The organism is Streptococcus pseudopneumoniae, from assembly GCF_001072925.1.
Classification (GTDB): domain Bacteria; phylum Bacillota; class Bacilli; order Lactobacillales; family Streptococcaceae; genus Streptococcus; species Streptococcus pseudopneumoniae_Q.
Genome location: NZ_JVHE01000081.1, coordinates 1 through 53,773, shown reverse-complemented (window position 1 = coordinate 53,773; position 53,773 = coordinate 1). Strand labels below are relative to the sequence as shown.

Genomic DNA, 53,773 nt, shown 5'->3' with positions numbered 1-53,773 from the left:
ACACGTTCAGTCCATGAAGTAGCTGTTGTTTGAAGTACTTTATTGAGTTCATCAATGTTTTCAAATCCAGTTGTACGAAGCCATTCGCGAGCTGCTGCTTCACCATCTTTGATGTAAGCTTCAACTGATCCAGCCCATGTAGCACGTCCACAAAGAACACCATTGAAGTTTGCACCTGATTCGTGAGCAAAGACAAGAGTTTCTTGGAAGAGCTTAGCGGATACACCCGCACTCAAGTAGATGTATGGAAGATTTGTTGCTTCGTCTTGTGCTTTGAAGAAAGCAGCTGCTTCTTCACGTGTATGAACGATTTCTCCATCGCCAAAACCTTCAACGTATTTCACGTTAACTGGAACTTCTACTTTCAAGACATCGATGTTGAAACGTGGATCTGAGAAGACCTTCATAGCACCGATAACCTTGTGTGGTTTTACTTTAGCATATTCTGCAGAACCTGCATCAGCAATCTTTTCATCGTAAGCCAAGATTTCAAGGAAGAATGGAATATCTTCAGCCACACACTCAGAACCAATACGTTCGATGTAGACTTGTTTTTGTTGGTTGAGTTCGTCAGAGCTATCTACGTCATAGTAAAGCAAGAACTTAACAGCATCTGCACCTTGTTCTTTAATACGTTTTGCAGACCAAACATCCAAGCAGTCAGGCAAGCGTTTTGTACTTGTTGTATCGTATCCTGTTTTTTCATAAGCAAGGAGAAGACCTGCATTTGGATCAAGAGCTTTGGTTGCTGGAAGGCCATATTCAGGGTCAAGAAGCATTGATGAAGCGTATTTAGTCAATTCATCTGCTACCAAGACTTTAAGTTCTTCCATTTGAGCTACTGTTGGCTCTTCTGTTTGGTATTGAGCCATAAGGCGTTTCAAAGCACCACGTTGGTCAAAAGCAAGAGCTGAGATGATACCATTTCCATCTGAGAGTTTTTGCATGCAAGCAAGTTTATTTGGGCTTAATGTTAATTTACTCATAGATTCTTCCTTATTTTTCAAATTCGTGAATAATGACACCTTGAACGACACGGTTCACTGTACCTGTAGGTGATGGTGTATCTGGTCTGTTACCAACTTTAAGCGAAGTCAAGAGAGCAAATAACTGACCGTAAACAATATAAGGGAAGACACGGTAAACATCATTTAAAACCCCACCGCATCCAAGTGCTACTTCCTTAACATTTTCAAGGCCAAAGACTTGGTCACTCAAGAGAACAACGCGTCGAGCAATTTGGTCTCCTGCAACTTCACGAACTAAGTCTAAATCATACTTACGAGTATAGTCTGTTGTCGTACCAAAGACCAGAACGACTGTATCTTCGTTGATCAGAGATTTTGGACCGTGACGGAAGCCAACTGGGCTTTCATACATAGTCGCAACTTGACCAGCAGTCAATTCCAAAATTTTAAGCTGGGCTTCGTGAGCAAGTCCGAAGAATGGGCCTGCACCTAGGTAAATCACTCGGTTAAAGTCTAGGTCTACCAACTCTTTGACATCTGCCACATTATCAAGGACTTTACGAGCTAAACTAGATAGCACTTCAAAACGTTCAGCTTTAACAGCAAATTCTGTAGGATCAAATACCAAAAGTGCTGTCAACATCATTGAAGTGAAGCTTGAAGTCATAGCAAAGCCAGCATCATTAGACGCAGCTGGTTGTAGCAACAAGAGGTTGCGGTCATCACCATGCGCTTGGAGAGCCAATTTCCCTTCAGCCGCACATGTGATAGTTACTTGATAAAGTTCATCAACCAAGGCCTTGGCCAAGTCAACTGTTGCCACACTCTCAGGTGAGTTCCCGCTACGCGCGAATGATACCAAAACAGTCGCCACATCTTTTTTCAAATAAGTTTGTGGGTTTGCTACGATATCAGTTGTCGCGATAGCATTGAAATTCCATTTACGTTCATCATAAACTTCTTTAAAGTAAGGAATGAGAGTATCACCTACATAAGCAGAAGTTCCAGCACCAGTCAGGATAACCTTGATGTAGTCATGTTTGTCAGCAATTCCTTGTAAGAAGGCTGCAATTTCATCACGTCGTGCTTGATAAGCTTCAAAAGCTTCTTTCCAAACGTCTGGTTGTTGGTAAATTTCGCGAGTTGTGATTTCTGCCCCCAACTCAAGCAAATCTTCTTTTGTATAATCTAGCATTGAAAACCTCTAATCTAATATTGTTTCATGATTGAAAACATGGGAATGGGAGCCGCTCCCATTCCCATGTATATTTTCTATAAGATGATTTAACGTTTTAACGCAATCACATCTTATACTCAATGAAAATCAAAGAGCAAACTAGGAAGCTAGCCGAAGGCTGTACTCAAGTACGGCAAGGCGAAGCTGACGTGGTTTGAATTTGATTTTTGAAGAGTATTATTCATCTTCATCGTCGTCGAAGCTTGCCAATAAATCATTAACTTTCACAATGCTTTCTGAAGCACGACTCTTATAATCTGCATCAGCGCCAGTTAGGCTAGCATTGATAAATTCAATAACCATTGGAAGATTCATTCCTACATAAAGTTCAATGTCACGACCTTCCATAATCAGACGGCTCACCACGTTACATGGTGTTCCACCAAGGAGGTCAGCAAAGACTAGGAAATCATCCAAACCTTCGACAGCAGCTTCAAATTTCGCAGTGAAATCTTCTGGTCCATCTTCTGGAAGAAGAGCTACTGCATGAATGTTGTCTTGTGGACCCATAATCATTTCTGTGCTACCTTTAAGTTCTTCACAAAAACGTCCATGGCTCACTAAAATCAATGATTTAGTCATAAATTATGCGCCCATTCCAAGTGCAAATTTACCAAAGGCAGAAAGAGCCAAGGCAAGCACGATAATGATACCGATAGCTTTTGTAGAGTTCATACCTTTCTTACCAAGCAACCAGAAGATAAAGGCAGTGAAGATTGCTGGAAGCAAGCGTGGGAAGATTGAGTTCAAGATGTCTTGGAAGTCAATCATCTTTTCACCGATTGGCAATTTGTATGAAATTTCAAAGTTGATCATTGTTGCTACAAGAGCACCCATCATGAACACACCAAGTACAGATGCAGCTTCAATCAAAGCTGTCAAAGTGCTTTGCATGTTGTTGATTAGGTTAACCCCTTCTTTGTAGGCAAATTCCAACTGTTTCCAACGGAAGATGTCATACGCTACTGCAACTGCGATCCAAAGGAAAATACCCCAAGGTTGACCAGCGATAGCCATTGTTGCAGCGATAGATCCCATGATAGCAGGTACAAGTGAACCAAAGATAGTATCTCCAAGAGGAGCGAATGGTCCCATCAAACCAGTCTTGATACCGTTAACCGCATCTTTTGAACCAACGCCATCTTTTTCTTCCATGGCAAGGTCAAAACCAGCGATGATTGTGTGGAAGAATGGTGAAGTGTTGAAGAATTGAGTATGAACTTTCATCATTTCTTTCAACTCAGGAGTTCCATCTCCATACATTTTACGCAATTGTGGCAAGATCATGTAAAGGTAACCTGATGCTTGCATACGTTCGTAGTTCCATCCCAATTGGAAAGTGAACAAGCTACGTTTGTTAATTTGATTAAAATCTTCTTTTGTTAGTTTGTAATTAGAATTCGTCATCTTCAATTTCCCCACTTTCTGATGGTGTAGAAGGTGCTGCTACAGCTACTTTTTGGCTATTTTTGAAGTGAAGCACCGCAAGGAAGATACCTACGATAGAGATACCGATCATAGACAAGCCTTTGAAGTTGTTGGCAAAGCCAATTTTTTCAGCAACGTCAGCAGGAAGAGTTCCAATGATACCAGCAACTGCTCCACCAAGACCTGTTACGTATGAGTAAAGTACAGTCAACATAGCTGTCAAACCGAATCCCATAGCAAGGTAGTGAAGGTTACGTTTAACTGGAAGGTAACGAAGCAAGATAGCGAATCCAAGACCTGGAAGCATACGACCTGCAAGAGTCAAACCGTCTGCAACCCATTGGTATTCTTTAACAAGGTTTACAACACCTTGTACGAATTCTCCACCAAAAGCAAGGGCGAAGAATACTGGAAGGGCACGAGAAAGAGCCCAAGGAACTGCACCAAGAAGGTAGTTACGTTCGATTCCTTTGTAGTCAAAGCGTTCGATCGCAGCATCAATACGGTGTGCGAAGAATGTAGTAGTCATACGACCAAGTACGTCGAAGTAAGTTAAAAGTGCCGCTACTGGTACAGCGATTGTAGTGATCGCAAGGTCAGTTTCAATACCTTGTGAAACTGAGAAAGCAGTCGCAAGAACCGCACCAGAAGTTGCGTCGATACGAGAAGCACCACCAAAGGTACCTACCCCAAGTACGAATAACTGCAAGCTACCACCGATAAACAAACCAGTTGTCAAATCTCCCATGATCAAACCAGTAATGAAACCAGCGAATACAGGGGAACCTGCAGAAGAAACGATCGTCAACTCATCACAGATTTGATAAGCTGAGTACAAAGTGAGAAGTAAAATTTGCCACCATTGTATCATAACAATGACCTCCTAAAAATTTTTTCCTATTTTAATAAGCTCAAAAAGTCTGAAACTGGATCATTTGGAACCATTTGAGCAGTAAGTTTAACACCTTTTTCCGCCAATTTGTGGAAATCTTCTACGTCTTTATCAACAACGTTAATAGAACGTGTGATCGCACGTGTTTCTGGTGTTTGAGACATGTTGCCGACATTGACAGTTTCAAGTGGCACACCTGCTTCAACCAAACCGAGGAAACGGTCAGGTTTGCGTGCTACAATCAAAAGACGTTGGCTATCATATTTACCAGCAAGGATATTAGCTGCAGCTTTTTCAACTGGCAAAATGCTAAGTTTTACACCTGGTGGTGTTGCAAGTTTCAATCCGCTCTTTTCAACATCGTTGTTCACAACATCATTGTCAACGACCATGATACGTGAAACATTAAGTTTAGCAGACCAAAGGTTTGCTACTTGTCCGTGGATCAAACGTCCATCGATACGGCATCCTACAATTGTCATAAATTTTCCCCCTTTATATGTTTTAGTGTAGGTTTACGAGTTAAATGTATGTGATCTTTATACTCCCCTTCAGTTTCAAAGATAATGATGCGGTTAGCACCTTCCTTGAGATAGCTGTGTGGAATATAAAGTGATAAGGTTGGACCAACATTCCAGAAACGTCCTAGATTACGGCCATTGACATAGGCAATCCCTTTACCAAACTCAGATAAGTCTAAGTAGGTATCCTTTGGCAACTCAACTTCAAAGTCGTAGGCGTAAAAGGCAGGTTGTCCTTCTGTCCATCCTTTTGAAAAATCAATCTTTTCAGGATTATCAAGTGGAAGCGGATAGTGTTCCCAGTTAAGCATAAAGTGTAGGTCTTTGCAGACACCAGTACGAATTCCTTTTCGTTGTGTATCTGCTAGGAATTTATGCCCGTAATTGACACGACCCATATTTTCAATAAGGATGTCAAACCTAGAGAGCGCTTTCTTTTTTCCTTGATGGAAGATATCTTCTCCAATTTCAGTTTGGTACTGAGTTGCGACCCATTTCCCATCTACAAATAGCTGAGCTCTATCGCGTCCATCAATGATACGGATGCGTTCTTCTTCTGCGTCCCAGCTAGCTTCTGTACGATAAAGTAGGTAGCCATAGCTTTGTCCCAACTCTTCCATTTTCTTAGGATAGAGACTCTCGATAGGACTTGTTAGGCTATCCAAGGTTTCGAAAAGAGAAACTTTCTCACCCAGTGGAATGGTTTCAACTTCCATACTCTCTTTGTAAAGTGGCTCTAATTGTGGATACTCAGGATAGTAAGTCGCCATCATTTCTTTAACTGCCATGTATTTAGCAGTCGGATTGCCAGCTTCATTAAGGAGAGCGTCATAATCATAAGATGTTACTTGTGGTAAATCGATGGTTCCTCGAGCTGAACAACCATTCATAAAACCAAAGTTAGTTCCACCGTGGAACATGTAAAGGTTGATAGAGCCTTGCTCTAGTACCTCATGTACAGCTTCTGCTAACTCCTCTGGCTCACGCGTGATGACTGGTTCTTTCCATCGGTTAAACCATCCATCCCAGAATTCCATACACATGAATGGCCATTTCTTGCCATACTCATCAAAGAACTCTTGCATTTGCGAGAAGTTAAAGTTAGCTTTTGAACCAAAGTTCCCTGTCACAAAGAGATCATCTTCAATCAAGGTACCAGCTTTCAGAGTTGCTCGCCATGGACCATCAGATGTAAAGAGCGGACAAGTCACTGAACGTTCTTCCATCAATCGACGAATCTCACGCAAGTAGGTTTTGTCCTCACCGTATGAACCGTACTCATTTTCAACCTGCATCATGAGGATGTTACCACCATTATCCAACAATCTTGGAACAAGACGTGGAAGTAAATGATCATAGTAGCGTCCTACCATTTCTATAAAGGCTGGATCAGAGGAACGGATTCGCATGTCTTTATTTAAAAGCCATGCTGGTAAACCACCGAATTCCCACTCTGCACAGATAAAGGGAGATGGTCGAACAATAGCATACAAGCCTAAGTCCTGAGCTGTCTGAAGAAATTTTTCAATATCAAGATTGCCTTCAAAATTGAAGTTTCCTTCAGTTGGCTCATGTAAATTCCAAGCGACGTAGGTTTCAACAGTGTTAAAACCTAAAGCCTTGAGATTGTACAATGAATGATACCAGTCTTCTTCAGGAATTCTAAAATAATGAATGGCACCAGATAAAATTTTGAATGGTTCCCCATCTAGGTAAAAATCATCCTCAATTTTAAACCTTGTCATTTTACCACCCCATACTTTTCCGTTTGCGCTTTCATTTGTTGTTATATTAAATGATAAACTAATGAATCCATCTTGTCAATAGATTTTTCGAAAATTATTTAAAATTTTTCTTTTTTTTACTGAATTGTTTTCTAAAATTCTTGTAAAAAATTTTTTTCTTAAATATTTTCGATCTAGATAGCATAAATGTATGAGTTTTTAACCGTAAATAATATGTAAGTCAATCACTTAGAATATTATTTTATTTTTTTACATTATTTACTATCATTTTCAAACTATTTATGGTAAAATCGAAGATGGAGAAGGAAAAAATGAGGTGAAAATATGGCAATTCCAAAGTATCAATATATCAAAGATGAATTGAAAAATAAAATCATTTCAGGTCAATTTGCAAGTGGCGACAAGTTCTACACTGAAGCAGAATTGATTGCAATGTATGACGTAAGTTCAATCACTGTTGTTCGCGCCTTAAACGACCTTGCTAAAGACGGTTATATTGTCCGCCAACAAGGAAAGGGAACCTTTGTGGCTCGCGCTCGCAAGCACAAACTCGTAGAATTTTCTGATGTAGAAATTTTTGAAACCAAGGACGATAAAGTCACTGTTCTTTCCATTGAACGCGGTAACGATCTTAACTACTTAGAAAAATTGGGATTGCGTGGCGATCAATTTTATTACAAAATCGAACGTATCCGTGAATCTAACGGTGTTACTTATATCTACCATACATCTTATATCCCTGAACAATACATCAATGCAAACTATCCAAATCTTGAATACTATAGTTCTATCTATAATCGTTTCAAATTGGACTACCACATTCACATGAATGACGAGCATTTTGAAGAAATCAATGAAATTGTATTTCCAACTCCAGAACATGCTGCTTCTATCCTAGGAATCGACGCTCAATTCCCAACTGTTCTCCAAACCAAGACAACTAAACTTGAGTCAACTGGCCAAGTGTTGGAATACATTGAAACTTACAAACGTTCTGATTTCTATAAGATTAAATTTATCTCTTGTGATCGCGATCACTAAACTTAAAAGTCTGAGACAATTGTTTCAGGCTTTTCTGTTTTTCATTATAGCACGCCAGCTTTTAGTAGGAAATATCAAATGACTTTAAACTATAATTTGGAGAAATTTTACTAAAAACAGAGTAAAAATTAAAATCAGTTCAAATTAAATAACTTCTTATATTTTTTATAGGTATTTTATTAAAATACTTGACTTTACTAGATTCAGATAATACAATGGAATCAGTTTGTGAAAACGCTACCAAATCAATAAATTAGGAGGTTATTTAATGAAACCAGAAAATAAACAGCGTTTCTCTATTCGTAAATACGCAATCGGAGCAGCTTCTGTCTTGATCGGCTTTGCCTTTCATGCACAAGCTGTTGCCGCTGATGGAGTCGTACCTACTACAACAGAGAATCAACCTACTATCCAAGCCGCAGGAGAATCGTCTCCACAGGCCAGCGAAGAAAAACTTGAAACTAGTCCTACACCAGAAGCCGTAGCTCCTGCAGCTCCAGTGACACCTGTAACAAACACTGAAGCACCAAAAGTTGAAGCTACTCCTGCTCCTATCGTAGAAAAAACTGTTACAACCGAAGAAACTCCAGCAAAACCAGAAGTAACTGAAGAAGCTAAGCAGCCAGAACCAGAAAAGGCAGAAAACAAAGAAGTTGCTAAAGTAGTCGCTACAGAGAAAGCAGCTCAAGTCAATGAAAAACTAGCTAAAAAGAAAATCGTTTCAATCGATGCAGGGCGTAAATACTTCTCTCCTGAACAACTGAAAGAAATCATCGACAAAGCCAAACACTATGGCTATACTGATCTTCATCTCCTAGTCGGAAATGACGGCTTGCGCTTTATGCTAGATGATATGTCCCTAACTGTAGGAGACAAGACTTATGCGAGCGACGATGTCAAACGCGCTGTTGAAAACGGAACAAACGCCTACTACAACGATCCAAACGGCAATCATCTAACTGAAAGTCAAATGACCGACTTGATTAACTATGCTAAGGATAAAGGTATCGGCCTTATCCCATCTGTTAACAGTCCTGGTCACATGGACGCTATCCTCAATGCCATGAAAGAACTTGGCATTGAAAAACCTAACTTCAACTACTTTGGTAAAGAATCAGCACGTACTGTTGACCTTGATAATGAAAAAGCAGTTGCCTTCACAAAAGCTTTGATTGACAAGTATGCAGGCTACTTTGCTGGTAAGTCTGAAATCTTCAACATCGGTTTGGATGAGTACGCTAACGATGCTACGGATGCTAAAGGATGGAGCGTACTTCAAGCCTATAAATGGTATCCAGAAGATGGATTCCCAGACAAGGGCTATGACAAATTCATCGCCTATGCTAATGACCTAGCTCGTATCGTCAAATCTCACGGTCTAAAACCTATGGCCTTCAACGACGGTATCTACTATAATAGCGATACAAGTTTTGGTACCTTTGACAAGGACATCATCGTCTCTATGTGGACTGGTGGCTGGGGCGGTTACGATGTCGCTTCTTCTAAATTACTAGCTGAAAAAGGACATGAAATCCTCAATACTAACGATGCTTGGTACTACGTTCTCGGCCGTAATGCTGACGGACAAGGGTGGTATAACCTAGATCAAGGATTGAACGGCATTAAGAGCACACCGATTACTTCTGTACCAAAAACTGAAGGAGCTGACGTTCCTATTATCGGTGGGATGGTAGCTGCTTGGGCTGATACTCCATCTGCTCGCTACTCTCCATCTCGTCTCTTCAAACTCATGCGTCAATTCGCAAACTCAAATGCTGAATACTTCGCTGCTGATTACGAGTCTGCTGAACAAGCTCTGAAAGATGTTCCAACAGACCTTACTCGCTACACAGAAGAAAGTATTGCAGCCGTTAAAGAAGCCGAAAAAGCCATCCGTGCTCTCGATAGCAACCTCAGCCGTGCTCAACAAGATACTATTGATCAAGCGATCGCAAAACTCCAGGAAGCTGTTAGCAACTTGACCTTCACTCCAGAAGCTCAAAAAGAAGAAGATGCTAAACGCGAAGTTGAAAAACTAGCTAAGAACAAGGTTATCTCTATCGATGCTGGACGTAAATACTTCACGCTAGACCAACTTAAACGCATCGTAGATAAAGCCAGCGAACTCGGTTACTCTGACCTTCACTTGCTCCTTGGAAACGATGGACTTCGCTTCCTACTTGATGATATGAGTATCTCAGCAAACGGCAAGACTTATGCAAGCGACGATGTGAAAAAGGCCATCACCGAAGGAACAAAATCTTACTACGATGATCCTAACGGAACTACTTTGAACCAAGCTGAAATCACTGAGCTTATCCAGTATGCTAAGGACAAAGGGATTGGACTCATCCCAGCTATCAATAGCCCAGGTCATATGGATGCTATGCTTGTCGCTATGGAAAAATTAGGCATCGCAAACCCTCAAGCTAACTTTGACAAGGTTTCAAAAACAACTATGGACCTTGAAAACGAAGAAGCAATGAACTTTACAAAAGCCCTTATCGGTAAGTACATGGACTTCTTTGCAGGCAAGACTAAGATCTTTAACTATGGTACAGATGAGTATGCTAATGACGCTACCAATGCTCAAGGTTGGTACTACCTCAAGTGGTATGGTCTCTACGGCAAATTTGCTGAATACTCTAATAGCCTAGCTGCCATGGCTAAAGAAAAAGGCTTGCAACCAATGGCCTTTAACGATGGCTTCTACTACGAAGACAAGGATGATGTTGAGTTTGATAAAGATGTTATCATCTCTTACTGGTCTAAAGGCTGGTGGGGTTACAACCTTGCGTCTCCTCAATACCTAGCAAGCAAAGGTTATAAATTCCTTAACACGAATGGGGATTGGTACTACATTCTCGGTCAAAAACCAGAAGATGGCGGTGGCTTCCTCAAGAAAGCTATTGAAAATACTGAAAAAACTCCATTTAACCAACTAGCATCAACTAAATATCCTGAAGTTGACCTACCTACTGTTGGTAGTATGTTAGCTATCTGGGCTGATAGACCAAGCGCAGAATACAAGGAAGAAGAAATCTTTGAACTCATGACTGCCTTTGCAGACCACAACAAGGACTACTTCCGTGCTGATTACAAAGCGCTACGCGAAGAACTTGCTCAAATCCCTGAAAACTTAGAAGGATATAGCACAGAAAGCCTCGACGCTCTCAAGGCTGCTAAAGATGCTCTTAACTACAACCTCAATCGTAACAAACAAGCTGAATTGGATACACTTGTAGCTAATCTCAAAGCTGCTAGACTGGGTCTCAAACCAGCTGCAACTCACTCAGGAAGCCTCGATGAGAGCGAAACTCCTGCTGCTGTTGAAAACCAACCAGAGCTTCTAGTTAAGACAGAAGAAATTCCGTTTGAGATTGTTAAGAAAGACAATCCTAACCTTCCAGCAGGACAAGAGAAAGTCATCACTGAAGGTGTCAAAGGTGAACGGACTATCTATCTTTCAGTTGCGACTGAAAATGGCAAGCAAACAGAAACAGTTCTTGAAAGACAAGTAACGAAAGAAGCTGTCAATCAAGTTGTCGAAGTTGGAACATTAGCGACACATGTAGGAGACGAAAAAGGTCAAGCTCCTGTTGTAAATAAACCTCGTGTAGTCATCGAAGATGAAGAAATTCCATTTACAACCATCACTCGCGAAACTCCTTCACTACCTAAGGGACAAACTCGTCTAGTAACTGCAGGTGTCAACGGTCGTCGTAGCCATTTTTACTCTGTGACTACTGCTGCTGATGGATCTGAAGTTAAAACATTGGTTACTAGTGTTGTCGCTCAAGAACCAGTCGCTCAAGTGATCGAAGTTGGTAACCCTATCACTCATCTTGGTGATGAACATGGTCAAGCAGCTATCGCTGAAGAAAAACCAAAACTAGAAATTCCAAGTGAACCAGCTCCAGCAACTGTTCCTGCTGAGGAAAACAAAGCTCTTCCTCAAAGCCCAGCTCCTGTAGCAAAAGAAAATAAACTTCCTGAAACAGGAAGCCAAGGTTCAGAATGGTTGATTGCTACTGGTCTTATGACTGCTCTCACAGCTTACGGACTTAGCAAGAAAAAAGATTAAGCACAAATAAAAAGCGGGACAAAAGTCTCGCTTTTTATTGTGATTATTAGTCACCCAAACCGATGCGTTCGAAGATCTCATCCACACGTTTGGTATAGTAAGTTGGGTTAAAGATTTCGTCGATTTCTTCTTGAGTGAGGCGTGAAGTCACTTCTGGATCAGCTTCAAGAAGTGGTTTAAAGTCTACTTGATTATCCCATGATTGGGCAGTCTTTGGTTGAACAAGGTCATAAGCTTGCTCACGCGTCATACCTTTTTCAATCAAAGCCAACATAGCACGTTGGCTGAAGATCAAACCAAATGTAGAATTCATGTTGCGGATCATGTTTTCTGGGAAGACTGTCAAGTTCTTAACGATGTTTCCGAAACGATTAAGCATATAGTCAATCAAGATGGTTGTATCTGGTGCAATGATACGCTCAGCTGATGAGTGAGAAATGTCACGTTCGTGCCAGAGTGATACATTTTCATAAGCTGTTACCATGTGACCACGGATCACACGCGCAAGACCTGTCATGTTTTCAGAACCGATAGGGTTACGTTTGTGAGGCATAGCTGAAGAACCTTTTTGACCTTTGGCAAAGAACTCTTCCACTTCACGTTGTTCTGATTTTTGAAGACCACGAATTTCAGTCGCCATACGCTCAATAGAAGTTGCAATGCTAGCAAGAACTGCAAAATACTCAGCGTGAAGGTCACGAGGAAGGACCTGTGTAGAGATTTCTTGAGCACGGATACCAAGTTTGTCGCAGACGTATTTTTCAACGAATGGTGGGATGTTGGCAAAGTTACCAACCGCACCAGAAATCTTACCAGCTTCGACGCCAGCAGCCGCATGCTCGAAACGCTCGATGTTCCGTTTCATTTCGCTGTACCAAGTAGCCAATTTAAGACCAAAAGTTGTCGGCTCAGCGTGCACACCATGGGTACGCCCCATCATGATAGTGAATTTGTGTTCTTTGGCTTTGTCAGCGATGATATTGAGGAAGTTTTCAAGATCCTTGCGGATGATGTCGTTGGCTTGTTTGTAGAGGTAACCATAGGCCGTATCTACCACGTCAGTAGAAGTCAACCCATAGTGAACCCACTTACGCTCTTCACCAAGCGTCTCAGAAACCGCACGTGTGAAGGCAACCACATCGTGACGAGTTTGCTGCTCGATTTCCAAAATACGGTCAATGTCAAAATCCGCCTTCTCGCGAATCAAAGCCACATCTTCCTTAGAAATTTCTCCCAATTCAGCCCATGCTTCGTCAGCCAAGATTTCCACCTCAAGCCAAGCACGGTATTTATTTTCTTCAGTCCAAATGTTCGCCATCTCTGGGCGAGAGTAACGTTCGATCATTGTTATATTTTCCTTTCTTTTGATGTTTCACTTAAGTGGAGCGGAGGGCGGACGTCAGCAGCTTCCTTTGGAATCTCATGACTAAATCTTAAGCCTAAAGTCTCAACATTTCCGTCGCTTACGCTTTCCCCATGGCGTGAAACATCCGTTTAACGACTAAAAGTCGTTTTATTCAAATTCTTCTTTCCCAATAAACACAGATGGGTAGTGATCTAGTGTATTCAAATCCGTATCCAGCGGTAGATCATAGATAGCTAAATAGTTATCAGGATATTGTGCAACTAGCTCTTCATACTTAGTTTTCACCTTTTCGTGATCACTACTAGCATACAAGACTTCGACGACTGCTCCAGTCTTCTCTTTTTCAACAAATGCGTTGACAATGAGTTGTATCATAAAAAACTCCTAAATCGAAATGCCCTTCATATTTGCTTCCAGAATAGGCATCTTCACACCTAACACCTGACCGGTCTGATAAACACTTTGACAACAATAGAAGATGTCCTGTTTATCATTGTGCAAAGTCATAATTTTTCGGGTCAGCTCATTTTTCGCAAACATGACTTTCATGGCTTTGCCGGCTATCCAAGTGGGAATTTTGTATGGCAATAGTTCTGCTTTGTAAAGCTTCAAATTCACGCCACGCGCTTCTACGACTTTCAAAGCTTCTCGAATGGCCTTGATGGCCAATGATAATTCCGATGAACTACTCATCAAGTTCAAAGCCAGTTCTTCTGGATTTTCCAAATTTCCTGAGCGAGCAGCTGTCGAAGTGACACCTGCGTTAATCGCCATGTGAATCCAAATCCACTCGACCATATCATGAGGCACTTCCCACTTCAAATCTGCAGAAACTAGTAAAGCCGTCAGATCAGCGTAGTTTGAAATGTGTGCTTTTTGCTCACCTTCTAGCATTAAATGGTCGAACAAGACACCATCCAAATGGTTCTCCTGCATATGACCACCCGCTGTCGGAAAGGCCAAAATATAGTCGTAATTCCCTGCCCACTCTTGGACCTCTTTTCGATTATCCCAGAAATTACAAAAGAAAACAAGGATGCCTTTGATATTGTTTTTTCGCAAGGTTTCCACAGCTTCTTTGACAAGTCCATGACGCACACTGAGAAAAATAAAATCATATTCCGAATGAGCTTCTGCCACATGAACCTCATAAGTATCATGCTTGTTCTCACCTTTGGAATGATAGCGACCATCTAGCAGATCAACTGACAACTCCTTCGGTGCATTGTTTTTCTTACTATCTCTCAGTACGTGTTCCACTTGATGGCCTGCTTTTTGAAAGGCGTAGGCATAAGTGGTCCCGATCACTCCGAGTCCTAGAATCGCTATTTTCACTTAAAAATCAATCCCTTTCCCAAACTCCTCAACCTCATCCGGCACACTACTAAACAAAGTCACATGTCCCATCTTGCGGTTGTGCTTCGCTTCTATTTTACCATACAAATGGAGGTGGGCGCTTGGATTTTCTGTCACATATTTTTCAGCAGCCTCAACATGCTGACCAAGAACATTGAGCATGACTGCTGGTGCATGTAGTTTGATGTCTGGCAATGGTGCTCCCAGAACACCCAGAATATGAGTGTCAAACTGAGAAAAGTCGCAGGCTTCAATCGAGTAGTGGCCTGAGTTGTGTGGGCGTGGAGCAATCTCATTAACGATAATATCATCAGCTGTCGCAAACATTTCCACGCAAAGAGTTCCAGAAAGGTTCAATTGTTCAGCGATTCGCACTGCCATGGTCTTGGCTTTGTCTGCTAGACTTTCAGAAATGCGAGCAGGCACAATAGTTTTTGAAAGAATGTTGTTACGATGGATATTCTCCTGAATAGGGAAGACTGTCACATTCTTGCCATTTCCTGACACGATGACAGAAATCTCAAGGTCAAAGTTGACAAATTCTTCCAAGACACAGTCCGCTGAATCAGCTAGTGCATAGGCTTCTTCCAAGTCTGCTTCCGAACGAATGACCTTCTGACCATGGCCATCGTAACCACCGGTTGCTGTCTTGAGGACATAGTTTTTCGAGAGGTCGGTATCTGCCAAGTCTTTGCTAGAAGTTACGACCTTGTAAGGGGCCACAGTGACTTGTGCCTTGTTGGAAAGAAAGTCCTTCTCAAAGATTCGGTTTTGGGAGATGCGAAGTAGGTCGGTCCCTTGAGGAAGCTGACCGTCTTTGATAACAGCGTCCAAACCATCAGCGTCGACATTTTCAAACTCATAGGTAAGGACATCACATCGCTCAGCCAGCTGACGTAGGGCGTTCACATCGTTATAGGGAGCCACGATGATTTCCGCTACGCGAGAGGCCGGACAATCCACTGCAGGATCCAGCGCGATAACCTTGTGACCCATGTAGATAGCAGAAATGGCTATCATCTGACCAAGCTGACCGCCCCCAATAATTCCGATTGTTTTAGATGAGCTCATTTGTAGACTCCTCTGCGATTTTTCCTTGCTCTTCAGCAAAATTAGCAAGTGCAGTCGCGATGGTTTCGTCTTCTACTGAGAGGAGACGGAGGGCAAAGAGGGCAGCGTTAGTAGCACCCGCTTCACCAATAGCCATAGTTGCGACAGGCACACCACCTGGCATCTGTACGATAGAATAGAGCGAGTCCACGCCACTAAGGGCACGTGATTTGACAGGTACCCCGATAACTGGAAGGGTTGTTTTTGCAGCAACCATCCCTGGCAAGTGGGCAGCACCACCCGCACCAGCGATGATGACCTTTATGCCACGACTACGTGCTTCTTCCGCATGTTTGAACATGAGGTCTGGTGTACGGTGTGCGGAAACAACTTTCTTTTCGTAGGCTACACCGAAGCGGTCTAGGACTTCTGCTGTTTTTTGCATGGTTGCCCAGTCGGATTTTGAGCCCATGATGAGGGAAATTACTGGTTTCATAGTTAATATCCTTTTCTTTTTTGATAATGGTCTTGGGTGGTGGGGACGGAAGCAAACCTTCGGTTTCATTCCTAAACTTTGAGCCTAAGGTCTCAAAGTTTCCCCCGACCAGAACATTCACTGTGCTGGTCTTTTCACCACGGCGACCATTATCGGGTTTGGCTCGCTTTCGCTCGCCATGACAAATTAGTATCTGTTAATCTTTTATTGCCTTGCTACCGATGTCAGTACGATAGAAGAGACCTTCTGTGTTTTGTTTGTTGAGTTGGTTGTAGATAATGTTTTGGCCATCTTTGACGGTGTCTGCTGTTGTGACGAGCATGTAGACACGTCCGCCGTTTGAGAGGAGGTCTTGGCTATTTTCAGCGAATTTTGCACCGGCATAGTAAGTGATGATGTCACCTTCTGTCTTAGCTGGAAGCTTGACACCCTTCTCATAAGCGAGTGGATAGCCATTTGAGGCTACAACCACACCTAGTGTCACACCCTTGTCCGTCCAAGTGATGGCTGGCTCTTTGCCATCCAAAATGTCAGTGATGTTTTCTGCAAAGTCAGATGTCAAACGAGGCAAGATGATTTGCGTTTCTGGATCTCCAAAGCGTGAGTTGAACTCGATGACTTTCGGTCCATCAGTTGTCAAGATAAGCCCCGCGTAAAGGACACCAAGATACGGACGACCTTCTTTGATCATGCCTTCAAGAACTGGCTTGACAATGGTGTCAACCGCTGTGTCAACCACGCTCTGTGGTAAGTGAGGAACTGGTGCATAGGCACCCATCCCACCAGTGTTAGGACCCTTGTCGCCATCATAAGCACGTTTGTGGTCCTGAGCCGTTGGCATGATATAGAACTTGTCTCCATTGACAAAGGCAAAGAGAGAGAACTCTTCCCCGTCAAGGAATTCCTCGATGACCACGCGCGCGCCTGAATCACCGAATTTATTGTCCAAAAGCATCTCATGAGCGACTTCAACTGCTTGCTCAACTGTCTCCGCAACAACGACACCTTTCCCAAGGGCCAAACCATCTGCCTTGACGACTATTGGAGCGCCTTTTCCCTCGATGTAAGCCTTAGCTTCCTTGAAGTCTGAAAAGGTCCCATAGGCCCCTGTCGGAACGTCGTACTTGACCATGATTTCCTTAGCAAAATTCTTGGACCACTCCAGCTCAGCCGCAGCTTTTGTCGGACCAAAAGCCTTGAGCCCAGCTGCATTGAAATCATCCACGATTCCAGCAGCAAGGGCATCATCTGGACCGATAAAGGTCCAAGCAATATCGTTGACTTTTGCGAAGTCGATCAACTTAGAATGTTCGGAAATAGAGATATTTACCAAATCAAGTCCATCTAAGGTCATACCGTCATTTCCAGGTGCCACGAAAACTTTCTCAACGTCTTTAGACTCTAATAATTTCTTAGCAATCGCATGCTCACGACCACCTGAGCCAACAACCAACAGTTTCATCTCTCAACCTCTTTTGCGAATTATTTACTAACATTATACCATAAACGTTCGTTTTAATCTTGTTTCGTTCAGCTTTTTAATCAAAAAAAGGAAAGAAACTGTTTTCTTCCCTTTCATTTTCTTAATGTCTAAAATGTCTCACTCCTGTGAAGACCATAGTCAAGCCATATTTATCAGCCGCTTCGATTGACTCTTGGTCACGGACTGATCCACCTGGTTGGATGATAGCCTTGATACCTGCTTTGGCGATTTCTTCCACGTTATCCGCAAATGGGAAGAAGGCGTCTGAAGCAAGAACAGCGCCATCAAGACGGTCTTTAGCCTGGTCAATAGCGATGCGGACTGAAGCCACGCGATTGGTTTGACCTGGGCCAACACCAAGTGTCATGTGGTCATTGGTCACGATGATACCGTTAGATTTGACGTACTTGATAGCCTTCCAAGCAAACTCAAGAGCTGTCGCTTCTGTCTCAGTTGGTTGGCGTTTAGTCACCACTTGCCAGTCAGCTGGACTTTCTTTGACAACGTCTTGGTTTTGAACGAGGAGACCACCAACAACACCTGTGTATTCTGCTTCTGCTTCGCTGGCATCTTGTGCGTCAAATGGCAAGGCAAGAATGCGCAAGTTTTTCTTCTTAGTCGTCAAGATTTCAAGTGCTTCGTCAGAATAGCTTGGTGCAATGATGATTTCAAGGAAAACACCGTGCATTTTTTGAGCTGTCGCAGCATCTACTTCACGGTTTAGAACGACGATACCGCCGAAGATGGATACTGGGTCAGACTTATAAGCGTAGTCCCAAGCAGTTTCGATGTCGTCAGCTTGACCGATCCCACATGGGTTCATGTGTTTGAGAGCCACCACGGTTGGACGATCTTTGAAGTCACGGATGATACGGATAGCGGCATCAGCATCACGGATATTGTTGAAGGACAATTCTTTCCCATTCAGCTGTTTAGCGGATGCAATGGAGTAATCCGTTGGCAAAGCTTTTTGGTAGAAGTCTGCGTCTTGTTGAGGGTTTTCACCGTAACGCATTGGTTGCTTAAGGTCATACGTCAAAGTGAGTTTCTCAGGTTTACTTTCCCCTACTTGAGCTGTGAAGTATTCTGCGATTAAGGCATCATAGGCTGCTGTGTGGCGGAAGACTTTCGCTGCCAAACGTTGGCGAGTTTCGTAGCTTGTTTCGCCGTTCGCTGACAATTCGTCAAGAACAACAGCATAGTCAGCAGGATCTACCACAACTGTGACGCTAGCGTGGTTCTTCGCTGCAGAGCGAAGCATAGATGGCCCACCAATATCGATATTTTCAACCGCATCCGCGTAAGTCACATCTGGTTTAAGAATCGTTTCCTTGAATGGGTAAAGGTTGACCACAACAAGGTCAATGAGCTCAATCTTGTTGTCTTTAGCCGCTTCCAAGTGGCTATCCAAGTCACGACGAGCCAAGAGTCCGCCATGAATATTTGGATGGAGGGTCTTCACACGACCGTCCATCATTTCCGGGAAACCAGTCACATCGTCAATGGCAATGGTATCAACACCGGCATTATCAAGGGCAATCTTGGTCCCACCTGTAGAGATGATATCCCAACCAAGTTTTTTAAGTTCTTGGGCAAATTCAACAATGCCCGCTTTGTCTGAGACTGAAATAAGTGCTCGTTTAGTCATTTTTCTTCCTTTCCTTGAATCAAGAGGCTCTTTCACATCAGTTAAACTAGAGACTGACGATTATAGTCTGTCAGCTGATTCCCCAGTTCTTGTAGCAAGTTCCTAACTTCAAACTTACTTTTCTCACTTTCGTAAACACTTCGCAGTTCGGCATCTGTCGCACCAATCAAGGTCACAAATTCCACTTTTCCATGCGGAGTATCAATGGTATCAGCTAAATCATCAGCAGCAGTCAAAAATCCTGTCAGATTAGACTTCTGCTGGGCATCAATCCCTACTGTCTGCTTGGTATAAATGTATTCTTCGGGCAAAACCACTTTACCTGTTTGAAAAATATATCTTGCAACATATTGTAGCAAACCACAACCATTTTTTATTTCTTCTTCGTCATTATTTGATTTCTTTAACTTAAAAGTCAATTCAATTCCATAACCACTATATTCAGGGTCTTCGCTTTCTTTTGTATATAATTCTGACAAGCCGTAGCTAACAAAATGCCAAAACTCTCCTGCATCATAAACACTAATACCATCAAGCGGATCTGGCCCACCTAACATATACTTAATAACCGTTCCATAATGAAGAGGATTTGGCTGATCAGGATATATACGATTAAACTCTGCATCAATGGCTTCCCATCCTGGAGCACTATCATCTGTATTTTCAGATTCAACAACAATCTTGTCTTCATCTTTAATCGGCTTTTCTTCGCCAGAAGATTTTTTCTTAAAAAAATCAAATAAACCCATAAATTCTCCTTAGCTGATGGCCTTTAGCTCTGCTACAAAATCATCTCTGATTTCCTTCTTGCTTTCTCTCCACTCCCAAATGTTCCAAGACTTCTGGATAAAGTTTGTACTCTGTTTCGTGGATGCGAGTTTCGAAAGTATCCAGGGTATCCCCTTCAAGGCGTGGTACACGAACCTGTTTGATGACCTTACCGGTATCAACACCAGAGTCCACCCAGTGAATAGTCACGCCAGACTGGTCAACGCCTGCATTCCAAGCATCCTCAATCCCATGAGCACCTGGGAATTCAGGGAGATAAGCTGGGTGAATATTGATGATACGACCTTCATAAGCTGCTAACAAGGTTGGCCCGACGATTTTCATGTAGCCTGCGAGACAAACCAAGTCAATCTGGTGCTCATCCAAGAGTTCAACGATGGCTCCTTCATAGTCTGCCTTGTTCTCAAACTCTTTGAGTTCGAAGGCATAAGATAAACCCCCTAGCTTTTCGGCACGCTCTAAGACATAGGCATCTCGGTGATCTGAGAAAACAAATTCTACTGGAAATTGTTCCGCAATCACCTGAAAGTTTGAGCCGTTACCAGAGGCAAAAACAGCAATCCTTTTAGTCATTATTTAATCACCACACTTGCGCCATCTTTCTTCACAATACGACCAATTTCATAAACAGGTTCGTCAAGAAGTTCTTTGACATGTTCCACATTCTCTGGTTTAACCGCAAGCATGAGACCAATACCCATGTTGAAGATTTCAAACATTTCTTCGTGTTTGATTTGGCCATATTTTTCAAGGGCTTTGAAAATTGGAAGAACAGGAACCTTGCTTTCATCAATTTCAGCAGCCAAGTCATCTGAGAACATACGTGGTACATTTTCGATAAAACCACCACCTGTGATGTGGGCAATACCGTTAACCAATTCTTCTTTGATGAGTGGCAAAGCTGCTTTGACGTAGATACGTGTTGGTTCCAAAAGAACGTCTTTAAGTTTCTTCCCTTCCAATTCTGGGAGAACTTCTTCACCTGTGTAATCAGCAAAGACACGACGAACAAGTGAGTAACCATTTGAGTGGATACCGCTTGAAGCAAGCCCAAGAATCACATCCCCTTCAGCTACTTTTGAACCGTCGATGATTTGAGATTTTTCTGCAACACCAACAGCAAAACCAGCCAAGTCATAGTCATCTTCACCGTACATACCAGGCATTTCAGCCGTTTCACCACCGATAAGGGCTGCACCAGCTTGCACACAACCTTCAGCCACACCAGCAACAACTTGTTCTAGTTTAGCTGGTTCATTTTTACCAGTTGCGATATAGTCCAAGAAGTAAAGAGGCTCTGCACCTGCAGCGATGATATCGTTGACACACATAGCTACACAGTCTTGTCCGATGGTATCGTGTTTGTCGTACTTGATGGCAAGCATTAGCTTAGTACCAACACCATCTGTACCTGAGATCAAAACTGGCTCTTTGACACCTGTTTTTGAAAGGTCAAACATACCACCGAAACCACCAAGAGCTCCCATAACACCTGCACGCTCCGTACGTGCCACGTGTTTTTTGATCCGTTCAACAACTTCATAACCCGCTTCAACGTCCACACCAGACTGCGCATAAGCATTTTTATTTGTCATTTGTTTATTCCTTTTCCTTTCCTTCAATGGGGAATTTTATTTGTAAAAATTCGTTTTTTCTTCCAAACTTCTACGATATTCTTCTTCATAATCATAGAGAGGAGTTGGATAGTTCCCATCAAAGTAAGCCACACAGAGACCGCCATTTGGCGCATCTGTTTCAATCCCAATAGAGTCAATCAATCCATCAATAGAAAGATAAGTCAGGCTATTCGCACCAATGATTTGGCAAGTTTCCTCAACGGTATGATTGGCCGCAATCAACTCCTGACGTGTCTGGATATCAATCCCGTAAAAACATGGATAGGCAAGAGCAGGACTACCAATGGCAACATGCACTTCTGATGCTCCTGCTTCTTTCAAAAGCTGAACAATGCGACGTGATGTTGTTCCTCGTACGATAGAGTCATCAATCATGACCACACGTTTGCCTTTAACGACACCAGAAACGGCAGACAATTTCATTCGAACTCCTTGCTCGCGCAATTCTTGAGTCGGCTGGATAAAGGTCCGTTGTGTATATTGGTTCTTGATAAGACCCATTTCATTTGGCAGACCTGATTCTTCGGCAAAGCCCATAGCTGCACTGAGTGAGGAGTTTGGCACACCGACCACAATGTCAGCTTCATGCTTGAACTCACGTGCTAATTGAGCTCCCATTCGCTTACGAGCCGTATGGACATTGACACCATGGATATTGGAGTCAGGACGGGCAAAGTAGATATACTCCATGGAACAGATAGCCAGTTGAGTATCATTTGTATAGCTGTCATACTGGATGCCATTATCATCAATAATAACAATCTCGCCTGGTTTCACATCGCGAATCCACTCAGCACCGATGACTTCAAAGGCACAGGTTTCAGATGAAACCACTACTGCTCCATTCCCCATTTTTCCGATTGACAGAGGACGAAAGCCGTTTGGATCAAGGGCTGCAATCAACTTATCTTCAAACATCAAGAGATAAGCAAAACCACCTTTAACCAGACTGAGTGCTTCTTTGATTTTACCCATTAGACTTGGATTGTGGCTACGGCGAATCAAGTGAGCCAAGATTTCTGAATCAGAGGTTGAACTGAAGATTGCCCCTCTTTGTTCCAATTCTTGCTTGAGAGATTCTGCATTGGTCAGATTACCGTTATGAGCCAAACCAAACTGCATATCGTGAAAGCGAAAGAGGAAAGGTTGGATATTGTCTACAGAAGCTTCTCCCGCAGTCGCATAACGCACATGTCCAATCGCTCCAGTTCCTGTCAATTTATCCAAATTAGCAGGATTTTTGAAGACTTCTGATAAAAGCCCCATATCACGATGACGCTTCAATTGTCCATGGTCATTGGAGAGGATACCTGCCCCCTCCTGACCACGGTGCTGAAGACTATGGAGTCCAAAATAGGTCATTTTGGCAGCATCTGGGTGGCCCCAGATACCAAAAACACCACATTCTTCATTAAGAGATTTTACTTCGTATGTCATTTTATATACCTAATTTTTATTTGTGTATCATTCCTTAACAATACTACAACGGAATGATACGGTAGAAGCTCGTTTCACTCGCAACAACAAATCATTTGCAATTATCGCAAGTTACATCTACTTGATTTTACATTCACTGATGGTTATCTATTAAAAAATCTGCAAATCTTACTTCCCAGTAAAGTATTTCACAGCTGATGCAAAGAGGTGCTGGTCTTTATTTCCTGGAATATTTTGGAAGAGACCATCTTCGAAACGTTCTGAGTGACCCATCTTACCAATAATTTGACCGTTCTTACTTGTAATACCTTCGATAGCATTGACAGATCCGTTAGGATTGTATTTTGAATCCATGCTTGGTTTACCTTCAAAGTCAACATATTGGCTAAAGATTTGACCATTGTCACGAAGCTCTGCAAATTCCTCAGCTGTCACAACAAACTTACCTTCACCGTGTGATACTGGGATGGCATGGATGTCACCAACTTCCACTCCAGCAAGCCATGGTGAGTTGGTATTGGCAATACGTGTTTCCACCATCTTAGCCACGTGTTGATTGGCATCATTGTAGAAGAGGGTTGGACTCGTGCTGCTTGCATCTTCAAAGTTACCGTATGGAAGAAGACCTGATTTAACAAGAGCTTGGAATCCGTTACAGATACCAATAATCAAACCACCACGTTCGATGAAGCTATCAATGGCTGCACGTACTTTTTCATTAAGCAAGATGTTAACGATAAATTTAGCTGATCCATCTGGTTCATCCGCTGCTGAGAAGCCACCTGCAAAGAAGATAATGTTAGCTTTTTCGATATTGTCAACCATGGTGTCAACAGACTTGACAATCGCCTCTTCGTTCAATGTTACAAATGGTACCAAGTTAACTTTTGCACCTTCTTTTTCAAAGGCCTTAGCTGAATCGTACTCAGAGTTCGTACCTGGGAATACTGGGATGTAAACCACTGGTGTCTCAACTGTTTCTTTAGCTTTGATCACAGCGTTTGATGCTACAACAGGTACTTCTTCCAACTCAGTTGCTTGTGCAAATTCTGTTGGGTAAACTTCTTCCAATTTACCTTGGAAGGCACTGTCAAGTTTGTGTCCATCAAGCGTTACACTATTGACAGTAAGTGTAAAGTCAGCTACTGTTTGTCCGATCTTGGCAACACCTGAAATCTCTTCAGGAGATGTGAAGACGAATCCACCCAATTGGGCTGTCAAGGCAGTGTCAAAGTCAGCTAATTCGACGTTTGCACCAATATGGTTACCAAATGTTGCAAGAGCAAGAGCTTCAACCACACCACCATATTTGACAGCTGATGCAGATGTGACTTTATGGTCAGCTTGGATGTCTTCAAATTGAGCAAAGTTAGACTTGATGAGATTGAAATCAATTTCTTGTGCCAAAGCTTGACCTGGGATGTAGTAAATATTTTCACCAGCAGTTTTGAATTCCGGAGAAAGTACCTTGCGGCTATCTGCAGTTGTTACCCCAAAAGCAACCAAGGTTGGTGGTACCGTCAATTCTTCAAAAGTACCAGACATAGAGTCTTTACCACCGATAGATGGCAAACCAAGTTGAATCTGAGCTTCAATGGATCCAAGGAGAGCAGCTACTGGTTGACCAAAACGCTCTGCTTGTTTATCCATACGCTCGAAGTACTCTTGGTAAGAGAAGCGAGCCTTAGACCAGTTTGCACCAGCAGCAACCAAACGAGCTGTTGCTTCGATAACCGCATAGGCAGCACCATGATATGGAGACCATTCTGCTACATAAGGGTTGAATCCTTGTGCCATGACTGAAGCCGTATGCGTTACACCATGTTGGACTGGCAATTTCTGTACAGAAGCTTCCGTTGGTGTGATTTGGTAGCGACCACCAAGTGGGTGGTTAACTGTTGAACGACCAACTGAGCTATCAAAGATGGTTTGTAAACCTTTTTGACTTGCGTGGTTAAGGTCAGCCAAGACTTCAAGAGTATCAGCTTCAAGGGTTTCAGCAGATGTTTGACGTTCTTCTGGAAGCTTGACATCCTTGTCAACCACCTTAGCATCTACAACTACGCGCACACCGTTTGTATCAAGGAAACGACGTTCCAAATCAACGATGGTTTCACCATTCCAGTGCATGACAAGATTTGGTTTTTCAGTCACTGTCGCAACGACAACAGCATCAATATTTTCTTTGTTACATGCTGCAATGAAGGCATCCACATCTTCTGGACGAACCACTACAGCCATACGCTCTTGAGATTCAGAGATGGCAATTTCTGTACCGTTCAAACCTTGGTATTTCAATGGCACTTTGTCTAGATCAATTTCAAGACCATCTGCCAATTCACCGATAGCCACACAAACACCACCAGCACCAAAGTCATTTGATTTCTTGATTAGACGTGTCACTTCTCCATTACGGAAAAGACGTTGAATCTTACGTTCTTCGATGGCATTCCCTTTTTGAACTTCAGCACCAGCTGTTTCAACAGATTCAACCGTTTGAACTTTAGAAGAACCTGTCGCACCACCGACACCGTCACGTCCAGTCTTACCACCAAGCAAGATAATCACATCACCTACTTCAGGTTTTTCACGGACAACATTTTCCTTAGGAGCCGCACCGACAACTGCACCTAGCTCCATACGCTTAGCGACGAAACCTGGGTGGAAGTATTCACGAACATAAGTTGTTGCAAGACCAATTTGGTTACCGTATGAAGAATAACCGTGAGCCGCTGTTTTAGAAATCACCTGTTGTGGCAATTTACCAGCACGAGTCGCTGAAATTGGAGCTGTAATATCACCAGCACCTGAGATACGCATGGCTTGGTAAACGTAGGAACGACCTGACAATGGGTCACGAATGGCACCACCGATACAAGTAGCCGCTCCACCAAATGGTTCGATTTCAGTTGGGTGGTTGTGGGTTTCGTTCTTGAACATGAGAAGCCATGGTTCTTTGACACCATTGACATCCACTTCAATTTCAACTGAGCAGGCGTTGATTTCATCAGACACTTCCATGTCGTCCAAACGACCATTAGCACGCTCATAACGGCCAAAAATAGTGGCCATATCCATCAAGGTTTGAGGTTTTTCGGTACGTCCCAACTCATCACGCATGGCAATATACTTGTCATAAGTCGCTTGCAATTGTTTTTCAAATTTAGAAGCTGAGAAGTCTATGTTTTTCAACTCAGTCTCGAAAGTTGTATGACGGCAGTGGTCAGACCAGTAAGTATCCAAAACCTTCAACTCAGTCTCAGTTGGTACACGTCCAATGGATTTGAAGTAATCTTGAATGAAGAGAAGGTCATCCACTTCCATGGCCAAGCCTTGCTCAGCCTTATACTGTGCAAAATCTTCTGCTGTAAAAGTTTCAAAGAAATCCAAGTTTGGAATGGTCTTGTCAGACTCAGAGAAATCCTGTTTCGCAATGCCAACAGTGATATCTTTGAAACGAGAATCCACTGGGTTCAAGAGATAGTTTTTGACAGCTTCCAACTCATTCGCATCAATATCCTTGTTAACCAAGTAAAGTTGCGCTGTGTTCACTGTTACATCATTTGAACTACCAAGCAAAAGCAAAGCTTCTTGTGAAGATGCCGCACGTTGGTCAAATTGACCAGGCAAACTTTCAATCGCAAAGAAAGCATACTTCTCAAGATCAGCCTTAACCGCAGCCTCGTCCAAAACAGTATCGGTCACTTGTTCAGAGAAGATATGTTTTCCCGCACGCGCAAACAAGTCCTCTGCCAAATTAAAGACATCGTAAACCTGAACGATTCGAAGATCATTCAAGGTTTTCAACTGAAGATTATGCTGTAATTCTTTTACTAAAGAGTGAGATTTCACACGAAAATCAGCTTTTTTCTCAACGAAAATACGTTTATCCATTTTATTTCCTTTATTTCTATTCAAATAGGTTATCGAAGACGAAGGTTTTACCTTTCAAACAAGTTACTTAAAGCCCTGCAATTTCTCTAATACAACCTTATATACATCCGTTAAACTGCCTAAATCTCTACGGAAAACATCCTTATCCATATGGTGCCCTTCCGCATCCCAAAGACGGCAGTTGTCTGGTGAAAATTCATCTGCCAAGATAATCTTACCGTCCTTATCAAAACCAAATTCCAATTTAAAGTCAATCAAACGCAGACCAATTTGTGCAAACCAATCTTTCAGCAATTCATTGATACGACGCGTTTCTTCCTTGATATAAGCAATTTGATCATCATTGGCAATATCCAAGAACTTGACATGCTCATCATTGATGAATGGATCATCCAAATCATCGTTCTTGTAGTAAAATTCAACGATTGGAGTCTCCAAGTCCAAACCTTCTTCAACGCCAAAACGTTTAGAAAAAGAACCCGCAGTCACGTTACGAAGAACAACCTCCAAAGGAATAATGGTCACCTTCTTGTTGAGTTGTTCGGTGTCAGAAATACGTTCGATAAAGTGTGTCGCCACACCAGCAGCATTCAATTTTTCAAAAATAAGAGACGAAATCTGATTATTTAACACACCTTTACCCTCAATGGTCTCTTTGCGAGCTCCATTCAGCATAGTGGCCTGGTCCTTGTAGACCGACTTAATCACATTTTCGTCTTCTGTAGTATAGATATCTTTAGCTTTTCCCGTATAAATAAGTTTACTGGACATTTTCTTGTTCGCCTTTCGTATTACTTTACATCATTCTAACACAACAGACACTAAAAATCAAATATTTCACGAACTATATTTGATATCATATCTGAAAAAGTACAGAAAAATCGCAAATGATTTTTCATTTGCGATTTTCTAAGATTGATTTGAGTTAAAATGAGAACTTTATTCTTGTTTCAAAAAACGATCAAGATAGTAGCGTAAAAAACTCTTCCTACCTGTAATCATAGTCAAACGACCTTCAAGTCCATAACGAAGTTTTTCTGCTTGTTCAGCATCCAAATCCGTCTCTGCCTCTAATTTAAAGAAATTGCCCTTTTCTGTCTGAGTCGCACTGGTATCGATATTCGTAATCTTGGAGGTCAATACTAGCTGCTTATTGGCATCCGTTACCGTTGTAAATCGTACCTCATTTCCATGCTTGAGACCAGCCACTTCCTTAGAACTGATATAAGCTGTTAGTTTTGCTTTCCTCTCTCTAGCCAACTGCGGAAAAAGATGAGCGAGAATAGTTCCTTCTGGAATGATGGTGGATCGACTATGCTCAGGATTCAAATGTAGAACACCATCTTCTGTTGCTGTAATTTTCCCCTTCTCTAAAAGATTCCCTTGAATCTTTTTACCCGACTCCGCTTCAAGAATTTTCTGATCCAAGAGCGTTAATTCCTGACCTACCTTGGCTAGTTGCTGAGATTTTAATGACTCCAACTGACTTCCTAAACCAGAGGCATAGGCCTGCTGGGTTCCTGATCCTGCATACTGTACTCGATAACCTGCAAGAGTTAACTCCAGCTGAGTGATTTGAGCATCTAGCTGAGATAAGGCCTGCTGTTTGGTTTCCGATCCCTGCTCCTTTGTCGACTGATAAATAGCATAAGCCGGATGATCACTCTCTAAGTGTCCATCACCCTGAATAGCAGACTTGGCTTGCTGATATTCTTTAATTTTAGACTGGGTTTCTCCAATGAGATTACCTAATTCTGCCTGACTACCACTGGCTGCTGCATTTTGAGATGATATACTAGCATTTTGTTGCTCAACCTGACTCCGCAGACTAGCAGCTTGATTTAGATAATCTAAAAAACTATGCTGATAGCCAAATTTATCTGCTTCAGGAAATTGATCACTTCCCGCTTGAAGGCTTGCTTTTAAATACTCCAGTTGAACCTTCTGATCCTTGAGCATTTCCAACTGACTAGCATAATTCTCAGCCTGAACTGCTTCTGCTCCCTCTTGGTATTGAACGAGAAGATCCCCTTGCTTGACAAACTTATTTTCAGCCAAATGATTCGCCACAATCTTACTATTACTACTAGACTGAATGGTAGCAATGATACGAGCAGGTTCTACCGTAGCTCCGGCTGTTAAGCTTATCTCCTTTTGTGCAAATATTGAAAAAACTAGCAAGAATAGAAACAAAATAAAACTTGGAAAAATCACATAACTAGAAAAATTATGGTAACGACGATTGTAAAACTCAGCACTTTCTAAAAATTCTGATTGCATCTTTTCTCCTCTCTAACTATTAACCAAGTGGGCATAAAAACCACCCTGAGCCAGTAAATCCATATGTGTACCCTCTTCGACAATCTTGCCCTGATCCAAAACGACAACCTTCTCTGTCCGCTCAGCAATGGTCAAGCGGTGGGCGATGAAAATCAAGGTCTTATTCAAAGCCATCAGATTATCGACAATTCGCTTCTCGGTTAAAATATCCAGACTGCTGGTCGCCTCATCCAAGATCAAGACAGGTGCATCAGTCAAGAGAGCACGCGCCAGAGCGATTCTCTGACGTTGACCACCTGAAATGCCCGCTCCATCCGAAGTCAATTCTGTCTGGTAATTCAGTGGCATCCGCTCAATATCTTCCCGAATCTCTGCCAACTCCACTGCCCTCAAGATATCCTCCTGGGTCGTCCCCTCCTTAGCTCCAAGGAGAAGATTCTCCAAGATCGTTCCATTAAAAACGTAGGGTTGCTGAGGCAGGTAGTTGATATACTGGCGTAGAGCCTTTTTATCAATCTGATTGAGATTGACACCACCCAGACTAATCTCCCCCTGACTTGGTTCGTAAAAATTAACCATCATCTTAGCCAACGTCGTCTTACCCGATCCTGAAATTCCCACAAAAGCCACTTTAGAGCCTTGCGGAATGGTTAGATTGATGTCCGACAAGACATCTCGACCATAGCCATACTTGTAGTGAACCTGCTTGAAAGTCATATTTCCTTCTAGCAAGCTCAAATCTGAGACTGTTTTCTTTTCCTCAAATTCAGATGCAACCAGATAAACTTCATTCAGACGGTTATTAGCTACCTGCGCTGTCTGAAGTTTGGTTTGCAGATTGATGATATTCTCCAAAGGATTTGTAAAATAAACAAGCAAGGTATTATAGGTAATCAACTGGCCCAAACTCATCTTATTGTCCATAACTAGGAGAGCCCCCATCCAGAGAATGCCAACATTGAGTAAGAGTTGGGCAAGCTTTTTCAGAGCCTTTTGCTGACTTTCTGCCCGACTATAGGCAAAATATTTTTTCAGATAATCCACAAATTCCTTGTCAATCTTTTGATAACGGGAGGTTTCACTAGTCAAGGATTTTATCGTCTCAATGCCATTGATGTCCTCAATGATAGAAGAAGACAGAACCGCATTGGCTTCCATGGTATCCCGATTCATCTTTTCAAAGGGCTTCATAAAAGCAAAGATAATCACTGTGTAGATAGGAAGAGCTAGTAAACTCATGAAAAAAAGATTGCTATTCTGCGAAAATAGAACTACTGAAATAATCAAGACAGTAGATACATCCAAAAAGATTGACAGAATAGTCGAAGCCAGCGCATCGATGATACTGTTGGCATCCGTGAAACGAGACACGATTTCCCCTGTCCTGCGTGTCGCAAAAAAGGACATAGGCAGGTGAAAAACGTGCTTGATATAAGACAAAATCACATCAATGGACAAGCGTTGCCCCAAAACAAGTAAAAGATATTCCTGCGCATAAGATAAGATTTGCTGAAGGACATAAACGATGACTAGTCCTATTGAGATAATGCCCAAGGTTGAACGCATCTGATCTGGTACATAAGTGTCGATGATAGACTGAAGGTAATAAGAACCCACAATGTTAATCAAGGTCACCAAGAGGGTCGCCAAAACGATATTAACAATCAAACCTCGCTGTTTCACTAATATAGGGATAAAGGAGAGCAGACCATTTTTTTGTTCCTTATGAGGCTTATAAGTCGGAGATGGGGCCATAAAAATAGTGATTCCTGTCCACTCCTTAGCAAAACGCTCACGAGAAATCTTGGTCAGCTTAACACTAGGATCTGGATCTGCAATATGAATATTGTTCTTGTCTTGCCCAGTCACCACATAATAATGGAGCAATTTCCCTTCCTTAAGCACATGAGCCACAAAAGGAAAAGTTACATCCGGCAAATCAAACAAGGTCATGTCCGCCTTTATTGCTCGCGTCTCAAAACCAATTTCCTCTGCAACCTTGACTAAGCCTAAAGCCGTAGTCCCATCCATGGTCGTCTTGGCCAACTCTCGCAAGTGAGCCAGAGAATAATAACTACCATAATAACCAAAGACCATGGCTAATGAAGCCACACCGCAGTCCATCTGATCTACCTGAGGACGATAATGCCGTTTACTAAATTTCATATCCTACTCCTTTTCCTAACAATCTTCAAAGAAAACTTTGTAAGATTATTTTATCCAAACAAAGAAGCAAATAGAAAATTATTTCTAAAAAAACAATATCCTCACCTGAACAGCACTTTTTCCTAAATAAAAATAGGTAGAACAAACGTCCTACCTAAAATATATATTTATAAAGATTTCTTTTTCTTCCTAATTCCTTTGTCAATCATGTACAAAACGATAATCGAAAACAGCGGTGGTACAATATAACTCTTTTCACTCATTGTCAGCTTAAAGCTTAGACCAGCAAGTACTTTAAAAAGCAAAAGATTCATCAGAAATAAGAAAAGGAATGTTAGAAAAATTTTTTAAGTCTTATTTATTGCCATCCTGATTATCTTCTTTACCTCTTATTTTCTGGATAGCATGATATTTTACCGCTATGTAAATGATTAAAAAAAGTAGGGGATAAGAGAATAAATCTGAAAGTTCCATGAAATTTACACTATACTTTCCTAGCAATAGTTTATAATCCATTAAAACTTGCATGATAGAAAGTACAATACGTACTAGCAGAAGCAGCCCTAATAATATCACTTCTTTTTTAAACATACGAATATCTTTCTAACTAAAATCAGACAACAGTTCATCAGCTTAACACCCCAATATTCCCCAAGATTGCCCTAATACTGGAGCCACAAAGTTCAGATTCATTTTATCAACCTTTATCACATTTTTCTTCACTTCTATAAAGTAAAATAAATGCCATCAAGAATAGTGAAATCGTAGGTATGTCAAAATATTCAAACCATGTAGGTAGATTTATTTTGTTTACATCAGCCACGATTCTAATAATTAGATAAGCCATTGAACTACAGCATATAGTAAATTCTGGCCAAGCTTTTTGTAACACTTGAACGACTTTCATCTCAAACTCCAATCTGATGGTCCATCAATTCCCAATCTTACTTACTTTCTTTTGTTTTGTACTTATATCCTACATAAAACAGACCAAGCAGCATTGGATAGGTTTCTGGATAAAACAAGGTATTGATCGGTTTTTTCAAAATCAAATACGTTGCGATATAGATAATGATTGACACGATAAAATAACCTTCAGCAAATCCCAATAAAAATTTTTTCATAGCAGACTCCTGTTTACCTAATAAGAAAGGCGGAAAAATTCCGCCATTTACATACACAAAATCCTTTTCATTCAGATTCATCATTTATAGTTTTGATTATTTTTTGACAAATCCTTGCAAAAAATCCCAAAATAGCCTGAAGCAATCAATCCAACTAAATACCATTTCCAATCAAAGTATAATAAAGAACCTGTACGAATTACATGAAGCGCAAGATTAAGAGCTATAGCCAACAAAGGAATTATAGTGGCTAGTTTAGGTAACAATGTATTTAGATCAGTGTTGCAATTCATAATTGATTCCCTTTTACGATTTGCCACAAATTTTTAAATTAACGTCTACTTCCTAAATAACGCCCAAACATATAAGAAGTTCCTCCTAAAACTCCCCAAGCAATCGCCGTGGAAGCACTAGCAATGAAACCTCCCTTAGTTACAGCCAAGTCTTCCTCTGTCATAATAGCAAATTTTTTACTCAGTTTCTTCATCTTTCATCTACTCCTTTTTAAATAATACTAGCTAATCCAATAGCTACTCCAACCAAAAGTCCTACTATTCCTGAGGCTGATATAATTATAGCCGCAAATTCTTCTGAGATATTCATTTATTTCTCCATTCTTTTTTAGTTCTTATTTCATTGATAGTAACTAAAAGATGATTATTCAATAGCATTTGCCACATACTAATAATAGTTCTCTTTAAACCTTGTCTTTACCTGAATCCAAATAACTCATCATCAAAAGAAGCATCGAAATAAATAATTCTGTTTGGAAATATTTTTCAACATTAAAGGTGATTACATTTAAATCCCCCAATATGCAAAGCACTCCAAAAATAATTAAAAAGGCTCCCATTACATTTTTTAGATTTTTCATACAAGTTCACTTTTATTCCTTTTTAGTTCAACTTAATGATTAGTTTCTAATAGATCATTTTTTATTTTCTGAATTACACTTATACCCTACATAAAACAGACCAAGCAGAATCGGATAGGTTTCTAGATAAAACAAGGTATTGATCGGTTTTTTCAAAATCAAATACGTTGCCTATATAGATAATGACTGACACAATAATATAACCTTCAGCAAATCCTTTTTCATAGCAGACTCCTGCTTTCTTATAAAGAATTTACTAGCTTTTTATCCACCTCTTGATGCCGACTGATAACCATTATACGCACCCCAAGCTAATAGTCCAACAGACAAAATACCACCACCAATTAAAAGTGCTACTCCTCCACCATTGACTTCTTGCAGTTCAACATCACTTAACGTAGTATAATTTTGTTCAATAGTTTGTAAATTCGACATGTTTATCCTCCATTTTAATAATAAAAATTAGTTTTCTTTTAATACACCAATAATAATCATCAATACACTCATAACAAACGCAGACAACAGTCCTTTAGTAGTACTATTGAAAAAAGGTCTATCAAAAACATAATAATTATATGCAGATAATCCTAAACCAACGGCAGTCACCACAATTGTAATAACGAGTAGTATAATCCAAAATATTTTCTTGCTCATATTTATCAAAAACTATGGATGAGTAATATAGTAGAACGTTTTACCAGCAGCTTCACCAACTTGGTAAATCCCCCAACCAATTGCAATACCCACAGAGACTACCTCCCAAGCAACTCCCCCATCCACTTCCATCAACTCTTCTTCTGTAAGAGCTACAAAGTTCTGTTCCATTTTATCAAAGTTTGTCATTTATTTTCTCCTTTTTTTATAGTTTTTTGTTTGTGATTGTTAACCTTTAAACCATTTTAAAAGCCAAATTGGATAAATAACTGAAATAATCATTTCTAATCTCCTTCCACTTCTTCTCACTTATCTATTCGAGAAATCATTTTAAAATGAATGAATAAATTTAATTTATTTAAAATACAATTTGATAAACCATGGAAGTAAAATTGGTAAATACATTGATCAAACTCCTTTCCTTTTCTTCTTACTTATCTATTCGATAAAATAATTTTAAAATAAACAACTAAGTCAAATTTATTTTAAAAACCACTTGATCAACCACGGATAAAGACCTGTCACATACATCAGTAATCCTCCTTTTTTGTTCTCATCTCTTTATTCGTAAACTCGACTATAAAACTTCAAAATCTTATCTTTTCTCGAGAAATAAAAAAACAACATGACTTGCATGTTGCTTTATGTTAGATTTTATCTTTAATGGCTTTCAATACATCTGCCACACTTTGGAGGTGATCGATTTCTTCATCACTAATTTCGATTCCAAATTCATCCTCAATGGTTAGTACGAATTCCATCAAATCTACCGAATCAGCATCCAAATCATCCTTCAAGCTCAAGGTCTCTGTGACTACAAAGTCTTCCCCTTGACGTTCTTGGATAATGGTCACGACACGGTCAAAAATTTCTTTATCTGTCATATATATTATTCTCCTGAAAATTCACGCGCAGTTTGAGCAACTACGTCTGTTTCTAGCATAGTACGAATCTGACGAATCGTACTATACACAGCCTTGGCATCACTTGAGCCATGAGTCTTAACAACCGGCGCCTTAACACCAAACAAGACTGCACCCCCAACATCTGAATAGTTGAGTTGCTTTTTCAAACCTCTAAGACTATCCTTAAGAAGAAGAGCACCAAGTTTTGCTCGAAGTCCACCACCTGTAATAGCATTTTTAAGCAAGCCCATGATCCCCATGGCTGTTCCTTCGATGGATTTTAGCACAGCGTTTCCCGTGAAACCGTCTGCCACGACAACATCTGCAACGCCATCCATCAAGTCACGCGCTTCCACATTACCGATAAAGTTCAAACTTTCATCAGCTACTAGTAAGTCATAAGTTTCCTTGCGGAGTGGATCCCCCTTGCTGCTCTCTGTCCCGTTGTTGAGCAAACCAACTCGTGGTTTTGCAATTCCACGAACATTTTTAGCATAGAAAGAACCTAAGATGGCATATTGATGAAGGTGATGGGCTGTGTTTTCTGCATTGGCACCGAGGTCTAGCATGTCAAAACCTTTCCCATCAACTGTTGGTAAAGTTGACATAAGTCCAGGTCGGTCAATATTCTTGATGCGACCAACGATGAAAAATCCTGCCGCTAGCAAAGCACCGGTATTTCCTGCAGAGAGCACGGCATCAGCATCACCATATTTGACAGCCTTGGCCGCCAATACCATGCTAGCATTTTTCTTCTTACGGATGGCTTTTGTTGGCTCATCGTCTGAGTCAATCTTCTCATCTGTATGGATAATGCTGACGCGTTCTGTAGCTGTTAGATATTGCTTGATTTTGCTTTCATCTCCGTAAAGTTGAATCTCAATATCTGAAAAGTCAGCAAGAGCTTGATTGACACCCTCAACAATTGCCTGTGGTGCGTAATCCCCACCCATTGCATCTACTGCGATTTTTTTCATTTGTCTTCCTCTTTTAGTAATTGTCCCCAATCAGCTAGGGAATCAATAAATTTCTTTGATTTTAGGTGAATTCCTACGTATTCTTCATAAATTTGATCCATGAACTGACGCAATTCTTGCTTGATTTCAGACTTGAGAGAAATAGTCTCTAAAGTCTCAAAATTAATAGCTTGAAATTGATTGAGCAGATAGGGAATGTTTGGATTCAGATGACAACGTTTCTCATCCTCATGATAATGCTCAGGACATAAGCAAGCGCCATATTTGAAAGAAAAATCAAAGGCCTGACCTACCCGATGGCAAAAAACACACTCATTAAAGTTAAGACTGATCCCAAAACGTGTCAAAATCTGAATTTCAAAAATATTAGTCAAAACTTGATAATCCAGACCCTCTTCCATCAACTCTAAAGTCTTTTGTAAAAAAGCAAACAAGGGAGCATCCTGTTGATTGTCCTGCAAACTAGCATCTGCCAGAGCTGCCACATAGGTCGCATAGGCCATGACAAAGAGATCACTATTGATTTTTGGAAAGGTCATCACCTCATGATAGTCTTCAATATAACTAAGCCCATCATCATTGATTCGTAAAAGAAAACGAGCCAGCACCAAAGGTTGAATAACTGGAGCCAGTTTGGATTGACCGGCATGTTTGACAAAAAACATGCGCTTACCGACCTGCTCTGTAAAAATCTTGACTAGCTTGTCATCCTCACGAAAATTACGATTGTAGAGCACCAACCCCTGACTCGTAATAGACTGAATCATGCTTCTCTCATGTACTCCTCAAGACGTTTCATAGCCTCTCTGATGGTTTCCATACTAGCCGCATAAGACAAGCGCACATAACCTTCTCCATATTGACCAAAAGCTGCACCAGGGATAAAGGCAACAGCCTTTTTCTGAGCAAAATCCTTCAGAAAAGCAAAGGAATCTTGATTATAGCCTGCTGGAATCTTAGCAAAGATATAAAAAGCACCATCTGGTTTGATAATCTCAAAACCAAGGTCAGTCATCTTCTCGATAATGTAGTCCCGACGTTGGATATACTCCTTCTTCATGGGTTCTGCATCGTTCTTACCAGCCGTCAGGGCTTCCACCGCAGCATGTTGAGCCATGGTATTTGCGGCAGTGACCAAGTACTGATGACTCTTGATTAACTGGGCTGTGAAATTTGCTGGAGCAAATATAAAGCCTAAACGCCAACCTGTCATAGCATGGGATTTGGATAGACCGTTGATGATAATAGCCTGATCTCTCAGCATAGTGCCTAGCGATACATGATTTTCCCCTGTATAGGTTAATTCTGAATAGACCTCATCACAGACAACGAAAATCTCATACTTACGTAAAACGTCTCCCAAGGCTTCCAACTGTTCGCGACTATAGGTAATTCCTGTAGGATTAGCTGGATAGTTGAGAATAACTGCCTTGAGCTTATCACCTTGCTCGATAATAGCTTTCTCTAGCATTTCAGGAGTTAAGACAAAACCGTTCTCAGTCGTATCAATCTCGACAATCTCTGCACCAACTAGATTAACAATTGGTTCATAACCAGGATAGGCAGGAGCTGGCAAGAGAACCTTGTCACCCTCTTCTAAAATAGCTGTCAAAGTAGCTGATAGAGCCTCTGTCGCACCAATTGTGACCAAGATTTCATTCTCTGGATTATAGTCGAGCTGGTATTTTTCTCTTACAAAATCACTAGCTGCCTGGCGTAAAGTCATCAAACCACTCATCCCTGTATAGTAGGATTGATTTTGGTCAATGGCTCGCTTAGCCGCCTCCTTGACATGGTCTGGAGTTGTGAAGTCAGGCTCTCCCAATGTCAGACGTAGAACCCCAGGAATCTCTGAAATAGCCTGGTCAAACTGACGAATCAAGGAAACTTGAATCTTATCTAATTGTTTATTAAATCGCTTGGTTAAGTCCATAGATACCCTCCTTGCTTAAAGGACATATGTCTATTATACTACAAAAGCTCTCTGACCGCAAAATCACACTAGCATAAGCAACTGATGTATGTTCATTTAAATTCATTACAACACTATGTTTTTAGAATACTCAATGAAAATCTCATGAAACTAGGAATCGAGGTGAAAGCATAACTAAAGTTAGGTAAGCCGAATATGACAACGTATTAGGAGATTTTCGACAAGTATTGAGAAGTTGCGTAAGGAAATAAATCGGATAGGGGTCAATATAAATCAGATCACAAAAAAAAGTAAACGAAGATAATCAGGCTAGTTTAAATGAATTTAGTCAGATTCTTGAATTGCAGAAACATTTGAAAGATACAGTCAGACAATTTATTCAAAAACAAGAAAATCAAACAAAGGTACAGGACAGATGGTTGTAATAAGAATTATTGTTGACACTATCTCTTATCTATCCTAAACTTATAACTAAGGATAAGATGATGTCGAGTGACTGGTAACAGTTTGCTCAAAGGTTGCTGATGATTCAGGTTCAGGTTCGGCACTACCTTCAGCTTTAGGCTGTAAAGAACCCGCTCCACCACTGGTCCTATTCGTTTCACTCTTGGAGTATATTCAAGAGTTTTTTTCTTGCAAAAAAAGTTCAAAAAATTTATACTGGATATACACGATATAGAACGGAGATATACCATGACTACATCACTTGTTAAGCAATACAATTTTAAAATCAATGAGTTAGCAATGGAACAAGCTAGAGCCATTATCAAGGAAAAAGGAATGACCATGACGGATGCTATCACTCTTTTTATAGAGCAGATTGTCCTCGAACAGGACTTGCCAATCAAGACTGCAGAAGATTTACACCGTGAACAGTTGATTGAGGAATTACAAGCTCAATCCGAACGAGCCTTAAGAGAGTATGAAGCAGGAAAAGGGACTTCCCTAGACAGTATGAGGGCACGCTATGGCTTATAAAGTAATTATTTCTGATGAAGTGAGCCAAGCTATTGACAGTATTCATGATTACATCACTACTGTTCTTTTATCATCTCAGTCTGCTAAAAATACTGTGGGTAAAATTTTAGATGGCTTAAAAAGTTTAGAAGTCTTTCCTGAGGCTGGTTTTGACGCCGATGAAAAAATTGGTATAAAGATTAATAGTAAGTACCCTACACGAGGAAAAATTATCGGTCAGTATGTCTTACTCTACTTCATCGACCAAAAACAAAACACTGTTTTTTTATCTCACCTATTCCACATAAAAAGCGACTATGTCACTTTGCTACAAAATGGTAATAAAAGAAGCTCAACTGATTGAGACATCTTTCTTTATTTTATAAGCTCCGAAACCTTAATTTTTGGTACCGTCTTGGTTTAACAGTACGCTGTATATATAATATTTTACAGCTACTTTTTCTTTAGAAACGTTGATTTAATAAGGATTTAAATATTACAGAGTATACCTTTGTAAAATACGGTTTTGCTAATCTTCGTTACAACTATTCTAGCACCATTATTGATTACTAGATCGGTAATGTCATTTCTGAGTGGGTAGTCAGAAAGTGGCTAGACAAGCGCGACAAAAAAATATAACCTGAGTTTAGTTTTAATATGACTAGACAAACAGAAATACCAGAGCTTCACCTCTGGTATTTCTGTTTTTGCCAAGACTTCGTTACAGTTCTAATCACATAATGAGAGAAACTTGTCAAATAATTATTAAACTTTACTTTTCTTCGAGATAAGATTATAATAAGGAGTATTTATTTTCGGAGGTTTTTATGTCATTTCTATCAAAAAATTGGGCAGGACTGTTAGCCTGTCTGATCATTTCTATCATCTCTTGGGTTCTAGGAGGCTTTCTGCCTGTTGTGGGAGCACCTGTTTTTGCCATCTTTATTGGCATGATTCTCCACCCATTTCTCACTTCCTATAAACAACTAGATGCTGGTTTGACTTACAGCTCCAAGAAATTGCTTCAGTATGCAGTTATCTTGCTTGGTTTTGGGCTCAATATCTCTCAAGTTTTTGCAGTAGGAAAATCTTCGCTCCCTGTCATTCTATCTACCATTTCTATAGCCTTGATTATAGCCTACCTTTTCCAGCGCTTTTTTGACCTAGATACAAAGCTAGCTACCTTGATCGGTGTTGGTTCCTCTATCTGTGGCGGTTCTGCCATTGCAGCGACTGCTCCTGTCATCCATGCCAAGGAAAAAGAAGTCGCACAAGCCATTTCTGTTATCTTTTTCTTCAATGTCTTGGCAGCTCTTATCTTCCCAACTCTAGGTTCTTGGCTCCATCTTTCCAACGAAGGTTTTGCTCTCTTTGCAGGAACTGCGGTCAATGATACTTCCTCTGTAACAGCCACTGCCAGCGCCTGGGATAGTCTTTACCAGTCCAATACTCTCGAAGCTGCCACCATTGTCAAATTGACCCGTACCCTAGCTATTATCCCTATCACTCTCTTCCTCTCTTACTGGCAAAGTCGTCAACAAGGAAACAACCAAGGGGTAAAACTAAAAAAAATCTTCCCTGTTTTCATTCTCTACTTCATCCTAGCTTCTCTGCTAACCACCGTCCTTACTTCCTTCGGTGTCAGCAATAGCTTCTTTGCACCTCTCAAACAACTATCTAAATTCCTCATCATCATGGCCATGAGCGCTATCGGCCTCAAAACCAATCTCATTGCTATGATTAAGTCCAGCGGTAAATCCATTCTTCTTGGCTCCCTCTGCTGGATTGCCATCATCCTGACTAGTCTCGGGATGCAGACCCTTATCGGTATTTTCTAATACTCTTCGAAAATCAAATTCAAACCACGTCAACGTCGCCTTGCCGTAGGTATGGTTACTGACTTCGTCAGTTCTATCTGCAACCTCAAAACAGTGTTTTGAGCAACCTGCGGCTAGTTTGCTCTTTGATTTTCATTGAGTATAACACAAAAGGTAGCCCGCAAGCTACCTTTTTATTGTTCAAGTATTAAGCGTGTATGTTCTCTCTTGATACAACGATTCATCACGATATCATCGCAACCTCCAGAACGCAAGATTTCTTCCGCTTCTAGACTTTCAAGTCCTAGTTGCGCCCAGAAAATCTTAGCATCTGCCTTGAGAAAATCACGTGCTACATCAGGCAGAAATTCACTACGACGATAGACATTGACGATATCTACAGGGAAAGGAATCTCAGCTAGACTAGCATAAGCCTTTTCTCCCAAGATTTCCCCACCTGCAGCCTTAGGGTTTACTGGTATGATTCTATAGCCACGAGCCTGCATTTCCTTGGTCACTCGATTGCTCGTTGTTTCCTCACGATCAGACAAGCCTACTACTGCTAGAGTCTTACTGTTTGCTAAATACTGACGGATCACGCCATCACTTGGATTGATAAATTCTTGAGTCATAAAAATCCTCCTTTTTCATCAGTATAGCATATTTTGAAAGGGTTTGCAGAAGTTTACTATAAAAACAAAAATCAAAAAATCCTCCCAAAATTAAACAATTTCATTCAATTTGAGGAGGATTCATAAAAATTTTATTTAAAGATTATTCTCTTGTTGGTTTATACTGAAGGCTTTCTCCATGTTGTTTGACAAAGTCACTCATCTCTGAGTCAGGAATTTGTCGAAGGTAGAGATTGGCACGAATCGTATCATCTTCTTCACGACAAGTAGAAAGAACAAGATATTTATCCTTAGCTGATACCTTAACATTTGGTTTCTTAACCTCTGCAGTATCATAAATAATATTTAGCTGTTTCTCAAAATCCGCATCATCATCAAAAGAAGTACGGTAAAAAGCTGTTTCTTCTGGAACAATAATCATAGCAACAGCTTCATAATAATACTTTCTCTCTGGAGTTTCAATGACTACATAAGGATGTGCATCAAAATATTCTTGGCGACTGAAGTAATTCACATCTTTAAACATACGGTGGTCAGCCACTTTACTACCACGAGCGTGACCAAATAACCAAGTCAATCGATCGCTAAAATCCTTCTTGTTATCGGCGTCCATAAAGACTGCCCCCATTAAAGGCTCATTAACGCCATCAAAGCGCTTATCTAAATAAGTCGCATTATCCGTTGTTTGAACAACTGGTTCATCTAACTGGGTACCAGGAATATATACGTAACCAACCGTCTCAGAGTTTGTTGCAAGCAAGCCTTTAAATTTATTTGCGAGGTATTCCTTTTCTTCTGCGCTAGCAGTATAGGCTTGTTTTGGAGCTTCCTGAGTAACCTTTGCATCATTTTGCTTATCTCCACTTGGAGCTAGGAAGCTTTTATAGATAAAGAAGCCTCCCAAAGCAACGATAGCTACTGCAACGATTGAAGCAATTATTTTAGTAATTGGTGATTTCTTTGTCGTAGAACGTCTACTCATCTTTTCCTCCCTCTTTTTTTACCAAAAAAATCACTGAAACCAAGTTTCAGTGATTGGCTACTTTTTAAATAAAATTATTTAGCAGCGTGTGTTTTTGGAAGAGCTTTTTTAGCTTCTTTTGCTCCAGCTTTTTTAGCTGCAGCGTCTGCTTTTTTAGCTTGGTCTGCTGCACCTGGTTTACCATCTTCTGGTTTAGTTGCAGCTTGATCAGCTGCTGCTTGGTCAGCTGATGCAGCTGTACCTGTTTGGTTAGCTTGGTCTTCAGCGATACGAGTTGGGTTAGGTTTGTTATCTTCAACACCAGTTGGGTCGTTCCAGTAGTTACCTTGAGCTTTAGCTGCGTTACGGTATGTTTCTTGCAAGTATTGGATTGCACGGTTACGTTGTGAATTTGTTGCGTCAGCCAAAACTTCATCAAGGTTAGCTTTAGCAGTTGCTACAGCTTTTTCATGAGTGTGACCAACGATTGCTTGAGCTTTAGCAAGTTCTGCACGAGCTGCAATCACTGAAGGTTCTTTTTCAACAGCTGCTGCGATATCTTCTGGGTGAGCTTCTACGTATGCATAAGCTTGATCTGCAATATCACGTTCAGAAACATATTTCTTTTGGATCAATTGGTTAGAAGAAGCTGGGTTTTCTCCTTGTGCAAAAACTGGAGCTGCTGCTGAGAATACTGCAAGAGCTGCTACTGATGCCAATAAAACTTTTTTCATTGTTTTATCTCCTCTTTAAGTTTAATTTTAATTATAAGGATAATCCTTATTACCTCAAATTATATCACATATATTTAAGTTGTCAAGCTTTTTCTTAAACTATTTTTAAAATTTCTGGTAAAAAACGAGTAAAATTTATTATATTCTTAAAAAACAAGCAATATTCTCGAAAGATTAAGGGAAAAAATGGACTAAAAAACGAACAATTAGTGAAATTTTCACATTTTCCTGATCTAATTAAGAAAACTCCCAACAAGGCCTTTCACTTTGTTAGGAGTTTTGTCTGATCCAACGAATTCGTTAGATTTTTTTCTCAATACTAAATAATGGAGATAGAGGACGTTTTTCGTGGATACGGATGATAGCATCCGCCAAGAGATGTGCAATAGAGATTTGCTCAATCTTATCAATCAATCGCTCTTCTGGTAGGTAGATAGTATCCAAAACAACCAATTTTTTAATAGCTGATTTCTGGATATTATCCATAGCAGGCCCTGAAAGAACTGGGTGCGTACAGCTTGCGTAAACTTCGACAGCACCAGCTTCTGCAAGAGCATCCGCCGCATGGCAAATAGTTCCAGCTGTATCGATCATATCGTCAATCAAGATACAAGTCTTGCCTTCTACCTTACCAATGATGTTCATCACTTCACTGGTATTCATCTTGTCCACGCTACGACGTTTATCAATAATGGCAATCGGAGTTTTCAAAAACTCTGCCAATTTACGAGCACGAGTCACCCCACCATGGTCCGGACTGACAACCACATAGTCAGAACCAACCATGCCACGACGCTCAAAGTAGTCTGCAATTAAAGGAGCACCCATCAAGTGATCGACAGGAATATCAAAGAATCCCTGAATCTGTGCAGCATGCAAGTCAATCGTCAACAAACGATCCACTCCAGCCACTTCTAGCATATTTGCCACAAGTTTTGAAGTGATTGGCTCACGCGCTCTCGCTTTTCTATCCTGACGTGCATAGCCATAGTAAGGCATAACAACGTTGACAGATTCTGCACTGGCGCGTTTCAAAGCATCTACCATAATCAAAATTTCTAGCAGATTGTCATTTACAGGTGAGCTAGTTGATTGTAGGATAAAGACGTGTTTTCCACGGATCGATTCTTCGATATTAACTTGAATTTCTCCATCTGAAAATTGACGTACAGTCGATTTTCCCAACTCTATCCCAATCTCTTGCGCCACACGCTCTGCCAATTCTCTATTTGAAGAAAGGGCAAACAGCTTTAAATCAGAAAAAGACATGATTTCCTCCAGTATTTATGTATCACTTGTGTTTTTTCACAACATTTTTCCAACTACCATTGTAGCGCTTTTTTCTTGATTTTTCAATAAAAAATAAGACAAGAATGGACATTTATCCCCTTGTCTTGTGCTCATTTATATTCCTTATATTCAAGCTGAAATGTGACAACTTAGACATTCTATCTCATGGGAAGATAGGAACTCACAAAGGAAAAGTTAGTATACCTCTCTCATACTGCCTGTATCTACATCATAAACAGCCCCTGAAATAACCACATCATCTGGAATCAATGGGCATTCTCGAAGTAACTGCATATCCTCACGAACACTCTCCTCAGCGTCTTGAAAAGGGAGAAAATCTTGACCCGAGACATCAACCCCTAATTCAGTTTTTAAATGTTCTTGAAACTCTTCGTTTTGAAATGTCTGAGCACCACAGTCTGTATGATGAAGAACCACAATCTCTCTTGTTCCCATTTGTTGCTGAGAAATCACGAGTGAGCGAATCATATCGTCTGTCACTCGACCGCCCGCATTCCGTAAAATGTGAGCATCTCCAAGTGCTAACCCCAAAGCTTGTGCAACGTGCAGACGTGAGTCCATACAAGTCACAATGGCTACTCTTGTTTTCGGCTTGATTGGCAGATTTAACTGCCCATGCAGGGCAACATAAGCCTGGTTGGCTTGCATAAACTGTTCAAAATACGACACGATTTCCCCCTTTAAAAATTTGATAATCAAATATTTCTCCTATCTTATCATTTTTAAGAGTATTTGTCAGCTGTCAACCTCCCTATTAAAAAACCAGGACAGAGACATCCAGCTTCTAGCTTGGGTTTCTGCCCTAGTTTTTTTATTATTATGAACCTTTTTGAATATACTTGTTAAGAGAGCCTGCAAAGCTTTGAAGATTGAGACTTTGTACATAGACCTCACCGGTACCTCGGAAGGTATTCACCACTCCTTCGCCTGTACCAATAGACTGCCAGAAGCCATTTTCTAAGTGGATATTATAGTCCAAAGATTGACTCCAAGCTACCACATGGGCATTGTCGATGGTTATTTCTTGGTTTTGTAGCTCAATTTTCTTAATAGAGCCAAAAGCATTGGCCAAAAGCGTTCCCTGACCTTGAGTAGTCATTACGAAAAGACCACCTTGACCCCCGAAAAGAGCTTTCCCAATAGATTGGCGCTCCATTGTATAGAAAGCTGTACCATCAAGAGCTAGAAAGGCTCCATCATTCAATCGATACTGCTTTTCTCCTAGCTCGAGAGCAATCACTTGACCAGGAGTATCTGGTGCTAAAGCAAGGTTGCCGTTGTCAGACTCAGCAACAGCTTGCGTGATAAAGGTACTTTCGCCAGAAACCATTGAACGTCCTACAGCTTTGACAAAACGTCCCAAACCAGAACCGCTGGCATTGAGCTGGGTGTTTAGACTTACATTGGGTGTATGGTAGACCATGCTACCTCGCTGGATATAGACGGTTTCTTCTTGATTGAGTGACAACTCTACCAAAGGAAATTGCATATGACTGTCCATAGAAAATTTCATCAGAAATTCCTCCTTGTTTTAATAAATGTTAGCAATAAAATAATTAGTAATCTAAACCTGAGTACAACTATTAGGAGAATACTTTTTTCAAGACTTCTCCAATAGTGGTCACTCCAATCACCTGAATTTCTTTAGGTGATTTGATTCCAGTCAAGGAATTTTTCGGTACATAGATTTTTGTAAAACCAAGTTTCGCTGCTTCATTGATCCGTTGCTCGATACGATTTACGCGCCGAATTTCTCCAGTCAAACCTAATTCTCCTACAAAACATTCCTGAGGATTGGTTGGCTTGTCCTTATAGCTTGAAGCAATAGCAACCGCAACAGCTAGGTCAATGGCAGGCTCATCCAATTTGACACCACCAGCAGATTTGAGATAGGCATCCTGATTTTGCAAGAGAAGCCCTGCACGTTTCTCCAAAACAGCCATAATCAGACTTGCACGATTGAAATCAAGGCCTGTTGTAGTCCGCTTGGCATTTCCAAACATAGTCGGTGTTACCAAGGCTTGAACCTCCGCAAGAATAGGACGCGTCCCTTCCATAGTCACCACGATGGACGAACCGGTCGCTCCGTCTAAACGTTCTTCTAGGAAAACTTGACTAGGATTGAGTACCTCAACCAATCCGCCCGACTGCATCTCAAAAATCCCAATCTCATTTGTCGAACCAAAACGGTTCTTGACCGCTCTTAGAATCCGGAAGGTATGGTGGCGTTCCCCTTCAAAGTAAAGAACCGTATCCACCATATGCTCCAACATACGAGGACCCGCCAAGGTTCCTTCCTTGGTCACATGCCCTACAATAAAGATGGCAATGTTATTGGTTTTGGCCAGCTGCATGAGTTCTGCAGTCACCTCACGCACCTGAGACACAGAACCTTGAACTCCAGAAATCTCAGGAGACATGATGGTCTGGATAGAGTCGATGATGAGGAAGTCTGGTTGAATGCGCTCCACTTCTGCCCGCACGCTCTGCATATTGGTCTCAGCATAGAGATAAAACTCACTATCAATATCACCCAAGCGCTCTGCTCGTAGCTTGATTTGCTGAGCAGACTCCTCCCCACTGACATAGAGGACTGTCCCCACTTGAGACAGCTGGGTTGAGACTTGTAAGAGCAGAGTTGATTTCCCAATCCCAGGATCCCCACCGATAAGGACAAGACTTCCTGGTACGACTCCGCCTCCAAGTACACGGTTGAATTCCTCCATCTCCGTCTTGGTCCGATGGACATTGATAGAGGTCACATCCGCCAGTTTCATGGGTTTGGTCTTTTCACCTGTCAAGGATACCCGGGCATTCTTAACTTCTGCAACCTCGACCTCTTCTACAAAAGAAGACCAAGACCCACAGTTTGGACAACGTCCTAGATATTTAGGGGAATTATACCCACAATTTTGACATATAAATGTCGCTTTTTTCTTTGCGATGATAAACCTCTTTCTATTAAAAATAATCTATAAAAAATATTTCTTTCAACGATGTCCAAAATCTTTTTTGTTTTATCTCTCCTGTTTGAAAAGCATTATACTGAAAATTTATTAAAATATTATAAACAAATCTTCTATCATAAGTGAATAAATCTAATATGATATATATAACCAACAAGAATACAACAACTATAATCAAAATTGAAAATAGAACTTTTATCCATTCTATTATTATAGTTTCAATTGATAATTCTTTGAAATATTTTAATAGTTCTGTTTCTGAAATATTTTTCGTTAATAAATCAATTATTTTTGAAAATAATGTTGAAGCAATGGATAAAAAAGCAATTGTAATTGTTGCAAAAATTCCCATTCCCCATTTTATTAAATCTCTAGTAGAATTGACTGATTTTTTAATTTCTTTTAAAAGCTCATCAATATCTTCTAGAGTTAAAATGTTATTTTGCTTATATTGTATTGCAATGTTTATTACTTTATTTTTTCTAAATATTACGAAACTACGATAAATTAAAAAATATATTAATATTTTTGAAAGATCTGTAATTGTAACATATGAATTAGAAGATACTAAATCCATAATAAAACTTATTAGTAATAAAAGTAGAACAACTTCAAAAAATTTGAACCCTATGTCTTCCCACCAGTTAAACTCTCGCCTTAACCTTGATCTCACTTCAAAATATAATCCAGACATACTTCTCCAACATTTTCTTTTCTATCAAAAGTCTCTCGACTCCCAAAGACTTCATCTTAGTGCCCAGTTGATCCAAATCCACCAGTCCGCACGCCGTCTGCCTCATCTCCATCTGCGATTAAAAATGGTGCAAAAACAGCCTGAACCACACGTTCCCCAACTTCAAGAACAACCTCTTGGTCTGTGATATTCTTCATCTGCGCAAAGATATGCCCTTCATTTCCAGGATTTCCATAATAATCCCCATCAATAACCCCAACTGAGTTAATTAAAACCAAGCCCTTTTTACGAGGGTTTGAAGAACGATCATAGAGGTAGAGAACCTCTGTCGGCTGCATATAAGCCTTAACACCCGTTGGGACGAGAACAATCTCTCCTGGAGCGATAACCGTACGAACCGCAACCTTTAAGTCGTATCCAGCTGCATGCGCTGTCTCACGTTTAGGTAACAAAGTTTCATCTGTAAAGCTAGAAACTAATTCAAAACCACGAATTTTCATATTATTCCTCTTTTTAATCTTTTATTCTAGGCTATTTTATCTTATTTATTCGAAAAAAGCACGAAAAATCTTCTATATAAAATAAAGAAAAGTGTCCTATCAAAAAGCAAACAATAAAATCATACAAAAAAATTTAAAGATATTTCAAATGTCCCTTATTTTCCCTTTTATTAACAAACTCATTCCTATTTCGCCATACTTAAACTATTTTCTTTAAAGCACAAAAAAAGAGCACACAATTCACATCGCTTAGGGCTGCTGGATTCCTCCCCTGACCCGCTTCACGCAGAACTGTTGCTCCATTAGTTATTATACCACATTTCCAAAGATTTTAAAAGAGAAATTATTTTTTCCGTCGATTTCTGAAAAATTCCTGCATAATGCCTGCACATTCACTCTCTAAAATCCCTGTTTCAACCTCTACACGATGATTGAGGCGCTCATCTGTCAAAATATCATACAGACTTCCAGCTGCACCAAATTTCTGATTTTTAGCCCCATAAACTACCTTAGGGATACGAGCAAGCCCAATCGCCCCACTACACATAACGCAGGGCTCTATAGTAACAAAAAGTGTGCAGTCGAGCAAGCGCCAGCTCTCTTCCCTCAGATTAGCATTCTCAATGGCCATAATTTCCGCATGCATGACCGCACGTTGTAACTCCTCACGTGCATTGTGCCCCCGACCAATGATTTCTCCATCCTTGACAATCACACAACCAATTGGGATTTCATCATGCTCTAAAGCAATCTCCGCCTCCTTTAAGGCCTCTCTCATAAATGCTTCTTTTTCTTCAACTGTATAATCCATAGCTTCTCTCTTTTCTCGCCTATCAATTCTATCATTATAGCATGTTTTTCTAGACAAAAAAAGAGCTCTATAATATTTGCAGTAACTAACTTTAGATATTATTCAATCTCTAGTTAGTAGAAATAATGTTATAAAAAGAGTATAATACTGGCAAAATTAAGAGTAAAATTAGAAATCATGAACTGAGAGTAATGGAAACAATTGACACAGAATATCCAATTCTGTTAGAACATTTTTAATTATAACTCTCCAAAAAAAGAAAAAACTGAGATTTAAATAATAAACAAGATGAAAGGGTAAATAATGAAATTAGAATTTTTACAGGATGAACCAAAACTTACCTTGATGTTTCCATATAAAGATACATTTAATAGAGTAGGGGGACCATCCATGATATCTATATCTGTTATGATTCTCTGGATTCTGAAGCGTCTGATGACTTACAATACTGATTTTGCAGACAAGATTGTTATAGCGGTAGCGCTGATTTATGCTCCCCTCCTTATATGGTTTATGGGGTATTATCTCTTCATAAATGGAGTAAAATTAGAAATTTATAAAAACAATATTGTTCAGTATTATACCTATAGCAATAGAGGTCACAGCGTATTACATTATCAATTTAAACTTCAAGATATTGAACAACTAACCATTAAAAGGCGTCCCTTTAACTGTGTAAAGTTAACCATAAAAATTAAAAATCCTATTTGTGTGGCATTACATGAGAAAAAAATAAATAAGCTAAAAAGTGTCAGTATCATCACAGATAAACTAAAGGCAGATGCTTTTATGCATGAAATGAAGCAATTTCAAAGTGATAAATCAGATAATCAAGTAAGCTGATTCAGAAAAAATTCAAGTTTGTCTAACTTACAAATTCTCAAGAAAATAGTTCACTGAAGAGACTGGGATCAGAAATCCCAACCTCATTTTTGCTTAAGTTATGAGCCTTTGATGTGTTAGCCAACTGAACGATTTGTTGGTATTTTCCAATTCAAAAAGCTCCTTTTACCAAAACTTCTTTTCTCCATTCACAACCTTAACTAATCTACCAAAATGTTGAAAACTCGTAGATTTGGGGCTACCAAATCAAGACTTAATCTAGAGACTTAATGTCCACTGTTTTTTTCTTCATATGATACTTTCAAGAAGACACCCAAATATGACTTAGAAACTGACAAAAAAAGCCACCGAATGCGGTGACTTTATAGGGAGATTATTATGAAAAAGAAAAGTTTAGGATATTTGTTACAACAAGTTAGGAGGTCTTCTTGTAACTGTCTACAGTATAGCTGAACTATCTTAAACAAATCTTAAAAAATCTCTTATGACCAAACACTTTCTAAAATATTTGTTTGTTCACGACCAGGACCTACTGAGAAAGTAGAGATACGAACGCCAACCAATTCGCTAACACGACGAACATAGTTACGTGCATTTTCAGGAAGATCTTCCAAAGTACGTACTCCAGTGATATCTTCTGACCAACCTGGTAATTCTTCATAAATAGGTTTACAACGTTTCAATTGTTCAAGACTAGCTGGATAGTAGTCAATGCGTTGACCGTCAAGATCATAAGCAACACAGATTTTAACTGTATCCAAACCACTCAAAACATCGATAGAGTTCAAAGATAAATTTGTAATGCCAGAAACACGGCGACTATGACGCATCACAACTGAGTCAAACCAACCTACACGACGTGGACGACCTGTTGTAGTACCATACTCATGACCTACTTCACGAATGCGTTCTCCCACTTCATCAAACAATTCAGTTGGGAATGGACCATCACCAACACGACTTGTATAAGCTTTACATACACCTACAACCTTGTCAATCTTGCTTGGACCAACACCTGAACCGATCGTCACACCACCAGCAACAGGGTTTGAAGAAGTAACAAACGGATAAGTCCCTTGGTCAATATCTAACATGACCCCTTGTGCACCTTCAAAAAGAACACGTTTGCCATTATCAAGTGCATCATTCAAGATAACAGAAGTATCTGTTACATATTGCTTGATTTGTTGGCCATACTCATAATATTCTTCAAAAATATCATCAAATGAAATAGGTTCGCTATCATACAATTTCACAAATTGACGATTTTTCTCAGCAAGATTGCGTTCTAAACGTTCACGGAAAATCTCTTTATCCAAAAGATCCGCAATACGGATTCCAACACGAGCAGCCTTATCCATATAAGCTGGTCCGATACCCTTGATAGTAGTACCAATTTTATTTTCACCCTTAGCTTCTTCTTGCAGACGGTCTAACTCGATGTGGTACGGCAAAATAACATGCGCACGATCAGAAATACGTAGATTATCTGTTGTAACACCTTCATCATGAAGATAGCTCAACTCTTTCACAAGTGACTTAGGATTTACAACCATCCCATTCCCAATGACAGAAATTTTTTCAGGGAAGAAAATTCCAGAAGGAATCAAGTGTAACTTAAATTTCTTTCCATCAATCACAATTGTGTGACCAGCATTATCACCACCTTGGTAACGCGCAATCACTTCTGCATTAGCTGAAAGGAAGTCTGTAATCTTCCCTTTACCTTCATCACCCCATTGGGTACCTACAACAACAACTGAAGTCATAATCTTGTCTGAGCCCTTAGGCTCTTCCTTTCTCACATACATGGCAGGAATCTCACCTGCAATTATATCTTACAATTTATTATAATAAAGATTCTCAATTTTTTCAAGACCAAAGACCAGAAACATTAGGGAATTAGAGAAAATTAGAAAATTAATATTAAAAAAATATTGTAAATTTATATTATGAAAAGAAAAAACTATAAAATCGTTCGGAAATATGAAAATTATAAATTATCCCCCAACCCAGTCATTTGAAATCAATAGCTGTTCAATGTACAAACGGTAGCAAACTCTATAGTGGTAAGAAAATAAAGGATGCATAATATCAAACTTGTACCGAGCTAAATAATAGAGTAAAAATCGAAGATGAAAAACTTCCCATTCTAAATCATTATCTATTAAGTTACTATATTCCTTTTCAATAACATCATAAAAATCAAGATATTGTTCATAAATCTGTTCAATCATTTTATTTGACTCCATTTCTATTGATAAAATGAGTATAACAAAAAAATAGAAGAACCAGGGAAGATACTTCTATCATGTACTATAATGAATATTCAAATAAATAACAGATAAAAAAATTAACAGTTCAGCTCAACAATCCTACATTTCAAAAAAAATCTAAAATTTCTGTAATGAAAGGAAATCACTGTAGGAATTATTCTAGTTTATTTTATTAGATAAATTGTAAAATATATTGCACAAAAAACTCATAGCGTATCATTGGTGTAAACTGTAGGTAACCACACAAACAGAACCCGAGGAAAAACTATGAGCTACTCCCATCCTACCATAACTGACCGAATAAAGATAGAAACTTACTTGGATTTAGGTTTGAAACCCTGCCAAATTGCAAGTAAACTTGGCGTCCATAAGTCTACCATTTTAAGAGAGTTAATACAATGCTAAAATGGTTATTCCGCAGTCTTAGCACAGAAACAGTACAACCACAGAGCTAAGCAAAAGGGCCGGAAGTCTTGTTTAACACCAAAATTGAAAAAGTTAAATTGAGAACTGATTAAAATCTTCCTAGTCGCCTGAACAGATTTATAACCCCTATCAACCTATACAAAAGCTAATAGTAGCTTTTAAAACCATCTATAACTGGCTCAATGCAGGTTTGATTGATCTAGATTTAAGAGTCCTTCGTCGTAAAGGAAAAACTTGACAACCCAAAGAAACACGTCAAACATTTAGGATTGACACGCCGATTGCTAAACGTCCTAAAGAGATCCGAATTCGTGAGAGTTTTGGTCACTGGGAGATGATCGACTTCCAGAGGCAAAAGCAAGGGCAGTTTAGCGACCTTCCTGGAGCTGTAAAATCGCTTTTACTTAACTTTCAATATACCAGATAGAACAGCCAAAGCCATGTTTTCAGCCATCGAACAACTTTGTAGGATATTTCCAAAAGAAACTCTTAAAACCTTAAGAAAACAGATTTAGCCATTATCTCTGATAAGATTTTGAACAAATCCTTATATGATATCAAGCACCAACCACGAAAATGTTTAGCTTACAGAACTTCTTGTAAAGCTCTAGTAAATGAGTTCTAGTAAATGTTGCACTTATTCTAGCAATTTATCTCATTAAAAAGACTTAAAATAAAACACTCAAATCTAACAAACTTATAAAAAATATTAAATATTAATAAAGAGCTAAATAAAAAAAAAGGATCAAGATGACCCCTGAAAGATAAATAAAAAACGTTCCTTAGAACGTTTACATACTCCGCCAGTAGGACTCGAACCTACGACATCATGATTAACAGTCATGCGCTACTACCAACTG

At 40.2% G+C, this 53,773-nt stretch carries 52 protein-coding genes, 1 other RNA gene and 2 pseudogenes; 7 read left to right on the top strand and 48 right to left on the bottom strand.

The features are described from left to right. From lacD to ADH81_RS04600, 7 genes are all read right to left on the bottom strand, one after another. A partial coding sequence (gene lacD, locus ADH81_RS04630) for a tagatose-bisphosphate aldolase (RefSeq protein ID WP_049526835.1) occupies positions 1 to 986 on the bottom strand: 986 nt, incomplete at its 3' end. A 10-nt stretch (positions 987 to 996) separates the two neighbouring features. After that, positions 997 to 2,163 carry an SIS domain-containing protein gene (locus ADH81_RS04625; RefSeq protein WP_049526833.1) on the bottom strand — a complete coding sequence of 389 codons (1,167 nt, stop codon included), beginning with the start codon at positions 2,161 to 2,163 and terminating at the stop codon, positions 997 to 999. Positions 2,164 to 2,382: 219 nt separating this feature from the next. Further along, the gene (locus ADH81_RS04620; RefSeq protein WP_075227001.1) at positions 2,383 to 2,787 is read right to left on the bottom strand and encodes a PTS sugar transporter subunit IIA; all 405 of its coding nucleotides are present in this window, start codon (positions 2,785 to 2,787) and stop codon (positions 2,383 to 2,385) included. Positions 2,788 to 2,790: 3 nt separating this feature from the next. Then, a complete protein-coding gene (locus ADH81_RS04615) occupies positions 2,791 to 3,612 on the bottom strand; it encodes a PTS system mannose/fructose/sorbose family transporter subunit IID (protein WP_000185293.1) in 822 nt (273 codons plus the stop codon). Continuing rightward, positions 3,599 to 4,504: a PTS mannose/fructose/sorbose/N-acetylgalactosamine transporter subunit IIC gene (locus ADH81_RS04610; protein ID WP_049526831.1), complete on the bottom strand. Its 906-nt coding sequence runs from the start codon at positions 4,502 to 4,504 to the stop codon at positions 3,599 to 3,601. Before ADH81_RS04610 ends, ADH81_RS04615 begins: the two co-directional genes overlap by 14 nt. Before the next feature lie 26 nt (positions 4,505 to 4,530). Further along, positions 4,531 to 5,007, bottom strand: a complete 477-nt coding sequence (locus ADH81_RS04605; protein WP_049526829.1) for a PTS sugar transporter subunit IIB — start codon at positions 5,005 to 5,007, stop codon at positions 4,531 to 4,533. After that, a complete protein-coding gene (locus ADH81_RS04600) occupies positions 5,004 to 6,791 on the bottom strand; it encodes a glycoside hydrolase family 35 protein (protein ID WP_049526828.1) in 1,788 nt (595 codons plus the stop codon). Before ADH81_RS04600 ends, ADH81_RS04605 begins: the two co-directional genes overlap by 4 nt. Positions 6,792 to 7,115: 324 nt before the next feature. Between ADH81_RS04600 and ADH81_RS04595 the strand changes: the two genes are divergently transcribed. Both ADH81_RS04595 and strH read left to right on the top strand, forming a co-directional pair. Then, on the top strand, positions 7,116 to 7,832 hold the full coding sequence (locus ADH81_RS04595) for a GntR family transcriptional regulator (RefSeq protein WP_049526826.1): 717 nt from the start codon (positions 7,116 to 7,118) through the stop codon (positions 7,830 to 7,832). A 268-nt stretch (positions 7,833 to 8,100) separates the two neighbouring features. Continuing rightward, entirely contained in the window at positions 8,101 to 11,916 is a 3,816-nt protein-coding gene (gene strH, locus ADH81_RS04590; RefSeq protein WP_049526824.1) for an LPXTG-anchored beta-N-acetylhexosaminidase StrH, read from the top strand. Between the two features lie 46 nt (positions 11,917 to 11,962). Here strH and purB read toward each other — a convergent pair whose 3' ends face one another. The 28 genes and pseudogenes from purB to ADH81_RS04465 all read right to left on the bottom strand — a co-directional run bounded on the left by purB (position 11,963) and on the right by ADH81_RS04465 (position 37,985). Continuing rightward, positions 11,963 to 13,261, bottom strand: coding sequence for an adenylosuccinate lyase (gene purB, locus ADH81_RS04585; protein ID WP_049526822.1), 1,299 nt, complete (start codon positions 13,259 to 13,261; stop codon positions 11,963 to 11,965). 168 nt (positions 13,262 to 13,429) lie between these two features. Then, the gene (locus ADH81_RS04580) at positions 13,430 to 13,657 is read right to left on the bottom strand and encodes a hypothetical protein (RefSeq protein WP_049526820.1); all 228 of its coding nucleotides are present in this window, start codon (positions 13,655 to 13,657) and stop codon (positions 13,430 to 13,432) included. Between the two features lie 9 nt (positions 13,658 to 13,666). Further along, a complete protein-coding gene (locus tag ADH81_RS04575; RefSeq protein ID WP_049526818.1) occupies positions 13,667 to 14,617 on the bottom strand; it encodes a ketopantoate reductase family protein in 951 nt (316 codons plus the stop codon). Beyond that, the gene (gene purK / locus ADH81_RS04570) at positions 14,618 to 15,709 is read right to left on the bottom strand and encodes a 5-(carboxyamino)imidazole ribonucleotide synthase (protein WP_049526816.1); all 1,092 of its coding nucleotides are present in this window, start codon (positions 15,707 to 15,709) and stop codon (positions 14,618 to 14,620) included. Further along, complete coding sequence (gene purE, locus ADH81_RS04565) at positions 15,696 to 16,184, bottom strand: 5-(carboxyamino)imidazole ribonucleotide mutase (protein WP_049526814.1); 489 nt, start codon at positions 16,182 to 16,184, stop codon at positions 15,696 to 15,698. The genes purK and purE overlap by 14 nt, the downstream gene beginning before the upstream one ends. A 196-nt stretch (positions 16,185 to 16,380) precedes the next feature. Beyond that, positions 16,381 to 17,646 carry a phosphoribosylamine--glycine ligase gene (gene purD / locus ADH81_RS04560; RefSeq protein WP_049526812.1) on the bottom strand — a complete coding sequence of 422 codons (1,266 nt, stop codon included), beginning with the start codon at positions 17,644 to 17,646 and terminating at the stop codon, positions 16,381 to 16,383. A gap of 121 nt (positions 17,647 to 17,767) precedes the next feature. Further along, positions 17,768 to 19,315, bottom strand: coding sequence for a bifunctional phosphoribosylaminoimidazolecarboxamide formyltransferase/IMP cyclohydrolase (gene purH, locus ADH81_RS04555; RefSeq protein WP_049526810.1), 1,548 nt, complete (start codon positions 19,313 to 19,315; stop codon positions 17,768 to 17,770). Between the two features lie 41 nt (positions 19,316 to 19,356). After that, positions 19,357 to 20,064 carry a suppressor of fused domain protein gene (locus ADH81_RS04550; protein ID WP_049526809.1) on the bottom strand — a complete coding sequence of 236 codons (708 nt, stop codon included), beginning with the start codon at positions 20,062 to 20,064 and terminating at the stop codon, positions 19,357 to 19,359. 40 nt (positions 20,065 to 20,104) lie between these two features. Further along, the gene (gene purN, locus ADH81_RS04545) at positions 20,105 to 20,677 is read right to left on the bottom strand and encodes a phosphoribosylglycinamide formyltransferase (RefSeq protein ID WP_049526807.1); all 573 of its coding nucleotides are present in this window, start codon (positions 20,675 to 20,677) and stop codon (positions 20,105 to 20,107) included. Beyond that, a complete protein-coding gene (gene purM, locus ADH81_RS04540) occupies positions 20,677 to 21,699 on the bottom strand; it encodes a phosphoribosylformylglycinamidine cyclo-ligase (RefSeq protein ID WP_049526805.1) in 1,023 nt (340 codons plus the stop codon). The genes purN and purM overlap by 1 nt, the downstream gene beginning before the upstream one ends. Before the next feature lie 36 nt (positions 21,700 to 21,735). Further along, positions 21,736 to 23,178, bottom strand: coding sequence for an amidophosphoribosyltransferase (purF, locus tag ADH81_RS04535; protein ID WP_049526804.1), 1,443 nt, complete (start codon positions 23,176 to 23,178; stop codon positions 21,736 to 21,738). A 168-nt stretch (positions 23,179 to 23,346) separates the two neighbouring features. Then, positions 23,347 to 27,072, bottom strand: coding sequence for a phosphoribosylformylglycinamidine synthase (locus ADH81_RS04530; RefSeq protein ID WP_049526802.1), 3,726 nt, complete (start codon positions 27,070 to 27,072; stop codon positions 23,347 to 23,349). A gap of 63 nt (positions 27,073 to 27,135) precedes the next feature. Then, entirely contained in the window at positions 27,136 to 27,843 is a 708-nt protein-coding gene (gene purC, locus ADH81_RS04525; protein WP_049526800.1) for a phosphoribosylaminoimidazolesuccinocarboxamide synthase, read from the bottom strand. Between the two features lie 168 nt (positions 27,844 to 28,011). Then, positions 28,012 to 29,352 (bottom strand): bacteriocin secretion accessory protein, encoded by a 1,341-nt coding sequence (locus ADH81_RS04520; RefSeq protein WP_049526798.1) that lies wholly within the window; start codon positions 29,350 to 29,352, stop codon positions 28,012 to 28,014. Between the two features lie 12 nt (positions 29,353 to 29,364). Beyond that, entirely contained in the window at positions 29,365 to 31,518 is a 2,154-nt protein-coding gene (gene comA, locus ADH81_RS04515; RefSeq protein ID WP_049526796.1) for a peptide cleavage/export ABC transporter ComA, read from the bottom strand. 354 nt (positions 31,519 to 31,872) lie between these two features. Beyond that, the gene (locus tag ADH81_RS04510) at positions 31,873 to 32,109 is read right to left on the bottom strand and encodes a hypothetical protein (protein WP_049526794.1); all 237 of its coding nucleotides are present in this window, start codon (positions 32,107 to 32,109) and stop codon (positions 31,873 to 31,875) included. A gap of 106 nt (positions 32,110 to 32,215) precedes the next feature. Continuing rightward, the gene (locus ADH81_RS04505; protein WP_049526792.1) at positions 32,216 to 32,425 is read right to left on the bottom strand and encodes a hypothetical protein; all 210 of its coding nucleotides are present in this window, start codon (positions 32,423 to 32,425) and stop codon (positions 32,216 to 32,218) included. 37 nt (positions 32,426 to 32,462) lie between these two features. After that, positions 32,463 to 32,642 (bottom strand): hypothetical protein, encoded by a 180-nt coding sequence (locus ADH81_RS04500; RefSeq protein WP_049526836.1) that lies wholly within the window; start codon positions 32,640 to 32,642, stop codon positions 32,463 to 32,465. Between the two features lie 80 nt (positions 32,643 to 32,722). After that, the gene (locus ADH81_RS11435; protein WP_049526790.1) at positions 32,723 to 32,935 is read right to left on the bottom strand and encodes a hypothetical protein; all 213 of its coding nucleotides are present in this window, start codon (positions 32,933 to 32,935) and stop codon (positions 32,723 to 32,725) included. A gap of 38 nt (positions 32,936 to 32,973) precedes the next feature. Further along, on the bottom strand, positions 32,974 to 33,129 hold the full coding sequence (locus ADH81_RS11315) for a hypothetical protein (protein WP_186821472.1): 156 nt from the start codon (positions 33,127 to 33,129) through the stop codon (positions 32,974 to 32,976). A gap of 210 nt (positions 33,130 to 33,339) precedes the next feature. Beyond that, on the bottom strand, positions 33,340 to 33,516 hold the full coding sequence (locus ADH81_RS11310) for a hypothetical protein (RefSeq protein WP_193389824.1): 177 nt from the start codon (positions 33,514 to 33,516) through the stop codon (positions 33,340 to 33,342). Between the two features lie 54 nt (positions 33,517 to 33,570). Then, positions 33,571 to 33,769 (bottom strand): annotated as a pseudogene (locus tag ADH81_RS11430) (hypothetical protein). Positions 33,770 to 33,780: 11 nt separating this feature from the next. Beyond that, a complete protein-coding gene (locus tag ADH81_RS04490) occupies positions 33,781 to 33,951 on the bottom strand; it encodes a H354_08695 family bacteriocin-like peptide (protein ID WP_049526788.1) in 171 nt (56 codons plus the stop codon). A gap of 231 nt (positions 33,952 to 34,182) precedes the next feature. Beyond that, a complete protein-coding gene (locus tag ADH81_RS04485) occupies positions 34,183 to 34,359 on the bottom strand; it encodes a class IIb bacteriocin, lactobin A/cerein 7B family (protein ID WP_049526785.1) in 177 nt (58 codons plus the stop codon). Between the two features lie 458 nt (positions 34,360 to 34,817). Beyond that, positions 34,818 to 35,054 (bottom strand): acyl carrier protein, encoded by a 237-nt coding sequence (locus ADH81_RS04480; RefSeq protein WP_049526783.1) that lies wholly within the window; start codon positions 35,052 to 35,054, stop codon positions 34,818 to 34,820. A 5-nt stretch (positions 35,055 to 35,059) separates the two neighbouring features. Next, positions 35,060 to 36,052: a phosphate acyltransferase PlsX gene (gene plsX, locus ADH81_RS04475; protein WP_049526781.1), complete on the bottom strand. Its 993-nt coding sequence runs from the start codon at positions 36,050 to 36,052 to the stop codon at positions 35,060 to 35,062. Then, positions 36,049 to 36,819: a DNA repair protein RecO gene (gene recO / locus ADH81_RS04470; RefSeq protein ID WP_049509320.1), complete on the bottom strand. Its 771-nt coding sequence runs from the start codon at positions 36,817 to 36,819 to the stop codon at positions 36,049 to 36,051. The genes plsX and recO overlap by 4 nt, the downstream gene beginning before the upstream one ends. After that, the gene (locus tag ADH81_RS04465; RefSeq protein ID WP_049526780.1) at positions 36,816 to 37,985 is read right to left on the bottom strand and encodes a pyridoxal phosphate-dependent aminotransferase; all 1,170 of its coding nucleotides are present in this window, start codon (positions 37,983 to 37,985) and stop codon (positions 36,816 to 36,818) included. Before ADH81_RS04465 ends, recO begins: the two co-directional genes overlap by 4 nt. A gap of 693 nt (positions 37,986 to 38,678) precedes the next feature. Here ADH81_RS04465 and ADH81_RS04460 point away from each other — a divergent pair. From ADH81_RS04460 to ADH81_RS04450, 3 genes are all read left to right on the top strand, one after another. After that, a complete protein-coding gene (locus ADH81_RS04460; protein ID WP_000213598.1) occupies positions 38,679 to 38,963 on the top strand; it encodes a type II toxin-antitoxin system RelB/DinJ family antitoxin in 285 nt (94 codons plus the stop codon). Beyond that, complete coding sequence (locus tag ADH81_RS04455; RefSeq protein WP_049526778.1) at positions 38,953 to 39,306, top strand: type II toxin-antitoxin system RelE/ParE family toxin; 354 nt, start codon at positions 38,953 to 38,955, stop codon at positions 39,304 to 39,306. Before ADH81_RS04460 ends, ADH81_RS04455 begins: the two co-directional genes overlap by 11 nt. 463 nt (positions 39,307 to 39,769) lie before the next feature. After that, positions 39,770 to 40,780: a YeiH family protein gene (locus tag ADH81_RS04450; RefSeq protein WP_049526776.1), complete on the top strand. Its 1,011-nt coding sequence runs from the start codon at positions 39,770 to 39,772 to the stop codon at positions 40,778 to 40,780. A 173-nt stretch (positions 40,781 to 40,953) separates the two neighbouring features. Here ADH81_RS04450 and ADH81_RS04440 read toward each other — a convergent pair whose 3' ends face one another. The 11 genes from ADH81_RS04440 to tadA form a co-directional block, all read right to left on the bottom strand. After that, positions 40,954 to 41,391, bottom strand: coding sequence for a CoA-binding protein (locus tag ADH81_RS04440; RefSeq protein WP_049526774.1), 438 nt, complete (start codon positions 41,389 to 41,391; stop codon positions 40,954 to 40,956). A gap of 142 nt (positions 41,392 to 41,533) precedes the next feature. Then, positions 41,534 to 42,373, bottom strand: a complete 840-nt coding sequence (gene srtB / locus ADH81_RS04435) for a class B sortase, LPKTxAVK-specific (protein WP_049509171.1) — start codon at positions 42,371 to 42,373, stop codon at positions 41,534 to 41,536. Positions 42,374 to 42,447: 74 nt separating this feature from the next. After that, positions 42,448 to 43,086 (bottom strand): amylase-binding adhesin AbpA, encoded by a 639-nt coding sequence (abpA, locus tag ADH81_RS04430; RefSeq protein ID WP_049526772.1) that lies wholly within the window; start codon positions 43,084 to 43,086, stop codon positions 42,448 to 42,450. 300 nt (positions 43,087 to 43,386) lie between these two features. Beyond that, on the bottom strand, positions 43,387 to 44,355 hold the full coding sequence (locus ADH81_RS04425) for a ribose-phosphate diphosphokinase (RefSeq protein WP_000010179.1): 969 nt from the start codon (positions 44,353 to 44,355) through the stop codon (positions 43,387 to 43,389). Between the two features lie 216 nt (positions 44,356 to 44,571). After that, entirely contained in the window at positions 44,572 to 45,066 is a 495-nt protein-coding gene (locus ADH81_RS04420; protein ID WP_049509169.1) for a beta-class carbonic anhydrase, read from the bottom strand. Between the two features lie 148 nt (positions 45,067 to 45,214). Then, entirely contained in the window at positions 45,215 to 45,910 is a 696-nt protein-coding gene (locus ADH81_RS04415; protein ID WP_049526770.1) for a TIGR00266 family protein, read from the bottom strand. Between the two features lie 70 nt (positions 45,911 to 45,980). Then, positions 45,981 to 47,366: a DNA repair protein RadA gene (gene radA, locus ADH81_RS04410; RefSeq protein ID WP_080979273.1), complete on the bottom strand. Its 1,386-nt coding sequence runs from the start codon at positions 47,364 to 47,366 to the stop codon at positions 45,981 to 45,983. Beyond that, a complete protein-coding gene (locus ADH81_RS04405; protein ID WP_049526767.1) occupies positions 47,359 to 48,057 on the bottom strand; it encodes a hypothetical protein in 699 nt (232 codons plus the stop codon). The genes radA and ADH81_RS04405 overlap by 8 nt, the downstream gene beginning before the upstream one ends. Before the next feature lie 56 nt (positions 48,058 to 48,113). Beyond that, a complete protein-coding gene (locus tag ADH81_RS04400; RefSeq protein WP_044020006.1) occupies positions 48,114 to 48,557 on the bottom strand; it encodes a dUTP diphosphatase in 444 nt (147 codons plus the stop codon). Positions 48,558 to 48,770: 213 nt separating this feature from the next. Further along, an RNA gene (ffs, locus tag ADH81_RS10490) (signal recognition particle sRNA small type) lies at positions 48,771 to 48,868 on the bottom strand. A 32-nt stretch (positions 48,869 to 48,900) separates the two neighbouring features. Beyond that, positions 48,901 to 49,368 (bottom strand): tRNA adenosine(34) deaminase TadA, encoded by a 468-nt coding sequence (tadA, locus tag ADH81_RS04395; protein WP_049503837.1) that lies wholly within the window; start codon positions 49,366 to 49,368, stop codon positions 48,901 to 48,903. 303 nt (positions 49,369 to 49,671) lie between these two features. Here tadA and ADH81_RS04390 point away from each other — a divergent pair, with 303 nt between their 5' ends. Then, positions 49,672 to 50,211, top strand: a complete 540-nt coding sequence (locus ADH81_RS04390) for a hypothetical protein (RefSeq protein ID WP_049526764.1) — start codon at positions 49,672 to 49,674, stop codon at positions 50,209 to 50,211. Positions 50,212 to 50,693: 482 nt separating this feature from the next. On the opposite strand, the gene ADH81_RS04385 is transcribed toward ADH81_RS04390, so the two are convergent. Together ADH81_RS04385 and comW are read right to left on the bottom strand one after the other, a co-directional pair. Next, positions 50,694 to 51,980: an adenylosuccinate synthase gene (locus ADH81_RS04385; RefSeq protein ID WP_025171244.1), complete on the bottom strand. Its 1,287-nt coding sequence runs from the start codon at positions 51,978 to 51,980 to the stop codon at positions 50,694 to 50,696. A 231-nt stretch (positions 51,981 to 52,211) separates the two neighbouring features. Continuing rightward, positions 52,212 to 52,448 (bottom strand): sigma(X)-activator ComW, encoded by a 237-nt coding sequence (gene comW / locus ADH81_RS04380; protein WP_049526762.1) that lies wholly within the window; start codon positions 52,446 to 52,448, stop codon positions 52,212 to 52,214. A 306-nt stretch (positions 52,449 to 52,754) separates the two neighbouring features. Between comW and ADH81_RS10700 the strand changes: the two are divergent. Beyond that, positions 52,755 to 53,538: pseudogene (locus ADH81_RS10700) on the top strand (IS30 family transposase). The last annotated feature ends 235 nt before the right edge of the window (positions 53,539 to 53,773 follow it).

Excerpts from the sequence above, each read along its gene's own strand:
- ADH81_RS04625 (WP_049526833.1), bottom strand. The coding sequence starts at position 2,163 with ATGCTAGATTATACAAAAGAAGATTTGCTTGAGTTGGGGGCAGAAATC.
- ADH81_RS04620 (WP_075227001.1), bottom strand. The coding sequence starts at position 2,787 with ATGACTAAATCATTGATTTTAGTGAGCCATGGACGTTTTTGTGAAGAA.
- ADH81_RS04615 (WP_000185293.1), bottom strand. The coding sequence starts at position 3,612 with ATGACGAATTCTAATTACAAACTAACAAAAGAAGATTTTAATCAAATT.
- ADH81_RS04610 (WP_049526831.1), bottom strand. The coding sequence starts at position 4,504 with ATGATACAATGGTGGCAAATTTTACTTCTCACTTTGTACTCAGCTTAT.
- ADH81_RS04605 (WP_049526829.1), bottom strand. The coding sequence starts at position 5,007 with ATGACAATTGTAGGATGCCGTATCGATGGACGTTTGATCCACGGACAA.
- ADH81_RS04600 (WP_049526828.1), bottom strand. The coding sequence starts at position 6,791 with ATGACAAGGTTTAAAATTGAGGATGATTTTTACCTAGATGGGGAACCA.
- ADH81_RS04595 (WP_049526826.1), top strand. The coding sequence starts at position 7,116 with ATGGCAATTCCAAAGTATCAATATATCAAAGATGAATTGAAAAATAAA.
- strH (WP_049526824.1), top strand. The coding sequence starts at position 8,101 with ATGAAACCAGAAAATAAACAGCGTTTCTCTATTCGTAAATACGCAATC.
- purB (WP_049526822.1), bottom strand. The coding sequence starts at position 13,261 with ATGATCGAACGTTACTCTCGCCCAGAGATGGCGAACATTTGGACTGAA.
- ADH81_RS04580 (WP_049526820.1), bottom strand. The coding sequence starts at position 13,657 with ATGATACAACTCATTGTCAACGCATTTGTTGAAAAAGAGAAGACTGGA.
- purK (WP_049526816.1), bottom strand. The coding sequence starts at position 15,709 with ATGAGCTCATCTAAAACAATCGGAATTATTGGGGGCGGTCAGCTTGGT.
- purE (WP_049526814.1), bottom strand. The coding sequence starts at position 16,184 with ATGAAACCAGTAATTTCCCTCATCATGGGCTCAAAATCCGACTGGGCA.
- purD (WP_049526812.1), bottom strand. The coding sequence starts at position 17,646 with ATGAAACTGTTGGTTGTTGGCTCAGGTGGTCGTGAGCATGCGATTGCT.
- purH (WP_049526810.1), bottom strand. The coding sequence starts at position 19,315 with ATGACTAAACGAGCACTTATTTCAGTCTCAGACAAAGCGGGCATTGTT.
- ADH81_RS04550 (WP_049526809.1), bottom strand. The coding sequence starts at position 20,064 with ATGGGTTTATTTGATTTTTTTAAGAAAAAATCTTCTGGCGAAGAAAAG.
- purN (WP_049526807.1), bottom strand. The coding sequence starts at position 20,677 with ATGACTAAAAGGATTGCTGTTTTTGCCTCTGGTAACGGCTCAAACTTT.
- purM (WP_049526805.1), bottom strand. The coding sequence starts at position 21,699 with ATGACAAATAAAAATGCTTATGCGCAGTCTGGTGTGGACGTTGAAGCG.
- purF (WP_049526804.1), bottom strand. The coding sequence starts at position 23,178 with ATGACATACGAAGTAAAATCTCTTAATGAAGAATGTGGTGTTTTTGGT.
- ADH81_RS04530 (WP_049526802.1), bottom strand. The coding sequence starts at position 27,072 with ATGGATAAACGTATTTTCGTTGAGAAAAAAGCTGATTTTCGTGTGAAA.
- purC (WP_049526800.1), bottom strand. The coding sequence starts at position 27,843 with ATGTCCAGTAAACTTATTTATACGGGAAAAGCTAAAGATATCTATACT.
- ADH81_RS04520 (WP_049526798.1), bottom strand. The coding sequence starts at position 29,352 with ATGCAATCAGAATTTTTAGAAAGTGCTGAGTTTTACAATCGTCGTTAC.
- comA (WP_049526796.1), bottom strand. The coding sequence starts at position 31,518 with ATGAAATTTAGTAAACGGCATTATCGTCCTCAGGTAGATCAGATGGAC.
- ADH81_RS04510 (WP_049526794.1), bottom strand. The coding sequence starts at position 32,109 with ATGTTTAAAAAAGAAGTGATATTATTAGGGCTGCTTCTGCTAGTACGT.
- ADH81_RS04505 (WP_049526792.1), bottom strand. The coding sequence starts at position 32,425 with ATGAAAGTCGTTCAAGTGTTACAAAAAGCTTGGCCAGAATTTACTATA.
- ADH81_RS04500 (WP_049526836.1), bottom strand. The coding sequence starts at position 32,642 with ATGAAAAAATTTTTATTGGGATTTGCTGAAGGTTATTTTATCGTGTCA.
- ADH81_RS11435 (WP_049526790.1), bottom strand. The coding sequence starts at position 32,935 with ATGAATTGCAACACTGATCTAAATACATTGTTACCTAAACTAGCCACT.
- ADH81_RS11315 (WP_186821472.1), bottom strand. The coding sequence starts at position 33,129 with ATGAAGAAACTGAGTAAAAAATTTGCTATTATGACAGAGGAAGACTTG.
- ADH81_RS11310 (WP_193389824.1), bottom strand. The coding sequence starts at position 33,516 with ATGAAAAATCTAAAAAATGTAATGGGAGCCTTTTTAATTATTTTTGGA.
- ADH81_RS04490 (WP_049526788.1), bottom strand. The coding sequence starts at position 33,951 with ATGTCGAATTTACAAACTATTGAACAAAATTATACTACGTTAAGTGAT.
- ADH81_RS04485 (WP_049526785.1), bottom strand. The coding sequence starts at position 34,359 with ATGACAAACTTTGATAAAATGGAACAGAACTTTGTAGCTCTTACAGAA.
- ADH81_RS04480 (WP_049526783.1), bottom strand. The coding sequence starts at position 35,054 with ATGACAGATAAAGAAATTTTTGACCGTGTCGTGACCATTATCCAAGAA.
- plsX (WP_049526781.1), bottom strand. The coding sequence starts at position 36,052 with ATGAAAAAAATCGCAGTAGATGCAATGGGTGGGGATTACGCACCACAG.
- recO (WP_049509320.1), bottom strand. The coding sequence starts at position 36,819 with ATGATTCAGTCTATTACGAGTCAGGGGTTGGTGCTCTACAATCGTAAT.
- ADH81_RS04465 (WP_049526780.1), bottom strand. The coding sequence starts at position 37,985 with ATGGACTTAACCAAGCGATTTAATAAACAATTAGATAAGATTCAAGTT.
- ADH81_RS04460 (WP_000213598.1), top strand. The coding sequence starts at position 38,679 with ATGACTACATCACTTGTTAAGCAATACAATTTTAAAATCAATGAGTTA.
- ADH81_RS04455 (WP_049526778.1), top strand. The coding sequence starts at position 38,953 with ATGGCTTATAAAGTAATTATTTCTGATGAAGTGAGCCAAGCTATTGAC.
- ADH81_RS04450 (WP_049526776.1), top strand. The coding sequence starts at position 39,770 with ATGTCATTTCTATCAAAAAATTGGGCAGGACTGTTAGCCTGTCTGATC.
- ADH81_RS04440 (WP_049526774.1), bottom strand. The coding sequence starts at position 41,391 with ATGACTCAAGAATTTATCAATCCAAGTGATGGCGTGATCCGTCAGTAT.
- srtB (WP_049509171.1), bottom strand. The coding sequence starts at position 42,373 with ATGAGTAGACGTTCTACGACAAAGAAATCACCAATTACTAAAATAATT.
- abpA (WP_049526772.1), bottom strand. The coding sequence starts at position 43,086 with ATGAAAAAAGTTTTATTGGCATCAGTAGCAGCTCTTGCAGTATTCTCA.
- ADH81_RS04425 (WP_000010179.1), bottom strand. The coding sequence starts at position 44,355 with ATGTCTTTTTCTGATTTAAAGCTGTTTGCCCTTTCTTCAAATAGAGAA.
- ADH81_RS04415 (WP_049526770.1), bottom strand. The coding sequence starts at position 45,910 with ATGAAATTTTCTATGGACAGTCATATGCAATTTCCTTTGGTAGAGTTG.
- ADH81_RS04405 (WP_049526767.1), bottom strand. The coding sequence starts at position 48,057 with ATGTCTGGATTATATTTTGAAGTGAGATCAAGGTTAAGGCGAGAGTTT.
- ADH81_RS04400 (WP_044020006.1), bottom strand. The coding sequence starts at position 48,557 with ATGAAAATTCGTGGTTTTGAATTAGTTTCTAGCTTTACAGATGAAACT.
- tadA (WP_049503837.1), bottom strand. The coding sequence starts at position 49,368 with ATGGATTATACAGTTGAAGAAAAAGAAGCATTTATGAGAGAGGCCTTA.
- ADH81_RS04390 (WP_049526764.1), top strand. The coding sequence starts at position 49,672 with ATGAAATTAGAATTTTTACAGGATGAACCAAAACTTACCTTGATGTTT.
- ADH81_RS04385 (WP_025171244.1), bottom strand. The coding sequence starts at position 51,980 with ATGACTTCAGTTGTTGTTGTAGGTACCCAATGGGGTGATGAAGGTAAA.
- comW (WP_049526762.1), bottom strand. The coding sequence starts at position 52,448 with ATGATTGAACAGATTTATGAACAATATCTTGATTTTTATGATGTTATT.